The sequence below is a fragment of the Aporhodopirellula rubra genome, assembly GCF_014192335.1.
GTDB lineage: Bacteria > Planctomycetota > Planctomycetia > Pirellulales > Pirellulaceae > Rhodopirellula > Rhodopirellula rubra.
Map to the genome: position 1 here is coordinate 1 of NZ_JACHXU010000012.1, position 57,671 is coordinate 57,671.

At 57.6% G+C, this 57,671-nt stretch carries 51 protein-coding genes (1 of these 51 running past the window's edge); 33 read left to right on the top strand and 18 right to left on the bottom strand.

Going from position 1 to position 57,671, the window contains the following annotated elements; genetic code table 11:
- Together FHS27_RS16520 and FHS27_RS16525 are read left to right on the top strand one after the other, a co-directional pair.
- Nucleotides 1-666: ISAzo13 family transposase (locus tag FHS27_RS16520; protein WP_184306016.1), on the top strand; the 666-nt coding region annotated here is incomplete at its 5' end.
- Between the two features lie 136 nt (nt 667-802).
- Entirely contained in the window at nt 803-1,969 is a 1,167-nt protein-coding gene (locus FHS27_RS16525) for a suppressor of fused domain protein (RefSeq protein ID WP_184306017.1), read from the top strand.
- Between the two features lie 245 nt (nt 1,970-2,214).
- On the opposite strand, the gene FHS27_RS16530 is transcribed toward FHS27_RS16525, so the two are convergent.
- The 3 genes from FHS27_RS16530 to FHS27_RS16540 form a co-directional block, all read right to left on the bottom strand.
- On the bottom strand, nt 2,215-2,532 hold the full coding sequence (locus FHS27_RS16530; protein WP_009102730.1) for a P-II family nitrogen regulator: 318 nt from the start codon (nt 2,530-2,532) through the stop codon (nt 2,215-2,217).
- Nucleotides 2,533-2,942: 410 nt separating this feature from the next.
- On the bottom strand, nt 2,943-3,806 hold the full coding sequence (locus tag FHS27_RS31140) for a hypothetical protein (protein ID WP_009102726.1): 864 nt from the start codon (nt 3,804-3,806) through the stop codon (nt 2,943-2,945).
- A gap of 264 nt (nt 3,807-4,070) precedes the next feature.
- Nucleotides 4,071-4,769 (bottom strand): DUF6677 family protein, encoded by a 699-nt coding sequence (locus FHS27_RS16540; protein WP_184306018.1) that lies wholly within the window; start codon nt 4,767-4,769, stop codon nt 4,071-4,073.
- Between the two features lie 182 nt (nt 4,770-4,951).
- Between FHS27_RS16540 and FHS27_RS16545 the strand changes: the two genes are divergently transcribed.
- The 8 genes from FHS27_RS16545 to FHS27_RS31145 all read left to right on the top strand — a co-directional run bounded on the left by FHS27_RS16545 (nt 4,952) and on the right by FHS27_RS31145 (nt 13,813).
- Nucleotides 4,952-9,148: an FtsK/SpoIIIE domain-containing protein gene (locus tag FHS27_RS16545; protein WP_184306019.1), complete on the top strand. Its 4,197-nt coding sequence runs from the start codon at nt 4,952-4,954 to the stop codon at nt 9,146-9,148.
- A 112-nt stretch (nt 9,149-9,260) separates the two neighbouring features.
- Nucleotides 9,261-10,355, top strand: a complete 1,095-nt coding sequence (locus tag FHS27_RS16550) for an endonuclease/exonuclease/phosphatase family protein (protein WP_246419941.1) — start codon at nt 9,261-9,263, stop codon at nt 10,353-10,355.
- A 13-nt stretch (nt 10,356-10,368) separates the two neighbouring features.
- Entirely contained in the window at nt 10,369-10,983 is a 615-nt protein-coding gene (locus tag FHS27_RS16555) for a hypothetical protein (RefSeq protein WP_184306021.1), read from the top strand.
- A gap of 185 nt (nt 10,984-11,168) precedes the next feature.
- Complete coding sequence (locus tag FHS27_RS16560) at nt 11,169-11,624, top strand: RbsD/FucU family protein (protein WP_044256476.1); 456 nt, start codon at nt 11,169-11,171, stop codon at nt 11,622-11,624.
- Between the two features lie 288 nt (nt 11,625-11,912).
- Nucleotides 11,913-12,386 (top strand): ComEA family DNA-binding protein, encoded by a 474-nt coding sequence (locus FHS27_RS16565; protein WP_184306022.1) that lies wholly within the window; start codon nt 11,913-11,915, stop codon nt 12,384-12,386.
- 1 nt (nt 12,387) lies between these two features.
- A complete protein-coding gene (locus FHS27_RS16570; protein ID WP_184306023.1) occupies nt 12,388-12,708 on the top strand; it encodes a metal-sulfur cluster assembly factor in 321 nt (106 codons plus the stop codon).
- A 14-nt stretch (nt 12,709-12,722) separates the two neighbouring features.
- Complete coding sequence (locus FHS27_RS16575) at nt 12,723-13,130, top strand: acyl-CoA thioesterase (RefSeq protein WP_009102706.1); 408 nt, start codon at nt 12,723-12,725, stop codon at nt 13,128-13,130.
- Nucleotides 13,127-13,813 carry an ankyrin repeat domain-containing protein gene (locus FHS27_RS31145; protein ID WP_184306024.1) on the top strand — a complete coding sequence of 229 codons (687 nt, stop codon included), beginning with the start codon at nt 13,127-13,129 and terminating at the stop codon, nt 13,811-13,813. The genes FHS27_RS16575 and FHS27_RS31145 overlap by 4 nt, the downstream gene beginning before the upstream one ends.
- Before the next feature lie 6 nt (nt 13,814-13,819).
- Here FHS27_RS31145 and FHS27_RS16585 read toward each other — a convergent pair whose 3' ends face one another.
- The 3 genes from FHS27_RS16585 to FHS27_RS16595 form a co-directional block, all read right to left on the bottom strand.
- A complete protein-coding gene (locus FHS27_RS16585; RefSeq protein WP_184306025.1) occupies nt 13,820-15,061 on the bottom strand; it encodes an aminotransferase class I/II-fold pyridoxal phosphate-dependent enzyme in 1,242 nt (413 codons plus the stop codon).
- Nucleotides 15,062-15,248: 187 nt separating this feature from the next.
- Nucleotides 15,249-15,845, bottom strand: a complete 597-nt coding sequence (lexA, locus tag FHS27_RS16590; protein ID WP_009102701.1) for a transcriptional repressor LexA — start codon at nt 15,843-15,845, stop codon at nt 15,249-15,251.
- Between the two features lie 302 nt (nt 15,846-16,147).
- Nucleotides 16,148-16,927 carry an undecaprenyl-diphosphate phosphatase gene (locus FHS27_RS16595; RefSeq protein ID WP_184306026.1) on the bottom strand — a complete coding sequence of 260 codons (780 nt, stop codon included), beginning with the start codon at nt 16,925-16,927 and terminating at the stop codon, nt 16,148-16,150.
- A 135-nt stretch (nt 16,928-17,062) separates the two neighbouring features.
- Between FHS27_RS16595 and FHS27_RS16600 the strand changes: the two genes are divergently transcribed.
- Nucleotides 17,063-18,115 (top strand): DUF368 domain-containing protein, encoded by a 1,053-nt coding sequence (locus tag FHS27_RS16600; protein WP_184306027.1) that lies wholly within the window; start codon nt 17,063-17,065, stop codon nt 18,113-18,115.
- Between the two features lie 33 nt (nt 18,116-18,148).
- Here the strand turns inward: FHS27_RS16600 and FHS27_RS16605 are convergent, their stop codons facing one another.
- On the bottom strand, nt 18,149-18,352 hold the full coding sequence (locus FHS27_RS16605) for a hypothetical protein (protein WP_184306028.1): 204 nt from the start codon (nt 18,350-18,352) through the stop codon (nt 18,149-18,151).
- Nucleotides 18,353-18,518: 166 nt separating this feature from the next.
- Between FHS27_RS16605 and FHS27_RS16610 the strand changes: the two genes are divergently transcribed.
- The 12 genes from FHS27_RS16610 (at nt 18,519) to FHS27_RS16665 (ending at nt 27,444) form a co-directional block, all read left to right on the top strand.
- On the top strand, nt 18,519-19,400 hold the full coding sequence (locus tag FHS27_RS16610; protein WP_044256555.1) for a DeoR/GlpR family DNA-binding transcription regulator: 882 nt from the start codon (nt 18,519-18,521) through the stop codon (nt 19,398-19,400).
- Nucleotides 19,397-20,152: a phosphate propanoyltransferase gene (gene pduL / locus FHS27_RS16615; protein ID WP_184306029.1), complete on the top strand. Its 756-nt coding sequence runs from the start codon at nt 19,397-19,399 to the stop codon at nt 20,150-20,152. The genes FHS27_RS16610 and pduL overlap by 4 nt, the downstream gene beginning before the upstream one ends.
- A 52-nt stretch (nt 20,153-20,204) precedes the next feature.
- Complete coding sequence (locus FHS27_RS16620) at nt 20,205-20,507, top strand: BMC domain-containing protein (RefSeq protein WP_009102689.1); 303 nt, start codon at nt 20,205-20,207, stop codon at nt 20,505-20,507.
- A gap of 62 nt (nt 20,508-20,569) precedes the next feature.
- Nucleotides 20,570-20,839: a BMC domain-containing protein gene (locus tag FHS27_RS16625; RefSeq protein WP_184306030.1), complete on the top strand. Its 270-nt coding sequence runs from the start codon at nt 20,570-20,572 to the stop codon at nt 20,837-20,839.
- 41 nt (nt 20,840-20,880) lie between these two features.
- The gene (locus FHS27_RS16630; protein WP_184306031.1) at nt 20,881-22,119 is read left to right on the top strand and encodes an acetate/propionate family kinase; all 1,239 of its coding nucleotides are present in this window, start codon (nt 20,881-20,883) and stop codon (nt 22,117-22,119) included.
- Between the two features lie 62 nt (nt 22,120-22,181).
- Nucleotides 22,182-22,499, top strand: coding sequence for a EutN/CcmL family microcompartment protein (locus FHS27_RS16635; RefSeq protein ID WP_009102685.1), 318 nt, complete (start codon nt 22,182-22,184; stop codon nt 22,497-22,499).
- An 88-nt stretch (nt 22,500-22,587) separates the two neighbouring features.
- Nucleotides 22,588-24,027: an aldehyde dehydrogenase family protein gene (locus tag FHS27_RS16640; protein WP_184306032.1), complete on the top strand. Its 1,440-nt coding sequence runs from the start codon at nt 22,588-22,590 to the stop codon at nt 24,025-24,027.
- 6 nt (nt 24,028-24,033) lie between these two features.
- Complete coding sequence (locus tag FHS27_RS16645; RefSeq protein ID WP_009102681.1) at nt 24,034-24,288, top strand: EutN/CcmL family microcompartment protein; 255 nt, start codon at nt 24,034-24,036, stop codon at nt 24,286-24,288.
- Between the two features lie 70 nt (nt 24,289-24,358).
- Complete coding sequence (locus tag FHS27_RS16650) at nt 24,359-25,066, top strand: hypothetical protein (protein WP_184306033.1); 708 nt, start codon at nt 24,359-24,361, stop codon at nt 25,064-25,066.
- Nucleotides 25,063-25,353, top strand: a complete 291-nt coding sequence (locus FHS27_RS16655; RefSeq protein WP_009102677.1) for a EutN/CcmL family microcompartment protein — start codon at nt 25,063-25,065, stop codon at nt 25,351-25,353. The genes FHS27_RS16650 and FHS27_RS16655 overlap by 4 nt, the downstream gene beginning before the upstream one ends.
- A 69-nt stretch (nt 25,354-25,422) precedes the next feature.
- The gene (locus tag FHS27_RS16660; RefSeq protein WP_184306034.1) at nt 25,423-26,295 is read left to right on the top strand and encodes a class II aldolase/adducin family protein; all 873 of its coding nucleotides are present in this window, start codon (nt 25,423-25,425) and stop codon (nt 26,293-26,295) included.
- A 213-nt stretch (nt 26,296-26,508) separates the two neighbouring features.
- Nucleotides 26,509-27,444 carry a lactate/malate dehydrogenase family protein gene (locus tag FHS27_RS16665; protein ID WP_184306035.1) on the top strand — a complete coding sequence of 312 codons (936 nt, stop codon included), beginning with the start codon at nt 26,509-26,511 and terminating at the stop codon, nt 27,442-27,444.
- Nucleotides 27,445-28,149: 705 nt separating this feature from the next.
- Here the strand turns inward: FHS27_RS16665 and FHS27_RS16670 are convergent.
- Together FHS27_RS16670 and FHS27_RS16675 are read right to left on the bottom strand one after the other, a co-directional pair.
- On the bottom strand, nt 28,150-28,518 hold the full coding sequence (locus tag FHS27_RS16670) for a diacylglycerol kinase family protein (protein WP_184306036.1): 369 nt from the start codon (nt 28,516-28,518) through the stop codon (nt 28,150-28,152).
- Between the two features lie 4 nt (nt 28,519-28,522).
- Nucleotides 28,523-32,134 carry an organic solvent tolerance protein OstA gene (locus FHS27_RS16675; protein WP_184306037.1) on the bottom strand — a complete coding sequence of 1,204 codons (3,612 nt, stop codon included), beginning with the start codon at nt 32,132-32,134 and terminating at the stop codon, nt 28,523-28,525.
- A 506-nt stretch (nt 32,135-32,640) separates the two neighbouring features.
- Here FHS27_RS16675 and FHS27_RS16680 point away from each other — a divergent pair.
- On the top strand, nt 32,641-33,198 hold the full coding sequence (locus tag FHS27_RS16680) for a DUF4416 family protein (protein ID WP_184306038.1): 558 nt from the start codon (nt 32,641-32,643) through the stop codon (nt 33,196-33,198).
- A gap of 305 nt (nt 33,199-33,503) precedes the next feature.
- Nucleotides 33,504-35,150, top strand: coding sequence for a putative transporter (locus tag FHS27_RS16685; RefSeq protein WP_184306039.1), 1,647 nt, complete (start codon nt 33,504-33,506; stop codon nt 35,148-35,150).
- 194 nt (nt 35,151-35,344) lie between these two features.
- On the opposite strand, the gene FHS27_RS16690 is transcribed toward FHS27_RS16685, so the two are convergent.
- Nucleotides 35,345-36,373 carry a DUF1573 domain-containing protein gene (locus FHS27_RS16690; protein ID WP_184306040.1) on the bottom strand — a complete coding sequence of 343 codons (1,029 nt, stop codon included), beginning with the start codon at nt 36,371-36,373 and terminating at the stop codon, nt 35,345-35,347.
- Between the two features lie 314 nt (nt 36,374-36,687).
- Here FHS27_RS16690 and FHS27_RS16695 point away from each other — a divergent pair, with 314 nt between their 5' ends.
- Both FHS27_RS16695 and FHS27_RS16700 read left to right on the top strand, forming a co-directional pair.
- A complete protein-coding gene (locus tag FHS27_RS16695) occupies nt 36,688-37,728 on the top strand; it encodes a glycosyltransferase family 9 protein (protein WP_246419946.1) in 1,041 nt (346 codons plus the stop codon).
- Between the two features lie 183 nt (nt 37,729-37,911).
- The gene (locus tag FHS27_RS16700; protein ID WP_246419987.1) at nt 37,912-38,364 is read left to right on the top strand and encodes a DUF4112 domain-containing protein; all 453 of its coding nucleotides are present in this window, start codon (nt 37,912-37,914) and stop codon (nt 38,362-38,364) included.
- A gap of 140 nt (nt 38,365-38,504) precedes the next feature.
- On the opposite strand, the gene FHS27_RS16705 is transcribed toward FHS27_RS16700, so the two are convergent.
- Nucleotides 38,505-38,972: a hypothetical protein gene (locus FHS27_RS16705; RefSeq protein WP_184306042.1), complete on the bottom strand. Its 468-nt coding sequence runs from the start codon at nt 38,970-38,972 to the stop codon at nt 38,505-38,507.
- Nucleotides 38,973-39,543: 571 nt separating this feature from the next.
- Here FHS27_RS16705 and FHS27_RS16710 point away from each other — a divergent pair.
- The gene (locus FHS27_RS16710; protein WP_315854591.1) at nt 39,544-43,845 is read left to right on the top strand and encodes a hypothetical protein; all 4,302 of its coding nucleotides are present in this window, start codon (nt 39,544-39,546) and stop codon (nt 43,843-43,845) included.
- A 141-nt stretch (nt 43,846-43,986) separates the two neighbouring features.
- Here the strand turns inward: FHS27_RS16710 and FHS27_RS16715 are convergent, their stop codons facing one another.
- Together FHS27_RS16715 and FHS27_RS16720 are read right to left on the bottom strand one after the other, a co-directional pair.
- The gene (locus FHS27_RS16715; RefSeq protein ID WP_184306044.1) at nt 43,987-47,058 is read right to left on the bottom strand and encodes a zinc-dependent metalloprotease; all 3,072 of its coding nucleotides are present in this window, start codon (nt 47,056-47,058) and stop codon (nt 43,987-43,989) included.
- 554 nt (nt 47,059-47,612) lie between these two features.
- Nucleotides 47,613-49,172 carry a GIY-YIG nuclease family protein gene (locus FHS27_RS16720; protein WP_246419950.1) on the bottom strand — a complete coding sequence of 520 codons (1,560 nt, stop codon included), beginning with the start codon at nt 49,170-49,172 and terminating at the stop codon, nt 47,613-47,615.
- 193 nt (nt 49,173-49,365) lie between these two features.
- Between FHS27_RS16720 and FHS27_RS16725 the strand changes: the two genes are divergently transcribed.
- Together FHS27_RS16725 and FHS27_RS16730 are read left to right on the top strand one after the other, a co-directional pair.
- Entirely contained in the window at nt 49,366-49,809 is a 444-nt protein-coding gene (locus FHS27_RS16725; protein WP_184306045.1) for a hypothetical protein, read from the top strand.
- A gap of 26 nt (nt 49,810-49,835) precedes the next feature.
- Nucleotides 49,836-50,954 carry a DUF4272 domain-containing protein gene (locus tag FHS27_RS16730; RefSeq protein WP_246419953.1) on the top strand — a complete coding sequence of 373 codons (1,119 nt, stop codon included), beginning with the start codon at nt 49,836-49,838 and terminating at the stop codon, nt 50,952-50,954.
- A gap of 208 nt (nt 50,955-51,162) precedes the next feature.
- On the opposite strand, the gene FHS27_RS16735 is transcribed toward FHS27_RS16730, so the two are convergent.
- From FHS27_RS16735 to FHS27_RS16745, 3 genes are all read right to left on the bottom strand, one after another.
- Nucleotides 51,163-51,582, bottom strand: coding sequence for a hypothetical protein (locus FHS27_RS16735; RefSeq protein ID WP_184306047.1), 420 nt, complete (start codon nt 51,580-51,582; stop codon nt 51,163-51,165).
- Nucleotides 51,583-51,912 (bottom strand): hypothetical protein, encoded by a 330-nt coding sequence (locus FHS27_RS16740; protein ID WP_009102635.1) that lies wholly within the window; start codon nt 51,910-51,912, stop codon nt 51,583-51,585.
- 157 nt (nt 51,913-52,069) lie between these two features.
- On the bottom strand, nt 52,070-52,993 hold the full coding sequence (locus FHS27_RS16745; protein WP_184306048.1) for a helix-turn-helix domain-containing protein: 924 nt from the start codon (nt 52,991-52,993) through the stop codon (nt 52,070-52,072).
- A gap of 210 nt (nt 52,994-53,203) precedes the next feature.
- Between FHS27_RS16745 and FHS27_RS16750 the strand changes: the two genes are divergently transcribed.
- From FHS27_RS16750 to FHS27_RS16760, 3 genes are all read left to right on the top strand, one after another.
- A complete protein-coding gene (locus tag FHS27_RS16750) occupies nt 53,204-54,493 on the top strand; it encodes an L-rhamnose isomerase (protein ID WP_184306049.1) in 1,290 nt (429 codons plus the stop codon).
- A gap of 117 nt (nt 54,494-54,610) precedes the next feature.
- Nucleotides 54,611-56,038, top strand: a complete 1,428-nt coding sequence (locus FHS27_RS16755; protein WP_184306050.1) for a purine-cytosine permease family protein — start codon at nt 54,611-54,613, stop codon at nt 56,036-56,038.
- A gap of 69 nt (nt 56,039-56,107) precedes the next feature.
- Nucleotides 56,108-56,305 (top strand): hypothetical protein, encoded by a 198-nt coding sequence (locus FHS27_RS16760; protein ID WP_184306051.1) that lies wholly within the window; start codon nt 56,108-56,110, stop codon nt 56,303-56,305.
- A 151-nt stretch (nt 56,306-56,456) separates the two neighbouring features.
- Here FHS27_RS16760 and FHS27_RS16765 read toward each other — a convergent pair whose 3' ends face one another.
- Both FHS27_RS16765 and FHS27_RS16770 read right to left on the bottom strand, forming a co-directional pair.
- Nucleotides 56,457-57,104, bottom strand: coding sequence for a class I SAM-dependent methyltransferase (locus tag FHS27_RS16765; protein WP_184306052.1), 648 nt, complete (start codon nt 57,102-57,104; stop codon nt 56,457-56,459).
- 328 nt (nt 57,105-57,432) lie between these two features.
- A protein-coding gene (locus FHS27_RS16770) for an Rrf2 family transcriptional regulator (protein ID WP_184306053.1) crosses the window boundary here: on the bottom strand, nt 57,433-57,671 show its 3' portion. The gene runs 187 nt beyond the window's last position; the window shows 239 of its 426 coding nt (coding positions 188-426); its start codon lies beyond the right edge, outside the window; the stop codon is at nt 57,433-57,435.

Here is a 57,671-nt window from a genome sequence, read left to right on the forward strand (position 1 = left end):
CGCCAGTACGAGCAACGCGGTTGGCCGGTGTTGAGCGTTGACACAAAGAAAAAGGAGCTGATTGGCGACTTCGCTCGCTCCGGTCGAGCTTGGACCGATGGGGCTCTCCACGCGTTTGACCATGACTTTGGTTCCTACAGCAGTGACCAGAAGGCAATACCCTACGGTGTCTATGATACGGTCGCCAACGAGGCGTTCGTCTACTTGGCTACTGGAGCAGATACGGGTGAGTTGGCTGCGGACGCAGTTCGTCGTTACTGGTATCGAATGGGACAGTCACGCTACTCTGGGGTCGGGGGGATTTTAGTACTGGCTGATTGTGGAGGCAGCAACGGATACCGAGTTCCACTGTATCGAGAACGACTTCATCGAGTGGCCCAGTTGCTGGGCATTCCAATCCGAGTCGCTCACCTTCCGCCGTACTGCAGCAAATACAATCCGATTGATCACCGCCTGTTCTGTCATCTGCCACAGGCGATCAGCGGTCGCTTGGTCGAGTCACTTTCCTGGATGCAGTTGCTGTTCTCCAAAGTCAGCACACGAACCGGACTCCGAGTCATATGCGAATTAGCTCGCAAAACCTATCAAGCCGGCATTAAAGCGGCAGCCGAATTTCGTCAAAACGAACCGACAGAGCGTGATGAAACTCTCGGTCAATTCAACTAAGTTCTACCAGCATGAAATCCCGAAGTTATTTCCGAACAGCTCCATAACATCAAGAAATCAGAAAGATACTCGCCACAATGAACCCAATCGAATAATTTTCTCGCTGGCAACTTCTGCAAAGAGGAGACTTGATAATTTGAGTGCAACAATAGAACCACGCATACAGCTGTTCGGTGCCGTTTTCAAAGGCGAGCTCGATACGATCCGGCAGTTGTGTCAACAACACCCTGAACTCGCCGAAGAAAGCGTCTCCGAGAAAGGGACGACGATTCTTTCGCTCGCGGTTTCGAGAAAGAAGATAGAAACAATCCGATGTCTGATCGATCTCGGATTCAACATTAACGCTGTGCGACTTCCAGAGAGATCGACCGCATTGGCGATCGCAATTGGGAACGACCTCGACGAAATCACGAAACTGCTGATCGACTCGGGAACTGACCTACAACTGGGTCGGCCGTTGATTGGAGCTCTCAACCAACGCAAGTCACCCGAGCGCCGGATGCGTTATGTGCGTTGGTTGGTGGAAGCTGACGCAGATATTAATCAATTGCACAATCTTTACGGCGACCCGGCCAAGCGATTCACCGCCCTCGACTGGACGAATGATCCCGCGGTGGCAGACTACCTCAAATCCAAGGGTGCAAAAACAGCAGCGGAACTTGAGGCAGCGAATTTGCATCCGTCCAATGCGGCAAGCACCCGTTTGCCACCAGAAGACGAAACCATCTCCTACTTCAACACTCATTTTGGTGCGACACTCGCTCAATCACTTAACGAGATCGAGCCCGGGCTGCCAGCGATTGCAGTTCGTGTCATTCCCGCGGCAGGTAGTCGTCGGCATGTAACGCTCTACACCACTGGGTTGTCACACCAAGCGATGCCGCCTTTTAAAGGTAAAAATGATTATCGGTATGCGGAATTGTTCATCGAATTACCTGGGGATTGGATGTTTGCCAGCGACGATCCTCAATTTGCTTGGCCAGTGAAGTGGATGCGAAAGATCGCTTCCTATCCTCTTCAAAAACCCGTTTCGCTGGGTGGCCCACTCACGATCATTGCCTGCAAAGATCCGCCGCGGCCCCTCGGACCGAACACCCGATTCACCTCCATCATGCTGCTAGCGGAAAAGCATTTTCGACGCTCCGACGGGAACACGGTCCAACTCTTCCGAATGGTGCCGCTTTACCAGGAAGAACGAATTCTTGAGATGCGAGATGGTGCCGCCGCCTTGATGAGAGCATTCGACAGGCAGAGTGTTCCATTCATTGTGGATACCAGTCGATTGAACGTGGCAGTAAACTAATGCGTTTTAGCGGGGTCGCATCAAAGGTGTCCGGTACCGATTCGCCACCGTACTGCACCGGAGAACGCGGTAGCGTTCGCTCTCTTGGTTGCCATGGAATGCTTCGAGACTTGCCAATGGGGACGGAGACGGATTGCAAGATGGATCCGGCAGTGTTCGCTTCGCTCGACGGCCGGCTACTATCTAAAACGCCTTCGGCGTACCCGAGCAAACGCCTGCAACCGGCAATCTTTCACCTGTCACCCTCAAATCGTGATCGCTTCGGCAACTGGGATCGCGAAGATTTTTCCGTCGCCGATCTCACCTTGAGAGCCGGTTTTTGCGGCGGATCGGATGATGGCGATCGCCTCGTCGAGATCCTCGTCGTCGACGACGAGCTCCAAGATGACCTTCCTGAGCAGGTCGATGCGATACTCGTTGCCTCGGAAGGTTGCCGTCTGCCCGCGTTGCCGTCCGTACCCCAACGCGTCGCTGACCATCGTTTCGGGATAGCCCGCGTCCTGTAGCGCCGAGCGAACGGTCGACAGTCGGATCGGCTGAATGATCGCTTGAATCAGAATCATGAGCGTGTGGTGACGAGAGATAAAAAGAGCCTGCCGGTGCGTACGTCCGGTGATTCCAGCACACCCGGCCCCGCGTTGCAATCCTCGGTGGAAGAATTACCGCCTAACGGCGGACGCAAGTGCAGATGCAATCGAGACGCATCGGCAATGGAGCGGGATTGAACCCTGGCTTTTGGTTGTTCTCGAAATGGAAGTCTTGCAGACGCTTCAATCTGACACGAGTAATTCAGCAGGCGAATCAGTTAACAGCATGTCAGGACATTGGGCACAGTCTCGCCCGGCGTTTGACTCGCGAGATTGCAGCCGTCTTCGTGCACGCACCGTCGCACACAAAAAAAATGCAGCCTCGTTCAGGGGAACGGGGCTGCGTTGTTTTTTTTGCGTCGTGATCGCTCTGAATCACGTGCGACTTACGAAGTCGGGTGATCGCTCGATTCCGATTCACTGGCCGACGAAGGCATTTCCTCGGCTGCGACTCGTTTGGCTTCGGCGACGATCGCCATTGCCGCACGCAGTTCGAGAGGTGAAAAGTAACGGACGTTGCCGGTGTAGCGGCTTTCGACGCGGTTCTTCTTCGAGAGTTCTTCCCAGCTCAATCCGTCCATCAGGTTCCATGCTGCGGCTTGGGCCGTGTTCTGAGCAACTTGTCCGTTCCCGAGTGCTTGGCAAACGAGTGCGACAGCCGGATCGCTGGTGACGCGTTCCAGAGGAACGATCGCGTATTTCATGCGTGGGTTGGGATCCGGTTTTCCGTGTTCGAGGCAAACGGTGTTCAGGGCGACTTTCTGGACACGACCGGCAGGCACGGTGAACATTCCGCCGCCCATACCGCCACCGCCCATGCCTCCCATGCCGCCGCCCATTCCGCCCATGCCGCCGCCCATACCGCCGCCGCCACCCATGGCTTGACCGCCACCGCCGCCACCCATACCGCCGCCCATGCCTCCCATGCCGCCGCCCATACCACCCATGCCGCCACCCATACCCATTTGGGCATTAATGGGGACACCGGCGAACGCGGCTGGCATTTGGATTCGGATCGGTTTTTCGGTGAGGTTTTTAACCAGCAAGTTCGCTTTCGCGGCGTTTTGCGGGATAAAGGTCGCTTCGACCTGACCGGCGTCCATCGCCGCAAACAAACCGGCTTGGTCGAGGTCCTCCCCACCGCCGGCTACCGCACTGGGAGCCTGAGCGGAGTAGGAAACGGCGACCGCCGCGAGTGCGAACAAAGAAAGGATCGAGAAACGGGTAGGGTGCATTGAAAGGCGTTTCACAGCGTTGATCCGAGCAGAGAAGGGAGAGAGGTGGATCGAAAAGTCGAGAATTTGAGGCAGAACCCAAGATTCTAATCGAGCGGAGCGGATTTCACAAATTTTTCAAAGCGAAAGTGCGATTCTCGGCAGGAACCAACCGCGAGTCTGCGGGGCAGTCGACCGAACCGCCCGGTTCGTCCCCTTGGCAATGTCCGTTTGTACCGATTGTCCGCATCGAATCGTCCAAAAACCACTCGGCCGGCTGCAATTAGCTACGTCTTGTAGCTAAGTCTTGCGTTTGCCACTGATCGGCACGGCGAGCGGGCCACCGAACGCGTCGTAGATCACCAAGAAGTTCAACAGGCCGGCGATCATCGTGAACCAAGTTCCCATTTCATATCCGCTGCCGCGCCGGGCGTACCAGGCGGCGACTTCATCGGCTTCGCCTTCGAGAACGGGGCGATGCGGGGGTGCCATGAACCCACGCCACAGCGGCCGATAGCTGTCGAGGGTGCGTCCGGTCGTGGGGTCCGTGCTGCGCCGCATCCGGTCACCCTGAACGAGCGCGGGCAGGGCTGCGGCGCCGACACCGGCTTGCAAGAAATAATGCCACCGCCGGTCACCGGGTTGCCACGACGCGTAGACGACGTTCCAACCGCCCAGGGCGAACCCCAGGAACCAGATCGACAGAACACTGACGATGAACAACGTGCCTTTGGCGTGGCGGCCCTGATAAACGTGGCCGGCACCGGGCAAAATCCATGCGAGAAACGCTGCCAAATAACGGTTCCGGAGGTCAATTTCGATGTCATCGACCTCGATAATCGAATCGCCGTTGAGCACCTCCGAGGACAATTTGATTTGACCGGACTTTGGCGGAGAGTCCGATTTCTCGCTCTCATTACTTTTCGAACCTTCGCCGGATCTCGCCTTGGGGTTGGCGTCCGACTGAGGGGAAGGGGATGTCCGAGAGCGAGAAGCCATAGTCGTCTGAGTGTCGAGGATGTCGGCGTGCGAATCGCGGCGTTGCGATTGAGCACGAAACCGGAGGTCCGTTCCACCTTGCGTGGATGTACCGGTTCTGTGCGTGGCCTATTGTGCGAAATATTCGCTCCCGGCGATAGCCAAGCCACCCGGGCGATTCAGTTCGGCTAGAATCGTCAGATATGAAAGACTCATCTGTTGCCCCCGTTTTTCTTTTTGATCCCGCACGACAGCGGCGATTAATCGATGGTTTAGTAGGTCGGGTTGCTGCGTCACGTAGCGATCACGAAAGATTGCTGTTGGCACAGTCGGCCCAGCACCAGGACCTGGAACGCAAACTCGCCGAACAACTCGCCGAGGTGCGTCAAAATTGCCAGCAAGACCGAAACAGCACGCTGAGGCAATGGGACGACGCCCAAGAACAGGCGATCGCCGCCTACGAATCGGCCACCATCCAAACCCGCGATCAGCTGCGGCGGATCCGTATAAAATATCGCAAGGCGTCAGCGGAACAAACCGAGGTCATCGAGGGCAAAGTTGAAAAACGCCTGATCGCGATTGAGCACCAGTACAACCAACGAAAAGACCAACCGAAGAAACAGCAGGCCGCACAGAGCCAACAACTCGACGAAGCGTTGGCGGCCGGAAACGAAGACCTGCAGTGGGCCCGCGACTTGACGATGCGGCGCATCGACCAACTGCTCGACGTGTCGCTGCCCAAAGACCCGCACATCGAGTTCCAAGAGTCCGAACCGACGACCGTTCGTGACGCGATCGAACTGATCACCCGTCAAAATCGACGCGTCAAAGCCGTCACGGTGGACATGCAGAAAGGGTTTGCGTCCAAAGTCGTTGACTCGTTCTATTTGCCTGCAGGCGTGGCTGTCTTTATCGCGATCGGCGGGATCGTGATGTTGACGATGAAACCACAACCGTTGATTTGGTGGCTGATCGGGTTGGTGGCCGTCGCCGGTGTGCTCGGGTTCACGATCTATGCGATCTTGCTGTTCCCGCTCCGCAAAATGACTCGCAAACTGCATCCGCTCTCCGAACGCATTCGACACTCAGCGGAAACGTCGGCCCAGCAAGGAAAAACCATTTCGAAAAGGCTCGCCGAAGAGGCCGCCAAAGAATTGCTGGACCGTCGCAAAGCCCACATCGCCGAAGCCGAACGTTGGAAACGTGACCAGCTCGCCGACATGCAAAAGAAGCTCGACAAGGCACAGGCCGAAGAGCAAGCGAAACTCGAGGCTCAACTCGAACGCATCGACGCTCAATTTCGAAGTGGTTTCGCGACGTTACAAAAGACCATGCGAGAGCGAGCCGACACGCTCGCGTCAAACATCTCTCAAACACTGACTCAAACCGGTGAAGCGGCCGGGCAGACTCGCCAGAAAACGCTGCAAAACCACCAACAAACTCTCGAATCGCTCGCCACACGGCTCGAGTCCGGGCTGCGACGTGGGATGAGCCGGATACTTGCCGCGACCGACTTGGTTCATTACCGATTCCCTCCGTGGCAACAAATCCTGACTTCGCCGCCGGAGCCGCACGAGTCGATCGACTTCCTGCCGCTCGGTCAAATCCGTTTGGGCAATCGGCTAAAGACCAAATTTGACGAAGCGCTCGGGTACGCCCACAGCAGCGACGCGCCGGCCGAAGCGGACATTCTTTCGAAAATCGACATCCCCGACACCATGCCGCTGGCGATCCACCGCCGACGGCACTCGGGCGTGTTGATCGAAACGCCCTCAGAGAAACTCGACGAAGCGATCGACATCGCTCACCAAATTTTATGGCGATTGCTCAGCAGCGCGATGCCGGGACGCGCCCGCGTGACGTTGATCGACGCCAACAGCCGAGGCCAGCACTTTGCCAGCTTCATGGCACTCGCGGATCACGACCCGTTGTTGATCCATCACCGCGTTTGGACGACCAGTGACAAGATCACCCAACGTCTCGCAGAACTGACGCAGCATGTCGAGAACGTCGTGCAGGCGAGTTTGCGTGACCGGTTCGAAAGGATCGAGGATTACAACGAAGTCGCCGGGTCACTCGCCGAGCCCTATCACGCGATCGCCGCGGTCGGGTTCCCCGATGGACTCTCACGAGAATCGTACATGCACTTGCGATCGCTGATTCAAAGCGGTGCGAGGTGTGGCGTGTTCGTGATCCTGGTGATCGAAAACGATAAAGCGTGGCCGCCCGACATGCCGTCACTGCGCAGCGAAAAGCTGCTGCGGATCGGTTACCGCGAAGCCGTTGCCCCGACCGTTGCCGAGAAACCCAAGAGCAACTCCAGCGACAAAGACGGCAAACCGGCTTCGGATGAGATCCACGAGCCGGGCTCCGCCGCCCACTGGGTTTGCGAGTCCGATGGGCTCGGCGATCTTGAATTCTGGCCCGCGCCGCCGCCACCGTCCGAGGTACGTGATCCACTGATCCGCCGAATCGGAAAGGCTTCTTTGGAAGCCGCTCGCGTCGTCGTGGAGCTGGAGAGCCTGTTGCCCGAGGGGCGAGTCCCAACGCCTGAGGAAACCGCCAGCACGGACAACGGAATCGCGATCACGATCGGCAGCCAGGGTGCCGGACGCACCCGAAATCTGTTGCTCGGCGAAGGCGTCCGACAACATGTTTTAATTGCAGGTAAGACGGGTTCGGGAAAGAGCACGTTGCTGCACAGCATCATCACCGCGGGCGCCGCCCAGTACACTCCCGACCAACTGCAGTACTACCTGCTCGACTTCAAGAAGGGCGTCGAGTTCAAAGTGTACGCCGACACTGCGCTGCCGCACGCTCGTGTGATCGGAATCGAAAGCGAACGCGAATTTGGACGGAGCGTGCTGCAACGCCTTGATGCGGAACTGACATCGCGTGGTGAAGCGTTCCGCGATGCGAGCGTGCAGGAAGTGGCAGAATTTCGCGAGAAGCGGCCCGACGTGTTGATGCCACGAATCATTCTCGTGATCGACGAATTTCAAGAATTGTTCACCCGTGACGATTCGCTCGCAGCCGACTGCACGGCGCTGCTCGACCGGTTGGTTCGCCAGGGTCGGTCGTTTGGTATCCATGTCATTTTGAGTAGCCAGTCGCTCGCCGGAGCGAACAGTTTGCCGCGTGCGACACTGGGACAAATGGCAGTGCGTGTGGCGATGCAGTGCAGCGAATCGGACGCCGCGATGATTCTCGCCGACGATAACACGGCGGCCCGTTTGCTGACGCGTCCCGGCGAAGCGATTTATAACGACGCCAGCGGCCTGCTCGAAGGCAACCATCCCTTCCAGGTCGCGTGGTTGGGGCCGAAGGAACACGGGGCGATGTTGACCGAGATCGCCGAACGTGACGCGGCGTTCAACTCGACGCTCGAACCGGCGATTGTGTTTGAGGGGAACCGACCGAGCCGATTTACTGCGAAACTCGCGACCGCGGCAATCCAAACGGCCGCGTCATCGGACCGCGTGGTCGGTCTGCTCGGCGAAGCGGTCGAACTCGGGCCTCCCACCACGCTGCGTTTTCAGTCCGACACGGGCCGCAACGCGTTATTGGTCGCGCCGCCCAAAATGCGAGTTGGAATTGTGGGAACGTTCGTCGCCTCGGCGATCAAACACACCCCCGACCTTTCGATCGTTTTGCTCGACGGTTCACGTGCCGATGACGGCGAGTCGACTGCCGATTGGATTCGCCAATCAGGAATCGAATCCCAAATCGTCCGCACCCGTGACGCCGAAGCGAAGGTGATCGAACTGTCAAACCTCGTCGCCGCTCGCGTGGCAAAAGAAACCGGCCGCGAGGTCGAGGTGACACCGACACAACCCGATGAACACCGGAAATTCACCGGAACGTTTTCATTAGACAACCCAACGGGTGCTTCCGCCGACGGAGCGACATCGGACGGCAACATTCCCGACAGTGCCTCAGCGGACAGCGCTGTCGCCGAGCAACCAGAACCTGCACCGGAGCCGATTACCGATGACGGCCGGCCGATGTTGGTGATCGTCGATGCCCTCGACCGACTGCGAGATTTACGACAAAGTGAGCAGCTCGATTTTTCGCTCGACGCGGCCTACAAACAGAGCGGCAGCAAAGCGTTCCAGTCGGTGCTACGTGACGGACCGTCGGTCGGTGTCTTCGTAGTGGTCACACTCCCTTCGGCAGAGATTCTCTCGAGGTGGTTGCCTCGCCAGAGCCAGCACGATTTGGAACTGCGGCTGATCGGACCGATCAACGCGGCCGACTCGTCGCTGCTGATCGACTCGCCCGCTGCGTCTGAGCTATCCCCCGCCACCATGATCCTTTACGACGACGCCGATGGCCGCACCACGAAGTTCCGCATATGTGACCCGCCACTCCGCGAAGAAGTGGAGTTGCTACTCGGCTGATTCGCCTCGCCGGGTATTTCCCCGGGACGCAACGAATCGCCACCGTACGTTGATAACGTTCGGCCCCGCCATGCGATGCGTTGCTTTCGCCCTCTTGATGATTTCGCCCGCGATGACTTTCGCCGATTCCCCCGAACCGAGCGTGAAGACAATCCGCATCGCGTCGATGAACGTTTCGCTCTACGGCGACTCTGCCGGACAAGTGGCCGCGAAACTAGGCGGGGGCGCCGACGCCCAGGCGATCAAGCTGTCGCGAATCATCCGCACGATCCGCCCCGACGTTTTGCTGCTGTGCGAGATCGATCATGAACCGGACGCGACGACGGTCAATCGGTTCGCCGACCTATACCTGAACGCCGATCGATCCGACGTCACCGAACCGATCGATTACCCTTACCGATGGTCCATCCCTACGAACACCGGCCTGCTCGCGGACGTGGATCTCGACGACGATGGACGAACGGTCCTACCGACCGATGCTTGGGGATTTGGACGATATCCCGGACAGTACGCGATGGCGGTGCTGAGCCGTTTCCCGATCGACAGGGACAACGCTCGAACGTTTCAGAAATACCGCTGGTCGATTTTGCCCGACGCGTTACGCCCGACCGATCCCGAGACGGGCACGTCTTTTTACAGCGACGCGGTTTGGCAGCGACTGCGATTGTCGAGCAAGAACCACGTCGACGTGCCGATCGTAATTCCCGAATCAGCGGGCGGCCCACGGACGCTTCATTTTCTCGTCAGCCATCCGACACCGCCGGTTTTCGATGGGCCCGAAGATCGCAACGGGTGTCGCAACCACGACGAGATTCGGTTTTGGCGAGAGTACGTGTGCACTCCCAACGCTGAATTCCTGGTCGATGACAACGGAATCAGCGGCGGACTCGGCGACGACCAGTGGTTCGCGATCGCGGGCGATCTGAATTCCGACCCGCTCGCTGGTGACAGTCGCCAAGCCGGGATCAAGGAACTGCTCGCTTGTCCCCAAGTACAAAACGTTGCACCGAAGAGTGAAGCACACAGCGTGGCGACAGCGTTGTTCGGATCTCGACGGGTCCGAGTGGATTACGTGATTCCCTCCGTGAACATGCCGCTGGTCGACTGCGGGGTGGTTTGGCCGGAACCGAGCACGTCACTAGGGCGATGTCTCGACGCGACGGATCACCGTATGGTATGGATCGATATCAAACCAACTCCGCAATGATCCCCGACTCCCCATGACGCTGCAGCAAATTGAAGTTCCCGACTCTGTGAAGAAGATTGATTATCACGAGGGGGCCGAGCATCTGATCGATACCGCGAACGAGGCGATCGAAGCGTTCATGTTGGCCGACCAAACGGTGATCGAAAATTTCGTCACGTGCGATTTTCACCTTCTCGATCAAGCACTCACGTGGGTCGAAGAACAACACCTGCTCGCCGGCAACCGGTTTTGCGAATGGGGAGCCGGATTCGGCGTTGGAGCAATGCTGGCGGCGATGCGTGGGATGGAAGCGGTCGGCATCGAAATCGAACCGCGACTCGTCCAAGAAGCCAACGCGGTCGCTCAGTCGCTCGGGAATTCAGCACACGTCTACTGCGGCAGCCTGGTGCCACGCGGCGTCGAAGGCCTGGCGGAGATCGCCAACGAAGTCAGAAACGTCGACACCGAAGAAGATGACACCTACGACGAAATCGGGCTGAACGTCGACGACTTCGATCTGTTCTTCGCATTCCCGTGGCCCGGCGAACATGGTTTCTTCGAACACATTTTCGACGCGCGAGCGTCCACGGGTGCATTGCTGATGACGTATCGCGGACGCGAAGGGATTAACCTCGTTCGCAAAGTCTGACGCAACCGCGACCTCCGGTGCGGCGACGACTGATTCGTCGATGCGTAACCGAATCAAACGGCCTCTGCAGTCGTGACGTGATCCCGGCCAGTTGTGCTCGCAAATCAGATACAGTAAACGTCTTGCGCCGGTGCTGTTCCGGACTAATCGCATTCCAACCGTCCCCAAGTCAGGTCAACCACTTCATGCTGCTCAACAAACTCATCCACCCCGAAATCACTTCCGTTCTCGCCGCGTCGGGTCACCACAGCACGATTCTGATTGCCGACGGAAACTATCCCGCGTTGAACAAACGTGGGCCCAACGCGAAATTGGTCAGCATGAATTTGATGCCGGGTCTGATCACGTGCGATCAAGCCCTGCAGGCGATCCTGTCGGCGGTTCCGATCGAAGCGGCGATGACGATGGAGACCGAAACCTCGGGCCCGTACGCGCTCGACGGAGATCCACCGGTCTGGGAAGACTTCCGAAAATCGCTGCGCGACGCGGGATCGAAAGTCGAACTGAAGTCGCTCGAAAAGTGGGCGTTCTACGATCACGTGATCACGCCCGATCATGTACTGACGATTCAAACGGCCGACCAACAGCGATACGCGAACCTGCTGCTCGTGGTCGGAGTTCGAATGGACGAAACCGCTTAGAACGGCGTTGCGACCGGAACGTCGAAAGGGATACTCGGCAAGAGCGACGGCGATCAAGGAGGCCATTGGAACTCTCGCCGAGTTCCGTTGGCCTCGTTGGGGGATGAAGCGAAAGCCTGCCGGTTCGGTTTGCTAGCATCGGCAACCGTTTCCTTTTTTTAATTTTTCGTTTGATTCCAGTGACCCTTCGCGCATAGACTCTTACTTCGGCACTGTCGTTACGTATACCAGTGCCAGGCGATTGAGCGATGTGCTGTCGCGTAAAAGGGGCAAACGCGGAGGGAAGAATTGAGCCAACCGAGTGCGAGGTCAGGGCCACTGCAACGCCCCGCGATCCGAGCGGCGATGCTCGCCATGATCGGATGGGCGGCTTGGACAGCCCCCTCTCCAAATTGGGATCTGCCGACGCGATTGCAACCGAATTCCGGTGTGGAACCAACGGCTCGGCGAATTGATTCCGACGCGTCGATTTCTCCTTCGATGCGAATGCCGCTAATGAAGATCCAGCTCAATGACGCGAGCATTCGTGAATTGGGTTTACTTCCGAGCGTCGGGCCGAACATGGCTGCACGAATCCAAGGGCACCGACAGCAGAAGGGGTCCTTTCAATCGTGGGACGATTTCAGCACAATCCTCGGCATGGGACCGTCAACGATTGAGACCATTGATCCATGGTGCGAGATTGACCAAACCGAGTCGGCGTTCTATCGTTCGGACAACAATATCGAGCCCCCCCTCCGCCACATTACTTTGGATAGATGAGATGGCATTAGCCGAAGACAAAGTTCGCGAAGCCCTCAAAGAGGTCATCGACCCTGAATTGTATGTCAACATTGTGGACCTCGGATTGGTCTACGTTGTCGAGGTCGGAGACGAGAACGAAGACGGTCGGCACGACGTGAATGTCGAAATGACCCTGACCAGTCCCATGTGTCCCGCTGGACCACAATTAGTTGCGGGCACCAAGGCGGCTGCAGAGTCGCTCGAAGAGGTCGATGCGTGCGAAGTCAAAGTCGTCATGGAACCTGCCTGGTCGCCTGAGCGGATGACCGACGAAGCACGTGACCATCTCGGCATCTATTAACAGGCCTCGTCGAATTGCTCCAGCATTCTCTTGAGATTCGCGTCGCCTATCAGGAAACCGATGGCCAGCGACGCGTCCACCACGCCAACTATCTGAACTATTTCGAACGTGGTCGTGTCGAAATGCTGCGGAGCTTCGGGCACGACTACAAAGGGATTGAAGACCGCGGGATGATGTTCGTCGTGACGGAAATGAATGTCCGCTACTTCGCGCCCGCTGACTTCGACGACGTGCTGACGATCACGACCGAAGTCGTTGAACTGAGGAAAGTTCGCATGCGGCATCGGTATACGATCCGTCGAGGTGATACAGTATTGGTGGAAGCTGACTCGGTAATCGCGTGCGTGGATCGCAACGGAAAACCTGCTCGGTTACCTGATCTGACTCCCGTCCACCAACCTGACAAAGAACTTGCCTCGTGAGATCCCAAACGATTTCGAATCGGAACATTCTTCTCCTCTTTTTCATTGCCGGCCTTACCTCAATCGGCTGCGGACCCGAACGACTGAAACCGGACGATTTGCCCCGGCGTGAACGTGAGGAAGTGATCGTGTCGTCACCGGCTCCCGCTGCGGACGCGCCGGCAACGGCTGCATCCCCCGACACCAGCACCACGCCAAAATCGGATCCGGATTCGACCCGCGACGATGCATTCCGGGAAGCAGCCATGCAGGGTGATCTGCAAACGGTGAAACAACTGGCAACCGACGGCACCGAAATCGATGCGGCCGGCCCCGGAGGTCGAACGGCACTGCAACTCGCAGCCTTCGACGGACATCTCGATACGGTCGAATGGTTGATCGATCAGCACGCCGATGTTGACCACCGCGATGAATTCGGTCGCACCGCGTTGATGTACGCGGCGACGGGTGCCAACGCATCAACGGTGAAAGCCCTGCTGTCCGCCGGCGCGGACTTGCAGCTGGTCGATGGCGACGAACATTTCAACGCGTTGATGTTCGCCGCCGCCGAAGGACAGGCGGAAGTCGTCGAGCTGCTGCTCGAGAAAGGAGCCGATCGTTCGGCGAAAGACATCGATGGCGAAACAGCGATGGACTTTGCGAAAGCGAACGGTCACGACGCCGTCGTCAAACTGCTCGACTGATCGCGGTCAACTGATTGACTTGATCGCATCAATCAAGCCATCAACATGCTCGAGCCGGTGTGCCGCTGACAACGACACCCGCAAACGGGCGGTGCCTTCAGGGACCGTCGGCGGCCGGATCGCGGGAACGTAGAAACCTCTTTCCCGCAGTCGTTCGCTGATTTCCACTGCCCGCGCGTCATCACCAACAATGATCGGAACAATCGGGATCCCTTCATCCAATTCGCTCACCGGTACAACGGCGCTGAACTCATCCGGAAGGCAGTCCACGATTTTTCGACGCAGATGAACCGCGAGGCTTGCGACGTGCTCACGTCGCTCGTTCCAGTCCGCCATCGAGGTGATGACCCGATGAGCCCCGGCCGCAGTACGCGGCGATAACGCAGTACTGAAAATCAACGTGCGGCAAAATTGAATCAAATAATCAATCACGACACGGGGGCCGGCGACAAAGCCGCCCTGGTGTCCCACTGCTTTACTGAGCGTGCCGATACGGACTGCGATTTCCTGTTGCACCCCCATCGCCTCGCAAAGCCCGCCGCCGCGAGGGCCGAGCACTCCCGTTCCGTGCGCCTCGTCGACGAGAATCTGTGCGTCGTGCTCTCTCGCGACACGAACGAGATCGTACAGCGGTGCCGTGTCACCATCCATGCTGAACACGCCGTCCGTGACAATCCAGACGCGCCGAAACTCACCTCGCCGCTCGCTCAAGATTCGATCGACACATTCGACATCGCAGTGAGGATAAATCTCGCGCTCTGCATTCGATGCTCGGCAACCATCGATCAACGAGGCGTGATTGAGTTGATCGCTGAGAATCAGATCACCTTGCCGGCACAGCGTCGCGATCGTGCCGCTGCATGCCGCGTAGCCGGACGGGAAAACGACTGCGGCTTCGGTCCCCTCGGCACGGGCGATCGCGGCAGCCAATTGTTCGTGATGGGGCGTCCAACCACACACCAACGCGCTCGCGGTCGCCCCGCAGGCAACAAGGTCTTCGTCACCTCCCGATTCCTCCTCCGCCGAGTCAGGCACGCTCAACGCGGTAGGGCCCGACGATCGGTGCGCGAGGCCATCGGCAACAACGCCTAAATAGTCGTTGCCGCCAAAATTCAGCAATCGAACTGACTGGGCGGTGACGAGGTACGGACCGCTAACGCTCTGCACCACCAACCGACGCCTTCGCCCGAGACTCGACATCTGGTCGAGCGAAGCGGCGAAGTCGTCAAAGGGGCTACGATCAGACATAAAGCAGAACGAGAGAGGAATGCACCGACTGCGACAGGTATCGGCCGCAGCAGTGTACACGCCCGAGCCAGTACACTTCACCGCATCTCGCGGTCGTTCATCGCATCCGGAATCGCCAGATCCGGAATCGCCAGAATTCAGTCACCCGAAGTCTGGCGACCTCGGTTATGTCTCTTCCGAAAATACTCTAGACCGCAGCCATTGACTCGCGAACCATCGAAACGGCAACACCGAGGACTTCTACGACGCCGGGGGCGGCGATCTCGTCCGCGGTTTTCGACGCGTTCAGCGAAGCGTCCCACGTACGCAGCACAACGCGACCATCGCTCATCTTGACGACAACCAGCGAGTTGTCCGCACATTCGCGGTCCTGTTCGATGATCAGGAAATCACCATCGAGGACGCCGTGCTCGGAAAACGAATTGCCCGAAACTTGAACGACGAATCGTTCACCGGTGGCAAGCGTTTTCCCGAGATCGATCGCGTCGGTCGGGTTCGTATCCAGGGCAACAGGATGGTTCGAGACGACGCCCATCAGCGGCAAGCCGGTGGTCGATCGTGCATTTTCACCGGTGAGTTCAATCGCACGCGATTTGTTCGCTTTTCGCGAAATCAAACCTTTGCGTTCAAGTGCACGCAAGTGACACATCACACCGTTGGGACTTTTGATTCCGAAGTGCTCGCCAATCTCACGAACGGTCGGGCCGTATCCTCGCTCTTGAATGAGCGAGCGAATCAGCTCGTAAACCTTCTTCTGGCGGTCGGTCAGTTGTGGTTTAGCCATAAAACCTCGTTGTGGGGCAGTCCAACGGGATATCGGAGGGAGGGGGGAGGCGGGGATCTATTGACAAGTGAACTATAGCCCACGAATCACTTTGACGACGGCATTCTATCGCGGGAATACTGACGTGATATCACTATTCACCTGCACACCGCACCTATTGGTGCGTCAATTGACCGCCCGCTAATAATGAGCAATCTCAATGCACTTTACGAAGTGTCGCGTATACGAGCGTGCAGAAGAATCCCCCTCAATTGGGTTTTCTTACAAAAATTGCGCAAAATTTTGGCCCGATCCGGGTCCCGTTATCGCGAAACGTAAAAAATCAGCATGCTGATTCCGAAGGGAATGCACCAGTAGGCGAACCAATGCAGACGTGCCTCACGGCTCCATCGGATCAGCCACTTGAGCGCAAAGATGCCGACCACAAACGCGCACGTCGCTCCGATCAGCAACGTCGCCACGGGAAGATCCGACGCCGCTTCGGTTCCATCAAGGAGATCTTTCACCGCCAAAGTCGTCGCGCCCAAGATCGCGGGAATGGCCAGCAAGAACGAGAACGTGACCGAATCCTCATTGCTTAACCCCATCAAGCGACCTCCTAGGATCGTCGATCCACTGCGACTGATCCCCGGCAGAATAGCGACGGCCTGGAAGCAACCGACGATGATCGCGCCGAGCCAGCCCATTTGGGTGTATTGACCCACAGCGGGTTTGATTTTTCCGAGCACAATCAGCAAAACCCCCGTGACGATTAACATTGCCGCGGCGAGCACCGGACTTTCAGTCAGCCACGGGAACCCTCGCTTGATCGTCAAACCGACGACGACGGCGGGCAGTGTGCCGACGACCAACAATCCGATCACCCGGCGGTCACTCGTGAGCAGATTCAAAATTCGTCGCCAGTAAACGACGAGGATCGAACCGAGCGTTCCGGCATGAAGGATGATCACAAGCGTCGCCGACTCGCCAAGATCGCCTAATAAGTTGTCCAAAATCACAAGGTGTCCGGACGAACTAATCGGAAGAAATTCAGCAATCCCCTGCACAACGGCGAGAATCAGAACGCGAATGAGCTCGGGCACGTGTCAGAACCGCATTGAAAGGGTGAAAAAGGATCGGGCATTGCCAATGTTGTGTTCCAAACTACTTTAGCTTGGTGTTTCGCCTACCTCTGGCCAGACATTTTTCCGAACATCCCTCGCCGCCTGACTGAACCTGTGACGAACGCTTCTGAGATTGACGATTGTAACGATCTGGTCCCAGTCGATGGCTGCGCGAATTCGCAGCAAGGCGACGACGCGGCCCCCGCTACGCAAACCCACGCACGGCATGCAGGATCATTCACCGGCGATTTCGTCAATGTTTTCCGTGGATTTTGCATGGGTGCCGCGGACACAGTGCCCGGCGTCAGTGGTGGAACGGTTGCGTTGATCCTCGGCCACTACGATCGATTGATCGCCGCGATCAGCAACATCGATAGTGAAGCGGTCGGAATGCTCCGCGCGCGTCGATGGGGATCCCTTATCGAGAAACTCGACCTTCGATTCACAATCGCGCTCGGCGTGGGAATCGTCGCAGGCATCGGATCACTCGCTGGTTTAATGCATCACCTGTTGCTGCACCAGATGAATGAAACCATGGCGGTGTTCTTTGGGTTGGTATTGGCCAGTGTTTGGGTCGTTCGGCGAAACGTTGCACGTTGGACTCTCGGTCCGATCCTGGGAACCGTCGCAGGAATCGCAATCGCGTTGGCGGTTTCGAAGATTCCAGCCAGCCATGGCGACATTAACTTGGTGTACCTTTTCTTGAGTGCATCGATCGCAATCTGTGCGATGATCTTGCCGGGCATCAGCGGCGCTTTCGTGCTCTTGTTGCTCGGCGTGTACGAACCAGTGATCGGGATGATCAAGCAGTTCTTCAAACTCAACATCGACCTTGCGATCATCTCACGCCTGACCGTGTTCGCCATCGGATGCGGGTTCGGACTGCTCGCCTTCTCCCGGCTACTCAATTACTTGCTTCGCCATCACCACGATCTCACGATGGCGACGCTGATCGGACTGATGATCGGTTCGATCGGGCGTCTCTGGCCACTGCAAGCCGTCACCGCGGAGACCGCTGATCTCGAACTGAAGTTTCAAGAGCACGTCTTCATTTCGGCATCACAGTACGACGGCAGCGTCGTGATTCTGGCCGTGCTCGCAGTGGTCGCCGCCGTCGTTGTCCTCGTGGCCAACCGCGTCACGCGTCACGCCAACATCGAAGGCTAAACCGGGACGCCAGCGGACAGCGATCTCGAACGATCACGGAACCTCGAAAGCGGCCGCGCCGCTCGCGAGCAACCCAAGCGCGCGTGCCGACGCCGCGAGCGTCTTCTTTGGCGACGAAATCCCCGTCGCCGAACCGCCAGGGAAGACGGTGCGCCGCTGAAGCGAATCCGTCATTTCAACGGCTGAGCCACGCGGCCAATCCCGGTCAAAACCGATCACTTGAGTGAAACTTTCCATAAAAACGAAAGAAAACTGTCGCACCGCTCCGGAAATCGGGTGTGGCAATCTGTCTATTTTCGCCAAACCTCCTTCCTTTTGGAATTAAGTGCTTGCATTCCGCCCTCCCTGGAAGAATACTTTCACGCACTGAAAGAAAACTATCACGGTTCCGGAAAAGAAGACTTTGTCCACCGAGTCGCGACGAGAGAAACTGCGAGACCACGTGCGAGCCCAAGGGTTTGCCGCGTTGGGCGAACTCACATCAATTCTCGGCGTCAGCGAATCGACCGTCCGCCGCGACCTCGAGGCACTCGAGGACGCCGGCCAAACGCGGCGCACTCACGGCGGCGTCTATTGGACGGGCGAGACCGACACGATCAGCACGTTCCGATCGCACCGCGATGACGGATGGGCGAGGAAGCAGTCGATCGGCCGCATGGCCGCGACACTGATCGAAGACGGCGACACGATCCTGCTCGATGGCGGCAGCACGGTCTACGAACTCGCTCGATTGATCGTGAACCGACCGCTGCAGGTCGTCACCAATTCATTGCCGGTCGCTCATTTGTTGTCGACGAGTGACTCGATCGATTTGATCATGATCGGCGGATGCGTTCGCCGGCGGACTTCCGTCACGATCGGACCGATGGCCGACGCCATGCTGGCCGACATCAACGTGGCAAAGACATTCTTGTCCGTCGCGGGCGTGACCGAACGCGGGTTCTTCAACAGCGACATGATGCTGGTCGAGAGCGAGAAGGCGATGCTCGCGGCGGCCGATCAAACGATTGTCCTGGCCGACAGCACCAAGTTCGGCAAGGTCAGTTTGTCCCAGATATGCCGGTTGGAAGACGTGGGTCAGGTGCTCACCGACAGCGAGTTGGACAAACGCTGGAAATCTATATTCGAATCTGCGGGCACCGAACTACTGTTGGCAGCATCGGCGTCCTCCTCTGCCCCGACACCCACCGCTTCGCAGGGCGCGCCCGTCGCCTCCGATTCGTCGATCCACTCAAACTCACTTTCTCCTTCCTCACACCATGCCGATTCGGCAAACTCCCTATGAGCATGACCGTCGATCGAGCACAGATCGAAGCGCTCGTCCGCAGCGCGATCCAACAAACCCGATCCAACATGACTGCCGCTCCGGCTCAACCCGGCGCCCCCGTTCACTCCGGTGCAACGAATGGCACGCCTCTCGGATGGGTCGATGGCAAACCGAATCTCCGCGTCAGCATTTCGGCGCGGCACTGTCACCTGACTGACGAACATGTCGAGATCCTATTCGGCCGCGGCAGCGTGCTCGAGCCGGACAAGGATCTCTACCAAGACGGCTTTTACGCGGCCAAACAAACCGTGATGGTCGTCGGCCCACGTCGCCGGATGTTGCCGAACGTTCGCGTTCTCGGCCCGACGCGTCCCTTCAGCCAACTCGAACTCGCGTTCACCGATTCGATCTCGCTCGGCATCGATGCACCGGTTCGCCACAGCGGCAAGATCGAAGGCACGCCGGGTTGCGTCTTGGTCGGCCCCGCCGGTTCGGTGCAATTGGATCAAGGCGTCATTCGTGCCGCCCGCCACGTTCACATGAACGATCACGACGCCGCGTACTACGGTGTTTCCAACGGCGACATGATGCAGTTGCACATCAAGAGTAACGATTGCGGCGTGATCTTCGACGACGTCCTCGTTCGCGAAGACAAGGCTGCGAAACTCGAAGTTCACATCGATACCGACGAAGGCAACGCGTGCAACTTGGACGCGGCAACCGAAGTCACCTTACAACCGATGCCCAAACCATGTGCCTGCGGGCACTGATTGACGGTTAATTCTTTCCACTTCCCCAACCCTCTCAGAAGGACCAATTTCGATGGCAAAAATTAGTGAAGCGCTCGGCATGATCGAGACCAAAGGGTTCGTCGCCCTGGTCGAAGCATCCGACGCGATGATGAAGGCTGCCAATGTGCAGTTCCTCGGCTGGGACAAAGTCGGCGCCGGATTGGCTGCTGTCTTCGTCACCGGTGACGTTGCTGCGGTGAAAGCCGCCACCGACGCCGGCGCTGCTGCGGCAGGTCGCATCGGCGAAGTCGTCAGTGTTCAGGTCATCCCACGTCCGCACGCGGATTTGGAAAAGATCATGAAGCTGCCCGCTGCTACCGCGGCTAAGAAATAGCATCTCGCGTTACTTACCAAACACACACTCTCTCAGCTCTCCACTCATAAGAATATTCTCCAATGAATGATGCAATCGGATTGATTGAAACCAAAGGCCTGCTTCCCCTCGTCGAAGCAACCGACGCGATGGCCAAAGCGGCCAACGTCGAAATCGTCAAGCGAATCGACCTCGGTGGCGGACTCGTCACGACCGTCGTCAGCGGTGACGTCGGCAGCGTACGTGCAGCCGTCGAAGCCGGTGCTGCCGCAGCCGCTCAAATCGGCGAACTCGTCAGCAGCCACATCATCCCACGTCCTGCCGACGGTCTGATCGGGGCTTACTTCAGCTAATCCCGGTCTCCAGGGCCCCTCGTTTCTCAAGGAAGATTCCCATGCTCATCCTCGTAGCGAATCTGGGTAGCACCAGCTTCAAATACAAACTGCTCGACGTCAGCGGTGACCTCCAATCGCCCGACGTGCGACCGGACGACCGTGTGCTCGCACGCGGCGCGGTTGAACGGATCGGCGACGCGTCAACGAGTCGTTGCGAAGTCACCATCGGTGATTATCACAACGAATCGGAGATGCCGGTTCCCGATCATGGCGTCGCGGTGCAGGCGTGTTTGGATCAACTAACCGATCCGCAAAACGGATGTTTGAAAGACGCGTCCGAAGTATCTGCGATCGGTTTCAAGGCCGTTCACGGTGGTCGCAAAAGTGGGACTTTTTTGGTCGACGATGACGTGCTCGACGCGATGGCGGAAATGAATGCCGCCGCGCCCGCGCACAACCCGCCCTATATCGCCGCAATGAAACTGCTGCGAGAACGTTTTCCCAATTTGCCGTTGGTTGCCGCCTTTGAAACGGAATTCCACGACACGATTCCGAAGGCCCGTCGCGCTTACGCGATTCCTTCGAAGTGGCGTGACGAATACCAAGTCCAAAAGTGGGGCTTCCACGGATCGAGTCACCGATTCATCGCCGAACGCGCCGCCGAATTGCTCGGCCGCGACGACGCGAGAATCATCTCCTGCCACCTCGGCGGCAGTAGTTCGTTGACCGCGATCCAGAACGGCCAAAGCGTGATGACGACAATGGGCATGACCCCTCAAACCGGGCTCCCCCAGAACAACCGCGTCGGAGACTTCGACCCGTTTGCACTTCCGTTGTTGATCGAACGAACGGGCCAATCGCTCGAAGAGTTACTCAAACAACTGGCGAGTGAAGGCGGACTCAAAGGCCTCAGCGAAAAGAGCGGTGACCTGCGGGATATCGAAGCGGCCGCGGATGAGGGTGACGAAAAATCAAAACTCGCGTTGTCCGTTTTCGTCGAAGAGATTCGGCGTCACATGGGCGGCATGATCGTCGCCATGGGTGGTCTCGATGCGATCGTCTTCACCGGCGGTATCGGCGAGAACTCCGATGTCGTTCGCGGAGCCGTTTGTGCCGGGCTCGATGGCCTCGGTATTCAACTCGACACCACCAAGAATCAAAACCATCACACCGAATCGAAGCAAGCGGGCGGCGAAGGCAGCCTGCACGACGGATCCAGCAACGTTCAGATTTGGGTCATCCCAACGAACGAAGAATGGATCGTCGCGAAACGGGCAAAGAAAGCAATCGGCTGTTAATCAGTCGCTGTTCTATCCAAATCATTTCCCCACTTCCCATTTCCCATTTCCCATTTCCCAGCATGTTCCTAGCACGCGTCACCGGATCGATTGTCAGCACCCAAAAGGTGGAATCGATGAAGGGCCACAAGCTGTTAATCGTGGAGCCGTATCGGCTCGACACCGACAGCCGCGAACGGTTGCTCACGACCGGTCGGACGTTCATTGCGGTCGACACGTTGGGAGCCGGCGAAGGGGATCTCGTCTTGGTATGCCAAGGCAGTTCAGCACGATTGACCCCCGAAACCAAAACGCTGCCGATTGACGCGGTTATCACCGGCATCATCGACAGCGTTCATGTCGAAAAGAAATCGGTTTATTGCCGGAAAGACGGCGACTAAACGCGGCTCGCCAGCATCACGCATGCTGTCCGCCACGTTCTCGCTCGTTTCCCAATACCTGTCACCTGAAACCCACTGACCTCTCATCATGCAACTTGACGAATCAATCATCCGCAACGTTGTCGCTGCGGTCCTATCCGAAGTCGGTCCGATGCCGGCCGGTTCGAACGCGCCGCTGAACAGCCATGTCCCCGCTGGGGCAGGTCGCAACGGAGTCTTCACGGATGTCAACGAAGCGGTCGCCGCCGCCAAAGCCGCTCACCAGCAGCTTCGTTCGCGCAGCATGGAAGAACGTAAACAGGTCATCGACATCATCCGCCGAATCAGCATCGACCAGTGCGAAGAGCTCGGCCTGATGGAGATGCGGGAAACCGGCATCGGTCGCCCCGAACACAAGATCGAAAAACTCCGCACCCTTGGAATGCTCGCACCGGGAACCGAGTTCCTGCAAACGAAAGCATTCAGCGGTGATCACGGTCTCGCCGTCATCGAACGTTCGCCGTTCGGCGTCATCGCCGCAATCACGCCCGTCACCCACAGCCTGCCGACCATCACCGGCAACGCCGTCAGCATGATCGCCGGCGGCAACTCGGTCGTCGTCAACCCGCACCCGTCGGGCAAGAAAGTCGCCGCCGAGGGCGTTCGCCGGTTCAACGAAGCCATCGCGGCCGAAGTTGGTATCGACAATCTGATCTGCGTCATCGCCGAACCAACATTGGAAACGGCTGACACGCTTTTCGCCCACCGTGACATTGCACTGATCTGCGTCACCGGCGGACCTGCCGTGGGACGTGCCGCACTCCGCAGTGGCAAACGTGCGATCGTCGCCGGACCGGGCAACCCGCCCGTCGTTGTCGACGAAACCGCCGACTTCGACAACGCCGCCCGTTGCATCATTCAAGGTGCGGGCTACGACAATAACCTGTTGTGCATCGCCGAAAAAGAAGTCTTCGTCGTCGACAGTGTCTTTGACGAAATGATGGCCGCGATGCGACGTGCCGGTGCGGTCCAGCTCGATGCCTCGCAAATCGCCAAACTCACCTCACAAGCGATCACGAAAGTCGGCGACGACCAACACGACGCCGCCGCGAAGGACTTCATCGGCAAAGACGCCGCCGTGCTCGCCCGTGCCGCGGGCGTGAACGCCCCTGAAAGCTGCGAAGTCGTCTTCGGCGAAACCGACGAACATCACCCGTTCGTCACCGTCGAACAGATGATGCCGTTCCTACCATTCGTGCGTGCACGCGACGTTGAGCACGCCATCGCGATGGCAAAAGAATACGAACACGGCTTCCGCCACACCGCGATCATTCACTCACGCAATGTTCGCAACATGACCGTCATGGGCCGCGAACTCGACACCACCCTTTACGTCAAAAACGGCCCCAGCATGGCGGCACTCGGCCTCGGCGGCGAAGGCTACCTTTCGTTCTCGATCGCCGGTCCAACCGGCGAAGGCGTGACCAGCCCCGAAACGTTCACACGTGAACGGCGCTGCAGCATGGTCGACGAACTGCGAGTGGTCTAAAGCACCATGCAAACAGCCCGAGTACTTGGACACGCCCGTGCAACGGTCAAGCACGATTCGCTCGTCGGTCGCCGATTGGTGATCGCGCAGCCGCTCTTGCTTTCCGGTGACGCCGACGGGCCTCCCTTGCTCGTGCTCGACAAACTCGGTTGCCGCAGTGGTGACCTAGTTGTGCTCACCAGCGACGGAACCGCGGTGCGTGACATTACCGGATCCGACGTTTGCCCTGCACGCTGGAGCGTGTGCGGCCTTGTCGACTGAAACCGTTCGACCGCAATCGAACGCCTGAACCCTTTTTCAAAACTCCCTTCAACGAAACCAATCGTCTCTCGTGTCCCGAATCGTTGCCCCCTCTAACGTCGCGTCCTCCACGGGTGCCGCAATCGACATCGAGTCGATTGTTCGCCGCGTGCTGAGCGAATTGAAGGTGATGGGGAACCAAGACGCAGCGGCCAAGCCCACCGGCCCGCTCGTCATCACCAAGCGGGTCATTGCGTTGACGGACGTTGAAGCAATCGCCACCACCGTCAAGCAGATCGAACTGCCTTCGCGAGCCGTCGTTACCCCGGCCGCCCGCGATGAACTGCGACACCGTGGTATCACGATCACCAAAACCAATACCAATACCGACCAAACCGCGACCGCCACACCGACAACGACTCCTGCCGTTCAGCCCGGAACGCGTGCGATCGATTTGCAAACCGACGGCGACGTCAGCGCCACGATGCTTTCGTCAGTCAAGAAACAACTCACCCTTCGCGGGATTCGACTGTGCAACCGAGCCTCGGTCACCGTCATCCTCTCGAGTCGTCCGGCGACAACCGCTCATCACTCGTGCGGCGGAGATCGATGCGTCGTCTCGATTAACCGTCTCGATGATGTTCGTCGATTTCTCGCTGAACTCAGCCCCAACGTTTTCGTCCTCGACGTCATGCACTTGCATCTCGTAGCGATCACGGGGGCGATCACCACGATTGCCAAACCATCGATCGCGACCCAGTCGCGTCCCCAAATCACCGTTGCGGGAGGTCTGTCATGAAGATCGCTCGAGTACTCGGTTCCGCCACGTTATCGCGAATGCACCCGGCAATGCATGCCTCGAGCCTGCGATGCGTAGAAGTCGTCGAACGGATCGACGACCTGCAGAAAAAGGTGCCAGGAAACGACTTGATCATTGCCTGGGATCTCTGCGGATGCGGTGAGGGTGACCTCGTCGCTCTCGCCGAAGGCCCCGAAGCGGCCGCCCCGTTCAAACCCGACGTCAAACCGATCGACGCGTCGATCGTCGCGATTCTCGATCACCTCGAAGTCGATCCGTCGAACTGATTCACTTAATTCCCCGTTCACCCTCTCCTCCCAACCAGTCGCACTCCTCCAACTCCCCAAAGTAATGCCATGGAAAACCTGCACAAAATCAAACAAGACATCTGCGACATCGGCAAACGGATTTACAACCGACAATTCGCCGCGGCTAACGACGGCAACATCACCGTCCGCGTAAGCGAGAATGAAGTCCTCTGCACGCCAACACTGCACTGCAAAGGCTTCCTCAAACCCGACGACATCTCGCTCGTCGACATGACCGGAAAGCAACTGTCCGGACGCAAGAAACGATCCAGCGAAGCGTTGCTGCACCTCGAGATCTACAAACAACGCGATGACATCCGCAGCGTCGTGCACTGCCACCCGCCACACGCAACCGCCTTCGCGATCGCTCGCGAGCCGATTCCTCAGTGTATCCTTCCGGAAGTCGAAGTGTTCCTCGGTGACGTGCCAATCACGAAGTACGAAACACCTGGTGGACAAGCCTTCGCCGACACGATCATCCCTTACGTTAACAAAACGAACGTAATGATCCTCGCCAACCACGGCACGGTTTCCTACGGCGAAACGGTCGAACAAGCCTACTGGTGGACCGAGATCCTCGATTCGTACTGCCGCATGCTGTTGCTCGCCAAACAACTCGGCAACGTGTCGTTCCTCGACGAAGAGAAATCACGCGAACTGCTCGACCTCAAAGAGAAGTGGGGCTACGCCGATCCTCGCAACACGCCTGATTTCAAGGACTGCGACATCTGCGCCAACGACATCTTCCGTGAATCGTGGGCCGACACCGGCGTCGACCGCCGTGCGTTTCCAGCACCACCCCCAATCAAAACTTCGCCTGCAGCGACCAACGGCGCGCCATCGGCACCCGCCGGAGTCGACGAAGCCGCGTTGGTGAAAGCCATCACCGACGAAGTCATGCGTCAAATGGCTAAGAAGTAAACGAAAATCACGCGTCTCCACGAGATGCGTCTCACTTCGCCCTCCCTCCGGGAGGAACGAGCGAAGAGAGGGGCGGGTCGGAAATCGATTCCACCGCAAAACCCTCCCCGGCCCGAAACGGGCCGATCCTCCCAAAGGGAGTGTGAAGGCAAAACTCGTCAATTCCTCCGCACACCCTCAACCCACTCCACTCCCACACCACTGAACATCACTATGAAAGTTTCGATCATCGGCGGCGGCGGTTTGGTTGGTTCGTGTGCCGCGTATGCACTTCAGTGCGGCGGCCTTGCCAACGAAATCGCACTCCTGGACGTCAACGAAGAACTCGCCGTTGGACACGCACTCGACCTGCAGCACGGATCACCCAGCGTTGCCAACCAGAAATTCGCGGGCGGCGGATACGAACACATTCCTTCGAGTGACGTGATTTGCATCACCGCGGGTCTGCGACGTAAACCCGATGAATCGCGGTTGGACTTGATCAACCGGAACACCGACCTGTTCATGCAAATCCTGCGTGACGTCAAAGCGGCCGGGCCGAAGCCATCGGCAATTGTGCTCGTCGTCAGCAATCCGGTCGACATCCTCACCTATGTCGCCGCTCAAACGCTCGACCTGCCGGTCGGCCAAGTCATCGGACTCGGAACGCAACTCGACACGATTCGCTTCTGTTCGTTGATCGCCGAACAACTCGGCGCGCCTCCTGCACAAACCAAAGCGTTGATCCTCGGCGAACACGGCGAGTCGATGGTGCCGATTTGGAGCAGTGCAACAATCGCCGGTTTACCACTCGAAAAGTATCCCGGTTGGAACCCGTCGCTCGCCGGTGAATTGTTCACCCGCACCCGCGGCAGTGGTGCTGAAGTCATTAGCCGTAAAGGCGGTGCCGGGTTCGCTGTCGGAATCGCGATCCGTGATTGCATCGACGCGATCATCTTAGACAACGACGTCGTCCTGCCGATCAGCAGCGTGCAAAACGGATGCTACGGCGTCCGCGATGTCGCACTCAGCGTCCCAACGGTTCTCGGTCGAACGGGCGTTCAAGCGACCATGGAAATTGACCTGTGGCCGAAGGAAGTCCAAGGGATCCGTGCCAGCGGCACGGCACTCCGCAAGACGCTCGACACGGTTCTGCAACGGATTCGCTAACCACGATGCTGACATGCTAGTGATCAACGGATGAACGCCCACTCGCGAAATCGCCCCGGCGAATCGCGAGCACCAACGGAATTCATCTTGAGTCACAGCCACCGGAGTCATAACGGCGGTACGCAAAGATCACCGCCACTGAAAGCCCTCCGCGTGACTTTCAAAACCATAAACCCAGCAGTGACCAAACCGGCGGGAAGCCAATTCAACGTCGCACCCAAATTCGAATCACTGTCCCCGCAAACGCAGTGTTGTTTTGTACCGTTCTATGCTGGACGATTACGTTTAGGCGACTATGTTATATGACTCCCCACTGACTGAAGTGGGGCTATTCGAGAAGACGATCGCGTCGACTCGGGGACAGGCAAAAGATCTCGAAAATCGATAGTTTGTGTTCGCCGGTGTGCGGATTGGACCTCTCAATTTCGCCTCCCAAGATGAGAAGACGCGGCAATTTGTCCAGTCTAAGTATTCTAGGCTTTTTGGGTTATTGTGGTCTTTCTTCTGAATCGGTCTTAGATAGACTGACTGAACAAGAAAATCGAGATGGAACCGATTTGCGCCCCGACGGGGTGCGTGGGGTAATGGGATTAGCATGTAACGGCTGCGTATTTCAGCGTTCCTCGCACCCCCTCAGGTCGCAAATGGGTTTTCTCTCTCTCATTTTGATGGCTCTCTGGTCGAAGAGACCGCCGACGAGACGCTTTAATTAGCCCAGATTTGCTCGTAGACCGCCGGCCCAAAAATCATCAGGCCGATGCCGATCGCGGTGATCGACGCCATCAAAACCGCAGCGGCGGCGACGTCGAGTGCCCGCCCGATTCTCGGATCCCGCTCGGGATGCACAACGCCGACCAATAGCTCGACCGCCGTATTGAGCAGTTCCGCGGTCAGCACTCCGCCGATCGCGAAAAACAGGGCCACCCATTGCCATTGCGGTAACCGAAGCACGCCGGCGAGTACCAACACAACGGCCGTGACGCTCAGATGCACGTAGAAGCTGTTCTGATCGCGAACCGCCCAAAACAGGCCTGAGAACGCGACTCGGAATTTATTGCTCCACGCGCGTAACATGCCGCTACTCGATTCCTTCCACACCCGGCGGCGGAATTTGCTGACCGCCGAGACGTCCGAGTCGTGACGACGGCAGGAACCGCGGCTCGACCATAAATCCGAAACTGGTGTTATCCCGTCCGGCGTCGACGTTCGCTCCGATTTGAACCAGGAACGATTCGCCGATTCGTGTCAAACCGAACGACTGACCGACGTTCCCCGTTTCACCGAAGTCGTAGGTATTACCGGCCGAGACGATCCACTTTTCGTTGAGCCGATGATCGAGTTTGGTTCGCAACACCGTGCTACTGATCGGGCCTTCGAGTGAGAGCAGACCGACGTAGAAATCGCCGACACCCGGTCGGCTCGTCCTCACACCGCCACTGAACGACCGCAATCCCTCGTCGAACCAATCGATGTACCCGTCGCTTAACAAAGTCACGCGGTCGCCGAGGTTGTACTGAGCGTCGTAGATTGTCGGGCCGAGTGTTTCGCCAAAGTTATCACGGTCCTGTTTCGGGAACAGGATTGTCTCAATGTCCAACCGGAACAGGTCGACGATGCGTTCACGTCCGGGCAAGCCGCGTTTGGTTTGGAAGCGATGTTTCATTCCGAGACGCAGTTGCTGCAGATCATCCGCGACCGTGTCACTCGGACTGGTCACGTTCCGCTGAATCCCTTGCCGCAACGCGTAGTTGCGAGGGTCGTACTGATCGGCGAGCGTTCCGCCAAACGTGTCGTTAATGAACACGCGCCGGAACTCTTCTTGGGCGTTGTCATCGAGCGGGTCGTAAAGCGGCAGGTCCTGATAATCCGTGTCGCTGTCGGCGTAAAAGTACTCTGCCGACAAATCGACTTTGTGCGCGAGTCCGCGAACGTTCAGCAGACTGCTTTGGATCGTCGAGTCGACACGCGAGAAGGGCAGGTTCGCTCGAATGCCTCCGCCGCCCCACAGACGTGTCACCGAATCTCCGTCAACACCTTCGCCGTAGTAAGCCGCCTCGCCGATCGCAAACGGAGCGATTTTGGCGACGCCGGCTTGGATCGGCATCGAGAGTTCTTGACGGGTTCGCGTCACCACGCCTTCCCGGTCGAACTCGCCGGGCAGGACAGAGGTGTTCGCCGCGATGACGGGATCCAACGGTACTTCGGCGGTGTTCAGTTTTTCGTAACCCGCTTCGTTGTGCATCGACCACGTCAGTCGATCCCCTAACAGCGATCCGCCCAACGCGTAGTGGTTGAAAGAGGGAACCCGTTCGGTTTCTTGATAGAAGTCGTTGATTTGGATATTGAAGTTTGCATCGAACAATTGCGAGCCCGCGTATTTGCGAAGCCGCATGCCGGTGGTCCGATCGGGATCCTGATCCCATTCCTGTTCGAAATACTGTTCCAGGAAATTACGATCGCTGAGGTAGCCCAACTCCGCGACGAATTCCCATCCGCCGGGAAGGTAGTGACGATGCTTCAACGTCGTTCGACCGCGAAGGTCTTCTTCGGGTGTAAGCTCGCGCCGGCCACGACCGAGCACATCGAGCCCGTCGTCCTTGATCGTGTAACTGTCATACGTGCCCGTCACGGGACCGGCGATCCCGAACATGCTCGACCGTGTGTACGTCGTTCGCCCGCCGATCGCGGGGCCTCGGTCGCTGAGGTAGTCCGTCAAGAGAATCGACTCGACGCCATCGGGCGCGTTCATGCCCAGCAGTTGAAACAGATCCCATTCGAGCAGCACTTGGCTACCGAAAATGTCATCATTTTTGATATCCGCCCCGGTGAGGTAGAACGTCGGCTTGCGGAGCGGCGTGGAGAATCGCGGCCAATACAGCACCGGGATTCCGCCCAAGTAAACAAAGTTGCCACCACTCGAAACATATGGCTCACTATCCGGGACGACTTGCCCCGTCGCTTTATCGACCCGAGCGGTCGGTTTTTGAGTGAGCGATAACTCGTTGCTTTGCAACCAATAACGAGGCACACCCATCCGGCTGCTCGTGACGGCGGCGTTGTTGGCGATGTAGTTGCCACGGGCGACCTGACGCATCACTTCGGCTTTGACGCGAACGGTGCCTTGGTATTGTGGGATAGTCGCGATCGCCTCGGCATCGAGAACCACGCCGATTTCGCGAGACGCGTTGTAGTACATCGCGTCGGCATAAATGATCTGCTCGCCCTGACGAACGACGATATCGCCTTCGAGGTACAGTTCGCCTTCGGACGCCGCGGCACTCGCTGCGCCGGTAATGATATCGCCCAACGGTGGTGTCCAAGCGACGATGCGGTTGGCCGACAATGAAACCGTTCCGAGAGGCACGCGAAGGCCCGTCGGAGTTTGCGCAGTGAGATCGCGGACGAGGACGGTAATCCCGCCACGCGCGATTACGATCGTTTCGTTGTCAGCGACGCGAGTAATCGTTTCAAATTCAGCAGGTCGTGACGCACCACGCGAGAGTATCTCGACTGTCTTGCTGCCGCCACCGATCGAATACGACCAACCACCCGTCGTACCGCCGTCACCGGTCAGGATCGGAGGTTCGGGTAGCGGCATGACTGGATCAAACGAGCCCGCTTCGGGATAGGCGGGCGCCGCGTATGGCGACTCCGGATACGGGGATGCTGGATTCTGGGACGCCGAGTAGGGAGATGCCAAATTCTGCGGACCGGCAAAGCCACTAGAGGCCCCAGCGGAGCCGTTCGGTTGGTTCGGGTATCCGTTGAGTTGGTTCGGGTCGGTCACAATGCCGGACTCATCCCATACCAATCCCGTGGGCGGCATGCTCTGCGAGTTGGGCGCCGCGTTCGGTGTCGAGTTGGGAACCGGCTGAATGTATTGAACGGGAACGATCCCCGACGAATTCGACTCCGTCGGCAGGTTAAGCGGCGCAGTCTCGATTGCCGGTTCGTTTGTTGGCGCCGTTAGACCGCACTTGGTCCACCACACCGAGGGCACGTCAGTCGATCCGCGATATTGCTGCGCCCGAATCTCCGGCGGCGCCGTCAATCGCAAGTGCGCCACGATCGGTTCGCGGGTCTTCTTGTTTGATCCGATTTGGACTTTGTCCATCAACAGATGAACGTCGATCGAGTTACCGATCCCGTCGACGACAAAGAAAATTGATTCAGCCTCGAATCGCTTTCCTTGATGTTCCAAAACACAGTTACCTGTCAGCAACGTGCAATCGAGGGACATCGGTAGCGCGTACAAACTCGATGATGAGGCAGGTTGCTCGCGCTGCCAACGGTACACCGTTTGGCCGCGAACCGAGAGCACGTCGTCAACCGGAGTCGCCGCGATACGCGTGGGTCGTTCCGCCGCTTTCGGGGGTGCCTCCCCGCGTGAAACACTGCCCCCCATGCACAGCCCGATTGCCATGAGCAGGAGGACTCGAATCGATTTTTGCCGAGTCGCGGGCGCAGCGAAAAGTCTCGCACGAACCCAATTCTTTTTTGGATCAGAGCGAGTCAGAAGTTCGTTTCGAGAATCGGCAGTGGCCAAAAAGGCGACTTCAGGGAGGAATGGGTATAGAAAACACGGCTTTTTTCGTGGCTGCCCCAACGAAAGCAGTCCGTCTCGGGCGACATTACGAAAGCCAACGTTCCATCCACAAGCCAAATTCCGATCAACGCAAATCGCATCCACGAAACGCGATCGATTCTAGAGTGCCTGCGTTTTTTCACCGCCCGCTAAACGACGCGCCCAAACCGCCGGGAAACTCGCTGCAAGGAACCTTTTCCTGTTCCTGCGCCTATTTCCTGCGCCTGTCCCCGCGTACGGAATCGGCAAATCGGTCGCAGGTCCATTGCGTTCCCAGATGCAGGCAGTCAACAATGCCGCGAACACGATTGCAGGCCCCGGTTCACCTGAAATTGGTCCACTTCAGTAGAATTTGGTCCACCGTCTGGCAGGGGTCGCTACGAAGAACCTGGAGCCGGTAGTGTTTGCTTGGGGCCGACTGACGTCTGAAACACCTCGGGCGTACACGAACTCGTCGGCAATCAACAACACCTCTGAGCCTCGTGGCGTAAAGAACGTGGCGTAAAGAACGTGGCAGTTAAAACAATTGTGACTTCGATTCCGCAGGTCAGCCAACGCGAGAGTCCTGCATCGATTTTTTTTGGTGGTGATATTCCTAGGGTGATTGATTGATGGCAGCTCCACGACTGGTTGAACCCGTGGTTCGCTTTTGCGCGGTGATCTCGCGACATGCGGAGGCTCGCCAGTGGGCTCTGCAACGGCTGACGCAGCGTTGGGGCGCGACGGCAGAAATCTCCTTGCCCTCGTCATTCACCGCGGGTGGTTTCTACGACGACGAGATGGGAACCGGCCTGACGAAGGAACTCGTCGCGATCGAACAGTTCGCTGATCCGGCGGGGCTCGCCGATTGGAAAACCACCACGAACGATTGGGAACGCGAATACGCCGAGACCGCCGACCACGAGGAAACCAGGCCGCTGAACCTCGACCCCGGTTACGTCACCCAAGCCAAGTTGGTACTCGCGACAATTAAAGATCGCGACCATCGTTTGTATCTGAAGGACGGGATCTTCGCGGAAGTCACGCTGAATTTCATGGGCGGTCGTTGGGTCCATCATCGTTGGACCTATCCCGACTATCGCACCGATTCGGTAGCCGAGTTCGCGATGCGATGTCGCGATCGGTTGCGTTCGCATCTGTTGGAAACCGGCGGATTCCGTCGGGTTTGATGGGAGCTGCCCGTGAATAATGGCATCTCGTTTCGATGCCAAATTCACCATCGCTTCGGAGCCCTGCCACCGCAATGATCGTGTTTTTTGCGTTCACATCAGACAAATTTAAATCTGGACCTCAGGGTGCTGTTTTTCCCCTGCTGCATGCCTTAGCGGTTACACGGGGCCGGTTGAGCCAAAGATACCTTTCATTGAGAGCGTACCTTTTGCACAATCTGCTCTTAATCGCTCCGGCAATAAATGAACGAGTGTCGGTGCGTCCTCTTCACTATCCGCTCGTCGTCTAACCTACCGTTGTCATTGTGAATCCGGTCACCTTTTCCATTTTGGCCATCGTCGGCGTTGCCGTTGGTGGGTTACTTCTCGGCGGCGTTCGTGTCCGCAAAATCGGACTAGGGTCCGCTGGCGTGATGTTCGTCGGGATTCTCGCGGGCCACTGGGGAGCGACGCTCGATCACGAGGTCGCGGAATTCGCGAAAGAATTCGGCCTCGTGCTGTTCGTGTTCACGATCGGATTGCAACTCGGACCCGGGATTGTGCAACTGTGGAAGGACCAAGGACTCGTTCTCAACGGATTAGCGGTCGCTGTGGTGGTGATGGGCGTCCTGTTGGTGCTGATGTTTCATTCGATCATCGATTTGCCGGCCCTCGCCGCGGGCGGTTTGTTCAGCGGTGCGACCACCAACACCCCGTCGCTCGGTGCGGCCCAGCAAGCGGCGGCGACCGTTGCCGAAGAGGGCACCGACTTCGGGATGCTCGCATCGGCATACGCGGTGGCCTATCCCGGCGGTATCCTCGGGATCATCGCGACCATGTTGATCATGAAATCGATTTTCAAAATCGACGTCGAGGCGGAAGCGAAGTCAGCGGCGAGCCTTACCGGCGAACGATTCGAACCGATCATTCGCAGATGCATCGAAGTTGACAACGAACACCTGTCCGAGCGTCGGTTCGGCGAAATCCCCGGCATCGAGGAGACCGGAGTCCGCGTATCGCGAATCAAGCGAGGCGATTCGCTCACCGTCGACCCCGCAACGGACCAAACCGTCCTTCACCCTGGTGACATCATTCAGGTCGTCGGGACCGAGGCGGGTCTCAACCGATTCGAACCTCTGATCGGTCGGCCGTCTGATTTTGATTTGATGGAATATACGAGCAACGCGTGCCACCGCCGCATCGTGGTGACCGATCCCGAAGTGATCAACAAAACACTCCGCGATCTGTCACTGGACCTGATCTACAACGCAACCATTACGCGAATCATTCGCTCGGGCGTCGAAATGCCCGGCCGTGGGTCGAGCCGTTTGCAATACGGGGACGTGCTGCATGTGGTCAGCGATGAAGAGTCGCTCGATCGAGTAGCGAAGTTGCTGGGTAACTCGCTCAAAGCGATCAACGAAACCCAATTCGCCCCCGTTTTTCTCGGTATCTTCGTCGGCGTGGTCGTCGGTATGATTCCGATCTCGATTCCCGGCGTTCCGTTTCCGGTGAAGCTCGGCCTCGCCGGCGGACCGTTGATCGCCGCAATCGTCTTCAGCTTGCTCGGCAAAGTCGGCAAGTTCGTGTGGCACATTCCCTTCTCGGCCAACTTGGCACTGCGTGAGTTGGGCATCATCATGTTCCTGGCCAGTGCGGGATTGTCGGCCGGAAAGACGTTCTTCAGCGTCGCGCTGACATCGCAGGGGCTACTGTGGATGCTCGCCGGATTGGTCGTCACGATGGTGCCGCTGTTGATCGTCGGTTTGGTCGGCCGCCTGGTGTTCAAGGTGAACTACCTCACTCTCTGCGGCGTGATCGCGGGCAGCATGACGGACCCACCTGCACTCGCGTTCGCCAACACGCTCAGCGATTCATCGGCATGTGCCACCGGATACGCCGCCGTTTATCCATTGACGATGGTCATGCGAATCGTCGCCGCCCAAACCATCATCTACATGCTGTTCGCTTAGAAGTAACGACGTTCTTTCGAACGTGGTCCACCGCCTGGTGACGGTGGCTACGGCAAAGAGCGAGGCGTTCTCGGGGAGAACGAACTGCCTGCGAGTCAGAAGATTTTGATTGAGTTGGGCGACGGATGTTCGCGCATTAAAAAAGCCCGCTGCGTTGGCAACGGGCTTTTTTCTGTTCTCGTTAACGTGTCGTTTTAGCGAGCGACGACGACTTGTTCGCTGATCACGTCCGCGGTCAGGATCGCTTTGGCGGTGATCGACTTCTCGCCTGCGGTCTCGATCGTCAATGCGGATCGCTGAGCCCCCCGAGCGCTGTCTGGGGTCATCTTAATGCTCAGCACGTGGATCTTCTTTTCGGCTCCGTTGTTGTCGAATTCGACATTCCAACCGGGGCACTTGATCGACGCGATCGCGAACGGTTCCCGTCCGGTGATCACGAGTCGTTGGACCAACTCTTGGTCCGGTTTAACGGTGCCAAAGGCGATCGATTTTGGCGAGATGTTCAGCGAAGTGACCACGTTGCCCGAAACACGCAGTGGCACGCGAGGCATGCTGCGATCGTTCGTTTGCACGATCACTTCGTCTTGGAACGTTCCGGCGGGAGCGTCTTCACGAACGGCGATTGTCAACTCGTACGTTGCTTTGCCCGGTCCCCGTTCGATCTGTTTGAATTGAGGGATCAACCACGATTGGTTAGCGCGGATGTCGACGACTTGCCAATCGCTGCGTCCGGCGTAGTAGATTTTCGTTCCGCCCGTTTTGGCTTCGCCTTGGTTGATGGTCCCGAATTCAACGCTACCGGGATGGAAGACCATGTCACTGCGGATGTAACCGTCGACCTTCAACTGGACTTCGCTGTAAAACGGCTGATCGATCACGACAGTAAGGGTTGCCCCCTTCTTGCCACGGAAGGTCGGCGTGTTGAAGCGAGCCAACAGGTAACCTTCACCGCCGGCAGGGATGTAGTTCGACGAAAGAATCGGAGTCGTGCAACCACAACTCGCCCGTACCTCTCGGATGTGCATGTCTCGACCGGTCGTGTTACGAATCGGGAACTTGAATTCCGTCTTCGACGCTACGGCAACCGTGCCAAAGCTGTGGCTTTTCACCGGGAACACTGCGTCAGACCAATCTGCATGAGCAGCTGTTGTCGTTACGACGACAGATGCAGGCACACAGGCCATTGAGACGAAGCAGATCAAGAAAGTATTCAATCGAGCCATCACAGGTCTCCTCCAGGAGACGGGGTTAGGAGGTCGGGGCAGCCGAAAAAGCACCGTCACATCGGTAGCAGTCGACTGGTTACGGTCAATAGTACAGTTGCTTTGCGGACGGGCAAGGCAGCCCGGGGGGTAATTACGTAAATCTCGCAGATTCTTTGGCTTCACCAAGCATCTGATAATCACTAATGTGATTTTGCGGGTCCGACCGGACATGCAAAAATGATCTGGTGATCGGTTCGTTCGGATTGTTAGGTTTGCAATGTCCCCCCAGACGCCTTTGCGATCCGACGACCTGCGAACCGAAGACCGATACGATGTCCGATTTTGAATCCCCGCTGGTTTCTCCGCGTATTCTGATTTCTCGGATGAGCGCGATTGGTGACGCGATCTTGACGCTGCCGGTCGCCTGTTGTTTGCGGGATCATTTCCCCGACGCCTACATCGGGTGGGTCATCGAAAAGAAGTCGGCACCGATGGTTCGCGGCCATCGCGACATCGACAGCGTCATCGAACTCGAACGCGGATGGTTCACTTCGCCCAAAGGGATCCTCAACGCGAGATCGATCCTTCGGGAACATCGCTTTGACATCTCAATCGATTGCCAGGGCAATTCCAAATCCGCACTCGCTGGCAAACTGGCCGGTGCGAAACAGCGAATCGGTTTCGCCGGCAAACACGCGATGGAGCTGAGCGGGTTCTTCAACAACGAAAAAGTAACGCCGGTATTCCATCACGTCACCGACCGATCACTCGAACTGCTCACCCCGCTCGGAATTCACCACCCCGACGTTCGCTGGGACCTGCCGCTCGAACCGGGCGATCGAAAATGGGCGACGAGTTATCGCAATTCGATCCGCGCTCCGCACGTCGCGATCCTGAATCCAGGCGGCACGTGGCCATCCAAATTGTGGGAGGCCGACCGATTCGCCTCCACCGCTCGCTACCTCGCCGACCGATACGGATATCACAGCCTCGTCGTGTGGGGATCTTTCGAAGAAAGGTTGATGGCCGAGGAAATCGTCGAATTGTCCGGCAAGACCGCGACCCTCGCCCCCGACACCAGCCTCAAAACACTCGCGGCCCTGATCGAAACGGGAGACCTTTTCATCAGCGGCGATACCGGACCGTTGCACATGGCGGTCGCGTTGAAAACACGAACGATCGGGCTCTACGGCGCGACACGTCCCGGCGACAGCGGCCCGTACAACGAAGTGGCATTGCAGTTGCAGTACGAGTCCGGCAGCCGACGCCATCGACGCAAAGCCGACAACCGGGCCATGAAAGCCATCGGCGTGGAACACGTTTGTGCGGTCATCGACGAAATGCACGCAGGTTCGCTTTCGCGAGCCGCCTAATCGACTGCCGACCGGACGACGAAACCTGGAACGCGTTAGGATGTTGGCAATCACACCCGTCGCCGCTCCATTGACTCCTACGGTTTTGTCTCCTTGAAACGCACGCCACCATCATCGCCATCGGGTCAGTCGATAGTCGGCTCGCCCCAAAACCGCCCGTCCACGCCGGGCGAGGCGAACCGGATGCGGTGGGTGGACAACACAACCCAACTGCTAGACGCGAAATTCCGGATCCCCGGAACACGCATCAAGTTCGGATTGGACTTTCTATTGGGGCTGGTTCCTGGTGCCGGTGATGCCGTCAGCCTTGCAATGTCCGGCGCCTTAATCGCGACCATGGCCAAACACGGGGCCAGCCCCATGCTCGTGCTCCGAATGCTGGGCAATGTGGTGCTCGATGCGATCGTGGGCTCGGTACCACTCGCGGGGAACGTGTTCGACCTCTTCTTCCGAGCCAACAGCCGTAACCTCCGTCTGATGCGCGAGCATTACAACGAGGGCAAACACAACGGACACGCGTGGCCAATCCTGTTGGCGATTTTTGCGGTGATGATCGCTGTTTTCGCAGGGCTGTTCGTTCTGATCGCGTTCGTAATCAACGAACTGCTGAAGTGGGCGGGTGCGGTCGTCACCTGATCGAGATCTCGCGAACTCTCGTTACAGAAGAATCGCAAAAGAGCCCGTTACCCACCATCCGCTACCCACCATCCGCAAAAAACCCTCGCCGGATGACTCCGACGAGGGTTCGTGATCGATCGCTGTTGTGACAAACCCGATTACGGGGTGTCGACGTCTGCCTTGATGCTCGGCAGGTCTTTCAGCTCTGGTTTGGCCATCGCGACTCCGTCGGTCGATTCAGGAATCGGAGGCATCGCGGATGGTTTCGGGAACGCGGCTTCCGGAATCGCTTCGAGGTCACCCTTTTGATCTTCTGGCTTCAACATCGAGTAGCCCGACTCTTGCAGATCGTAGCGGCCCCAGTAAACGCGGCGGACCGGGTTGTAGTAATACACGTAGCGAGGACGCGATGGGTAGTGGATGCAGTAGTGATGGTGATAGGTGGGAACCGTCACCACGGGCTGATACCGGTACGTCGTGTAGTAGTAGGTGCGGGTCGGGTGGTAATTCCACGACGAGTAGGTCTGGCGATATCCACCGGCTTCGGCGGTCGTGGCACTGTTGAAAGCGAAGATCGACGCGGCGATCAGGCAGAACTGGCAAATTCGTTTGGTAAAGCGAGACATTGTTTGACTCTCCGTGAAAAGGGGCGATGCGTTACAAAATTCTGAGTGAATCGATTTTCGCGGTGACTGATGACCGCTCTCATCATATCTATGCAAATTGGCGGGGGGCACCGGACACCACACCAAAATTAATCTTCGCTTTTCTGTTTTTCGCATGCGGGCCTGCATTCCGGAACGAACGTCGCCTCGTTTCTCGGTCCCCAAAGTCCTAAATGGCCTCGACTCCCTCTCCGAAGCCCGGACGATCCGCGACGGCGCATTTTTTAGCGAAACTCCTAATTTCACATGCGAACGGAGGTTTTTCCCGTCGCTTCAACGAATTTTCCGATTCAGTGGCAAAAAGTACGCAGTTCGCTTCATGCGTATGACCGATACAACCGATCCATTGTGAATAAGTGGGCCCTCGTAGCCGACTTTGGAACACACCCCCGTGAGAAGGACATCCGTGGTGGCCAACGATCACTCCCCCTCCAGACCATCTGCAACGACAACTCTCGATGAAGCTGCTGCCAGCTTTGATGTTTCGTCGTGGCAATCGGATTTCTCGCAGCCCTCGATGACAGGTAACGCCGTGAGTACAACCGCGAGAGAACAATCGCTGGGAAACCGGAACGCATCCGACGATCAAGATCAACTCGATACCGATCGCTGGGCACAAACCCCTTCGACATGGCGTCGTGAACCCAGCATTGAGTTTCGCGTCCGTAGCGAAGGTCAACCGACCCGCCGACTGCGACTCGCCGGTGCCCGATACACACTCGGCAACGGTGTCGGCTGCTCGATCCGGCTCGAAGATACCAGCCTGCGGTCACTTCACGCGGTCCTGATCCGTGACCACGAACGCATTCTCGTTCGTGCGTATTCGGTACCGATTCAAATCAACGACGTCCGCGTCACCGAAGGCATGATCAACGTCGGCGATCGCTTACGCCTCGGTTCGTACGAATTTGAATTGCTCGAGAACACACCTCGTCCCGCCGACGCAGTCAGCCAGGCTGTCGCGCACGGCCTCGTCGGCTTCGACGGACACACCGACTCGCGTGGCGACGATTCCTCGCAGGATTGGTCACGATCGTTTCATGAGGAAGCCAAACAGTGGCGTGCCCTCAAACAAGACGTTCAGCGTCGCGACGCGTGGTGCAAAACTCGCGAACGCGAATTGATCGAACAACAAACCACACTCGAAAAACAACTGCAGGCACTGCAGCAGCGCGAGGACGAACTGCAAACACAGGAGTCCGCCGCACTCGAAGTTCACGAAGAGTTCCAGCGTCGCTATCAAGACCTGCTCAAACACCGTGACGAACTGCAACTGCAGCAGGATGAACTCGCCACCGGACGAGAGCACCTGCGTCTGCAACAGGAACGTCTCGACGGTCGCGATCGCTTGCATCGTCAACAGATCGAACGATTGCTCGAAGAGCAAGATCGTTTCAAACGACAAGAAACCGTCAACGCTCAGAAAATTGCCGAGAGCGAAGAGCGGGTCCGCGCCTCACGTATGCAAGCCGAAGCGGCAACGTCCGCGGTCGAGCAGATGCGGGAGAAGTTCGCGTCACTCAATGAACAACTCGTTCAATTATCGCAGCAACAGGAAACGCTGCAACAACTCGAGGCAGACCGCAACCGCGAACACCAACAACGGATCGAAGATCTCGAGTTTGACCGAGACGAAGCGTTCGCACAGCGTGACGAAATCGCTGAAGAGCGTGACGCCTCTCGCGAAGCTCAATCCAAGATCGAATCGGAACGCAAGAAACTCGCAGTACGCTGCGTCGAACTCGAATCGATCGAAGAACAACTGCGATCCGAAATCGAGGAAATGCAGAGCGAGATCGCTCGCACCCGCCGCGACGCCGAATCACTCGACAAAGATTGCGAACTCGCCCGACGCACGATCTCGAACCTCGAAGACACCATTCGCGAAAACCGCGAACGTCACGAAGCGGACCGTGAATCCTGGACCGCCGAAGTCGAAACGCTCCGCACCAGCCTCGAGGAATTGTCGCTCGACCTCGCCGGGGCTCAAGCCCAGTTGTCGAAACTGCGTGACGAGAACGATCGTCTTGTCGATCAACTCACCGGCGCGCACGCCGAACGCGACGAAGCTCGTGCCGAACGCGAAACCGCGATGCGTGAGTGCGACATCGCACGCGGCGAATGCGATGCCGCCAAAATCGACTGCGAAGCCGCACGCCGCGACCTCGAGGCCGCACGGACTGATGTGCTACGTGCTCGCCAAGAGCGCGATGATGCCGCCGCCGAACGCAACGCCGTCATCGCCGAACGCGATGAACTGCTCGCGTTCAAAGAGCGTGCCGGACAAGACCAGAAGAGCGCCGAACTCAGTCGCGAGCAATGGGCACGCCAAGAAGAACAGGCCGAACGCCGGTACCAGGAAGCCCAATCGCATCTCGCCGATGCTCGCCAAAAATGCGAACGGGCCGTGCGGGTCCGCGACGAAGCCGAAACGGCACGTCTCGCCGCCGAAGCCAAACTCGACGCCGCGATGCAAGACCTGCAGGCGATGCAAGCCGAACGTGATCTCGCCATCAGCGAACAGGAAGAACTCCGCCGCCAACGCGACACAGCGTTGCAAGACGCCAAGGACACTCGCGAACTGTTCGACCGTTCCAACCGCGATCATGACGACACGCTCGACCGGATCGAGCATCTCGAACAAAAAACCCGTGACGTGATCGGCGGATCCGGCAAATCGGAAGTGCCATCCGTTGCACCGAAATTCGGACTCGTGGGCAGCGACATCGGCTCAATCGCCAACGTCGACAACGACTCTGCCGAAGCCGTCGAACTCGATCTTGAACTCGAGCACGACGACGCGGCAACCGTCGCTGAGCCATCCGCGACGGCATCGCAATCGCCTTCCGAAGCTCCTCAATGGCAAGTCGAAGAACCCGCGGAAGCGGCTCTCGACTCCCTCGCCGAAGTGGAAAACGCCGGAGCAGAAAACGTCGAGGCGGACAGCATCGAACCGGCCTCGCTTTCATTGACCGCCGACATACCGGCCGAACCTGAAACGCCAACCGAATTGGAAAACTCGGTCGCGGACTTCGAAACGCAGCCAGAAACCTTCGAGCCATCCGCCTTGAGCGAACCGGCCGCAACGGTCACCGACGAAACCGCAGAAAACATCGCCGACGATCCTGCGGACAACACTCCCGAAGATTCCGTCTCGGCATCACCCGCTGCGTTGTGGGCGACCGAAACTTCCGAATCGATCGACGATCAAGACGTGTGGCCGACCTATTCCTCCGTCGAACCAGAACCTTCGCAATCGATCGTCGACGAAACCTCGGCTCCGATGTCGTTGCTCACTTCGTCGAACGATGTGGCCCCTGAAGAATTGCCACCGACGATGCCAGCCATCCCAACCGAGGAGGCGCTCACCGACGATGCCCCGTCTGCATGGCAGAGCACCGAGTCTTCGATGATCACCGACGAAACCGAACCCGCGTACAGCGAAGACGTTTCCGGCGAAGCACCTGAAGAAGAATCTGCATGGCAAACGACAAACGAACCGATCGCAGATTCCGAGGCCGATGAAATTGCCGCCCAAACTGTGGCCGAAGCTTTGCCGCAATGGCCTGACGAATCGCAAACGTACCTGCTGCCTCAAGAACGTAGCGAAACGGCCGAGCAATTCGATGATTCGGCAGTCGACGCGATGGAATCCGCCGACGCGTTCGACAACTCATACGATAACGAACCGCCATACACGACATCGGTCGACGACCACTCTGCCGAAGCCTCCTTCGCGAGCGAAACGGTCAGCGAACCTGCCCGCGAATGGCCCACACACGATGAATCGTCGGATTCGGCATCGGAAATTCCCGAGGGATCACTCGCCGATCAGTTGATGCGAGATTTAGGTATTGAAAAGAAGCCCTCTCTTGCGATCGACGACGAATCACGCGAACCTTCGATCGAAGACACGTCCGCCACGGCGATGTGGAACGGCCGCAATGATTGGCAAAAAGACGAATGCGAAGAAGACGCGCCGGCCAACGAAATCGAACAGTCCTTCGACCAAGACGCTGCCGCCGAAGCGAATCTTTCCGACCTCGTTCACCAAACCGTCGTCGAAAAGGAAGCCGAAGCTTTCATGCAAGATGATGAGGACGGGCACGAGTCCGACGAAGTCGCCTCGTCGTATTCAGAGAGCATCGAACAATACCGCGACGAACGTGAAGACGTCGCCGAACTGAGCACCGAAAGCAACGAGCCAGCGGCCGAAACCGTTGTCGCGTCCACCAGCGACGAAAGCGAACTGGAAGACGATTCAATCGAAGCTTACATGAACCGTTTGCTTCAGCGTGTTCAAGGTGAACCGGCTGCTCCTGCTGCGTCGGCATCCAAACCGGCGGCCAAGCCAGTTGAAAAACCGGCCGCTCCGGTTTCGAAAGCGGATACGCACATCGGCGCCGAAATGGATCAAAGCGAATCATTCGACAAAGAACAGGCCGATGCACCGGAGACGGACCCGAACGCACCATTGGTGCCACGATCGCAAGCCCCGGAACGAAACAGCGACCTGTCCGCGATGCGAGAACTCGCCAACGCGTCGGCCCGGTCCGCGATCACACGCAGCAACAAGACCCAGAGCCACACAACGCGCATGCAAGCGATGGTCAAATTCGGCCAAGCGGGCATCGCGATGCTGTGCGGTCTCGCCGCGGTCGTGTTGGTCAACCTGCCAATGCTGAAAATCATCGCTGCCGTTGCGGCACTGATCATCGCCGGCATCTGTGTCAAAGAAGGGTTCTCGCTACTGACCGATCTGAACTATCGTTCGCAGTCGGGGGCAACGCCCAAGGCGACCGAAGAAGCAGCCGAAGCGGAAGAACTCGTGTAGCAAACGCGTTGGGACAGAACGCAAACGACGGACCTCGTCCGCTACCGACAATAAAAAAAACCAGCCGCAGTGATGCGGCTGGTTTCGTTGATAGAGACTCGACGCGTTCCTCCATGTTCGGCGGCAACGCTTCGGCAGGTCTTACTCGGCTTCTTCACCGATGATGAACATCATCGCTCCGCCACCGGCTTGTTTCCCACCGTAAGTGTATCCAGCGTCGAGGGCACGTTTGATACGCTCTTTGCTTTCGCTCAAGTGAGCCAACGTGTAAGCGTCCATCTTGCCTTCACATTTCTTCAGTGTCGATTCCATTCCCGCCGCGAGAGTTCGCAGTTCCATCCGAGCCAGATTACTGATCGGACTGTAAGCGGCGGTTCCCGGCGAGTCTTCCAAGATCAAATCGACGAGTCGCTGCAGGTGTTCGCGTTGCAGGTTACGACGCAGCGATGAGATCATCGGCTTGCGATCGTTGCGACCTTCCGGACACGCTTCGTCGAGCTCCGACCAAACGGCCGTCGTCACGCTGTTGAGCATTTCGGGCAACGTCAACGCGTCCTGATCTTCAGGCAATCGCAGTTCGTTGTCATAAATCCGACGCAGGGTCGTGGGGTTCATCAGCAACGTCAGTGCCGACGCTTGCATGTCCAAAACACGATCATGAATCGGCCAGGTAGCCTCGTCGGACATGCCCGAATGAGCTCCACCGTCGAGCCACTTGTCGACACCGAGACGTTCGAGAATTTCCGGCTTCAGGCCATAGGCTTCGTCACGGAAACTCGTGTCGATCACGAACTTCAACGCATCCCGTTGATCCTTTGCAGGAACCACTTGAACAGGAACGCGGTCGCCGGGGTCGCCCTTCTTGTCACGGTTCACGAACGCACCACCGATCCAATTGGCCATCATGCTGACCGAACGCATTTGCAGCCCGAGGGTCAGTTCATAACCACGGCGAGCTTTCGCCCAACTGTCACCGTCTTTGACAAATTTTTCGAGCAGTCGATCACGATACAATTGGATCAACTTCGCTTGTTCGTTCGTGTACGTCAGCGGGTCTTTCCCGAAATCGTAACGGCGTGCATACGGATCCGGACCGCTGGTGTCTTCGTCGGTCGCGTATTGTAATTCCGGCTCGGAACACCGTTTGACGATGTCCTTGAGATCCGATTCCTTCAACGTATAACCGTATTCAATCGCCCAGAAATCGTAGGGACCGATGTCAGTCATCGCGTAATCGCCTTGCACTTCACCGACGTCGTAGCGGTAGTTGATCGGCATGTAATCCATCACCGAACTGGCGAATGGCTTTTTGCCCTTCACTTCATCGCTGTTGATTTCGGCCATCGTGTGCAGTGCTGAGGCTTTGAAATTGTGTCGCAGACCGAGGGTGTGGCCGACTTCGTGAGCGACCAGATCAGCGAGCAACGGACCGACGAACCATTCCGGCATGCCGTCGAGAAGTTCTTCCTTCTCTTTCTTGGCCTCGTCGGCTTTCTTTTCTTCCTCGTCATCCTCGTCATCCTCATCAGCTTCGTCGTCGTCGTCGTCGTCGTCCTTGCCGTCTTCATCGGCTTTTTCTTCTTTCTTCGAATCGTCGTCGGACTTAACGTCACCGTCTTTGTCGTCGGCGTCTTCATCGTCCGCGGCGGCCTCTTCTTCCTGTTTCTTCTTCTTGGCTTCCTTCTCTTTCTTCTTATCGAGTTCCGCTTCGACGTCGGCGTGCAGCGACAGAGCCCAGTTCATTCGGGCCAGTGCGAGATCCATGCTGCGACCAGTCGCGGCCATGCAGAGACCGTTCTTTTGGCTGACGTGTCCGATCAAACCGTCGAACTCATCATCACCCAACATCGCCGGATCGGCTTGCGCCATCTTGTAACCGGCCATCGGCTGTGCAGCCTGGCGGGCATACTTGGCACGCAACGAATGCACGTTTTCAGGTCGCCCCATACGAACCCGTGGGTCCCAATTCGGACGAGTGCCGAGCCATGCGAGGGTTTCGGCGCTGACGCCTTCCATTGCGAGGTTGGGCATCAGTTCGGCGTAATTGAAATTGAAGTGCCGGATCCACCCATCGGTCAGGATGATGTCGGCGTCGAGGATTTCTCCCGTTTCGGGATGCACTCGGCTCGGACCAATCGCGGTACCGATGTCGTTGTTGAGCCATCGCACGAAGTTGTACCGAACGTCTTCAGGATCTTTTTCCATGTGGATGCCGCTGACGGCGTCCTGGTACTCGATCACGATCGCGTCAACGATTCCGATCTTTTCGAATGCCTTGTTCCAATAATCGATACCGGCTTTGATCCAACGCCGGTAACGAACCGGTGCGGTGTGTTCGACATAGAAACGGATCGGCTCTTTGGGAGGGCTGAGTTTGAGTTTCGGATCACGTTTTTCCAACTTCCAACGGTTGATGTAACGCACGCGAGTGTCGTCGGTATCGTACTGACTCAAATCGGAGAACGAGGTCGTGAAATAGCCGACGCGTTCATCGGCAACACGTGGTTTGAATCCCGACGAACCGCTCGGTACTTCGCTGAACGAGTAGTGCAGTGTTTGCAATTGACCGCGGTTGCCCACGACTTCAAACGCCAACTCGACGTTCTTAGGGAACACCTTGCATGATTCGATCGAGTACAAACGTGAGTTCGTGACCCGGACCGATCCACCAAAGAACTGACTCGCGTTGCCCACCAACAGACTGTCGATGTCGATCACGGGACCGCCTTGAGGTCCGATCGCGAGAATCGGCACGTCGAGCAAAACGCGATCGGTGAACAATCGCTTCACCGAGGCTTTTGATTCGGCATCACCGGTCGCACGCACGTCGAGATTCGGCGCGATCAACGCGATGCGATCGTCATAACGACGCCACTGCACGACCCAGTCGCCTGATTGCAATCCGGCGTAACGGTCACCGCTGCTGAGCGTCAATGCGATGAAGTAACTCTTGCCTTTGAAGTTCTTAGGCAGCTCGCCGATAACGGCGGAGTCCTTGTCTCGCTTCCAAATATTGAACAGCCCTTTATCGATCTGTTGATCCGAAACGGCTACTTTCTCAAACCCTTCCGAAATTTTCGAAAACTCAGGCAGAGAGTCGGCCGCGGATACGGTCGACGAGGGGGCGATCGCCAATGCCGCAATCGGCATCGTAACGGCGAACAGAGCAGGAAGAGCGAACAAGCGTGTGATTCGCTGGCAGATTCGAGTCATACCAAAAATCCAGATAGTCCTAGGAGGGGGCAGGCGAAGGTGGGGAAACAGCAACATATCAGTCTACGTCACGACCTGAGCGTTTGGATCGGGATCGGTTACCGTTTCTACCTGTTTTATCCGATATATCCCATTTTACGCAAACAAAACGACGAAGGCTAAGGGCTCACGACCATCGTCAAAACCGGTCAAACGCGTGCATCCGTAACCGGAAACGATGAGGAGACAGCCAATCAACCGCGGTAATGGATTCAGTTTCGACCGTGGATGCTCGCGAACGAATTTTCTGTCACACGTCGGATCGCCTACCGGTGAGAAGGCTCCAACAAACTCACGCTGACCGGTGCCAACATTTGCTGTTTGTACAGTTTGGTTTCGGACGCGGCGCTGACGACGTTATGTCTCAAGATGATTGGGTAGAACGCATGCATTTAGTGATGCCAACGCTGGCGAGTTGCCGCAGCGCTCGCAACGGGTCGATCGGCGGGCGAGTGAATCACAAACGCCTGATCGAGCTTTACGCGGCTTGCGTTTTTCTCAAACTGGACAATCGATCAAGCGACCGGGACGCGGGATAGATGTCGGTATTTGCGGCCGGCCGTTTCGGGGGCGAAGCTTTGTTTCAGCTCTTTGCGATGTTTGCGAAACCATGCCGCCACGACCGAGACGGTGTAGGGATAATCGGACGTCACCCGGCTGTTTCCTGCCGCGAGCCGGGACGCCCACTTCTTCATCAACGGTTTGATTTCGCGGTACTGGGCTGCGTCGGCGGGCGCGGCGGCGACATCGACGATTTCGCCGCGACGAATCAAGTACCAAATCGATCGACCGTCGTACCCGGTCGCGGCGTAAACGAACGAGTACTTTTGCCGAGCGTCGGCGAGGTGCCCCAGTTTTCGTTGGGCATAGTTCAACGACTTCAACGTATCACGCGCACGGGCGGCCAACTCGTACTGCCGGTTAGCCGACGCGTTGTCCATGATCTCTTGCGTTGCGATCAACGGTTCCTCATTAAACCCGTCGAGAAAACTCTCCGCCTCGCTCACCCGCGTGGCGTATTCCTCACGACTGCAGGCGGCCGCACACGGGCCCAAACATGTGCCGATCTCCAACCGCAAACAACCCGGCCGTGGCTGAACGTCAAACAAAGACAACTGCTCTGAAAACTGAAACACCGTTTGCTGGCTGCAGTCGCGAAGCCGAAACGTTTTGTTGAGTGCATCGACGACGCGTGACATTCGTCCGGCGCCGAAGAACGGTCCCTCGACGGCAACACATTCGGATTTCGCCGGTGGGGATGACGCGATGTAAAACGTCTCCGCAGGCTTCCGCCCCAAACACAAGTAAACCGGCCGTTGCCGTTCGGGAACGCCCTGGACGTTGAACCGCGGAATCCAACGTCGGATCAGCGACTGTTCGCGGAGTTGGGCCGCAAAGTCACTCGGTTGGGTTTCCCACTGGATCGCGCGGGTGTGTTCGATGATTCGGCCGGCTTTCTCGCCGCGTGCGGATTGCCCGAAGTAACTCGACAACCGGTTGCGCAGTGAATTGCTTTTGCCGACATAGATCAACTCTCCCGACCGGTTAAACATGCCATAAACACCCGGCACAGGTGGACAGAGCGATTGAACCTGGTCGCGTAGTTCACGGCTCGTTTCACCGCCAATCATCTCCGTCGGCCGACCGCTGTATCCCGCCCGTTGGACGGTATCGGCGTGGTACGGGTCAAACGGGTTGTTGCCGAATCCTTGCGTCAACGTTTCGGAGACACTCGCCGCGGCGGTTTCTCCTCCGGCGATCGCGGGTGGAGGCGGACGACGTAGCGAGCCGGTCCGCCGAGAAACACGGTACCCTTTCTTGGGGATCGCTTCGGCAACACGATCCGAACGTGCTGGCGTTTCACCGGATGCTTTACCTGAAGCTTGTCCCGATACTTTGCCTGATGCGTCGATCGCAGATGAATCATTCGCGAGCGAATCGTCCGGTACCGAATCACCAACAGACAACTCGTATTCAGCGGTCGACTCATCTTCAGCGGTCGACTCATCGAGCGGCAACAAACCGGTGGCCGGATCATGAGGCGTTCGCCTGCGAGTCGTCCTTTTCCCTGCCATCCGTGCCGCCGAGTCCGTGGTAACTGCCGTTCGGGCTGACGCGTCCGCGCCCACAACGTGAAGGATTATGCCCCATCAGCGGACGTTCACCAAGCTGAATTTACGGGGGGACTTCTCTAGACCGAGTTTTTTGCGTCTAATAGAAACTTGATTTCCTCACCTATTCCCCCCCGATGAGTGTTCTCAGACTTTTATGACCACCGAGCCGACCGAAGAAGCTGAAACCCCAGAAGCCGCTCCTGAAGTCGTACTTCAGTACAACAAGGACGACGTCGACGAACACGGATTTACCTCTGTGTGGAACGTCGCAGCAGCAACTTGCGACGGGGACACAGCACGAACCCGCGATATGGCTGGGCGGATCCTCGGGTTCCTTTGCAAGAAGGAATACGAGCACGTCGTCGTTAGCTCGACCGACGCTCAATACCTCGACGAGTGGTTTGAACGCGAAAAAGCAATCATTTACAACTGGAAAGCTGATTCGGAAACCACCGATGCGATCACCCAGCACGCTCACGTGCCCGCCGCTTCGATGATCAGTTTCCTCAAACGCGAGAAGTTCAAACCGACGGCAAACTACAGCCCACGTCGTGCCGACCGAGTTGCCTGGTTCCAAGAAAAATGGGGCATCGGCTGAGCCCGGTGTCGCCGTTTCACCCATCCTTGCCTGAACCGAACGACGAAATCGTATCGCGGCGAGCGTTCGCCGTTTCAACGCTCCGCTCCCTGCCTGAGCTTCCCGAATCGGCAGCGGAGCGAGTTACCGACGTTGCCATTGACCACGCCGATGAATTGCTGGCTTGGCTCGCCGACAAAGACTGCCCCGGACACGCGTCCCCAATCGCCGATCCGATCCGCCTGCACCTGCAGCATCGCAAACATGTGCTCGCAATCGCGGGAACAGACAGCGACGACACCGACGACAGCGTCGATGGCACCGTCGGCTTTCACGGGCTCCAAGCCTGGGCCCTCGACGCGAATGTGATCTGGATCACGCAGGATCACTGCGTGTTTGACCCCGCCGGGCGATTGCTGCTCGACGCGAAGGCAAACGGCCCGGATCCCGATGCCGTGATCCCGTTCCCGATCGATGCACGGCAACGCAAAGCAAACACGGAAGTGCAACTGCGTAACCGACTCGTTGCCCCCGTCGAGGCTCTATTGCCGCTACGTGGCGTTGACGAAATCCGACTTCGCGATGCCTCCGACGTCGCCCGCCGCGCGATCGCGTTATTCCTAGTCGCCACGCGAGCCGAATCGATCCTCACCGGGAAACCGATCGACATCGAGCGGATGAAAGCACGCTGCCCGATCGGATACGAATCACTCACACCACGCGAACGTGCATTTTTCGACACGGCGCCTTCACCGGCGACGCAAGCCTCGCTCGCCCAAGCGGCGACGGAACTTGCGTGGCGTTACGAAGCGTTGATGGCGCTACAGTGGGCACTCGACATGCAATTCGAATTGGCATGGCCCGACGAGCACGCCGACCTGACGGCAGTCACACGTTTGATGATCGACTTGCCGGATGAAGCGATCATCGAGCAAGCCCGATTGCGGTCCGCCACTGAACTGCTCGACGCCGCTGAACTGCACTACCAGTGCTTCCACGCGATCGTTGATTCACAGCAAACACAGAACGACTTATCAGGGATTTTGGATCCCGGTGTCGTGTGCGAACGCCTCATTGCGATCTCATGGATCTGCGGACTCTCAGGCGAGAGCGAATGGGACAAAACCAGCGATTGGCTCGAACGCGGCTGCCAACCACCCACGTAAGACAGGCTGCCAGCCTGTCCTAACAAACGATGCAAAAAGCGCAGGCGCTTGAGAGGTAGCAAAGTTCAATAGAATGTAGCTACCTTTGAAAACCTAACTCATTGGCTGAAACGCTTTAGAACTCGGTCTCGGAGAGATCGAGCTACGTAAAATGACGCTTCGTGAAATGACGCGTTGGCCAGCTAACCTACGCTGGATCGAAGATGGGTTAAGCGAACCGCAGCGACGCGGATTGCCCGGGGATTTGTTTGAGCAAATCCACGATGGACTGACGCAGCGTCATGTCGCTGTTGATCCGGTCTTGCAGATCACCGATTCTGGACTGCACCGGCAGAGAGAGATCCGGCGAACCGACCTCGACCTGTCCGCTGACATCATCCAACCGAACATCGATCGGCTCGTCGCCATGCAAACCGAACTGGCGCATCCAATCAACGAGCACACCGCGCAACGACTCCGTCGCCTCACGTGCGGCCGCGTCATCGGCCGACGAAACCGACGTCGCCTCGGCTGACTCCTGCCCTAGCACATCAGCAAACTCCGCGACGGCCTCCACCGTTCCGTGAACGGCGCGACCGGCCAATTGAGCGATGCCTAACGCAGCGATTGGTGAGATCGGAAGCGACATTTAGTGCTCGTGCTTGGTCTCGAACTTAAGCGCTTTCAACCACGCTTCGAGCTTATGAGCGTCCTCGTGAGTCTTCGCCTTGTGGCTCAACCATTTTGGACAACGATATTTGATGTCTTCGTGGCCGTTGTGGCTATGACGCTCAACTTCACATTTGAGCTTCTTCAGCGTCTCGAAGATTTGGTCGGCTTGTTTCTTGTCATGCTCGTGACGGGCCATCCATTTTTCGCAACGGTAGGAGACGACTTCCGCAGCCTCAGCGGTCTGAGCGGGAGCGGTACCAAGGGAAACGAACGCGACCGCAACGGCCAGCAAAACGGATCGAAACATTTGCAAATGTCCTGAAGGATCTTTGTGAGGGGATTTCCTCGCCGACACATCGGCGTGGGACCAGCGTGGTTGGTACCTCGTGCAGCCCGCCCGGGTCAAGGGAGAGTCCGCGACCTCGCCGATCTTCCGATCTTCCCGTCCCCTCGCCTCCATCACGTCAATCACTGCCGTCGTCGAGCCCCATGTCGACTCCGGTGACGGGAGGCACTTCACGGTACATTCGCTTGTATTCTCGCGGTGAAACACCGATCACGTCGCGAAATTTACGGCTGAAATAGTTGCTATCGGAGAATCCGACATCCATCGCAATTTCCGTAATACTCTTTTGGCTCGTCCTCAAACGCTCGCACGCTTTTCGGATTCGCAACCGAATCAGGTACTGAATCGGCGAGTCCCCCATCACGGTTTCAAACGTCCGCAGAAAATTTCGCCTCGACATGTTGGAAATCTGAATCAACTGGTCCAGCGTGATCACGTCGGGGTAGTGAATTTCGATATGCGCGATCGCATCGGCCACTTCCAACAACCCCTGACTGCGCGGGCTCCGGCAACGGTCGTAACACCGCGCCAAGAAAGTCACCAACTGCATCATCATCGCAAATGCCTGCACGCGAAAGCCAGCGGCACGTTCGTCGAGTTCGTGTTCGAGTCGCTCAATTTGCTCGATCGCGTAGGCGAGATCCATCGGATCCAAACGCAAACGGCTGTCAAAACGATGCCGTTGGCGAAAGGCGGGCTCGAGCGTGAACAACGCGTGGTAACCCGGCATCTCGCTGAGATCCCCCAATCCCCACGGCAATTCGTTGTTGTCAAACAGGACGTTAATCAGTCGCAAATCGTCGAGATTCTGATAGTCGTGTGGCCGCGATCCTCCGATCACAAATGCGTCACCTGCGGCTAATTCGTAAGAATCGTCGCCCGTCACGTGCAGCCCGCTGCCCCCGGTAATGATCACGATCTCCCAAAACTCGTGGGAGTGCAGCCCGAAAGGCTCCTGTGGATCCCGCCGCGTCACCACGATCGGGAACCCGTCAGGATGAAAAAACTGACTCTTTCGGAGAACTCGAATCGATTCAGGCATAACTTTTTTAACAAAACTGAACGAACCGGCACTTTTGTGCTATTGCAACACACAAAAGTCCAGGCATCCGGATAAACAATGGATTAAGTTCCTCTGGAGCTTGGGTGAACAAACACCTCCGGAACTCCATTTAGCGGCTCCTTACCTCCCGTCGTCCACTCCACGCCACTCAGCCTAGCCTGCTCTTCCTCCTCAATCTATAGCGAATTAATGACCAGCTTTTCGAATATCGACTCCGCGTATGCCTTAGCGACGGAGCAGTATCAGAGTACCGGTGTGGATGTTGAAAACGCTCTCAAACAGCTTCGGGCCACCGAAATCTCGGTGCATTGCTGGCAGGGCGATGATGTTGCAGGATTCGAAAACACCGGCGGAACCCTGGGTAGCGGCCTGGCTGTCACGGGCAACTACCCCGGTCGGGCACGCAACGCCGCCGAACTCCGCAGCGATCTGGAAAAGGCGTATTCCCTGATCCCGGGAAAACACCGCCTGAACCTCCACGCCCTCTACGGTGAATTCGACGAACCGGTGCAACGAACCGACATCGGCGTCGAACATTTCCAAGGCTGGATCGACTGGTCCCGTGACCAAGGCGTGTCGCTCGATTTCAACCCGAGCTACTTTTCCCACCCACTGGCCGACGATGGCCTCACGCTCGCTCATCCCGACGAAGGCATTCGCGAATTTTGGATCAATCACGGGATCGCCTGTCGACGCATCGCGGCCGAAATGGGCAAGACGCAAAACAACCCGTGCGTCAACAATGTCTGGGTTCCCGACGGATACAAAGACTCACCGGCCGATCGCGCGACGCCTCGCTATCGTCTCGCCGAATCACTCGATCGAATCTTTGAAGAACCGTTCGACACGTCTTACTTGCTCGATGCCGTCGAATGCAAACTGTTTGGCATCGGATCGGAAAGCTACGTCGTCGGCTCGCACGAGTTCTACTTAGGCTATGCAATCACGCGTGACAAAGTGCTGTGCCTCGATGCCGGTCACTTCCACCCGACGGAAGTCATCTCGGACAAAATCTCATCAACATTGATGTATGTCCCCGAATTGCTGCTGCACGTCAGCCGGGGCGTGCGGTGGGACAGCGATCACGTCGTCACGATGTCAGACGAATTGCAAGCGATCATGCAGGAGATCGTCCGCGGAAATCACCTGCGACGCGTTCACATCGGACTGGACTTCTTCGACGCCAGTATCAATCGCATCGCAGCGTGGGCGATCGGAACTCGCAACACACTGAAGGCACTCTTGATGGCGTTGCTCGAACCTCGCGAAGAGCTCCAACGACTCGAACGTGAGGGCGACTTCACCGCGCGACTCGCGTTGATGGAAGAACAAAAGACGATGCCGTTTGGCGCCGTGTGGGATCACTACTGTGCAACATCGGACGTTCCCGTCGGCCGCCAGTGGCTGGACTCGGTTCGCGAATACGAATCGTCCGTCTTATCAAAACGTAGCGAAAGCCCAGAAAGCGTGATCGCATAATTGCGGTCCACCATTCGTTAATTTAGCCCACCGGGCGATTCGCCCGGTCATCGAAGTCCATTTACCGATTCGCTTCGGCGACAACCATTCCGTTCATTCATCGCAGGGAACTTTTCATTGAGCGACGAACATTCAACCGAAGCCGAGACCGCCACGAGCGGTGAATTCGAGCGACACCCCGTTCCAGACTCCGCACTGCTCGGTGCCGGAAAATTCTGGGGCATGTACGCCGGCGAGCATGCCGCCGGTACGGAATTCATGATCGGGCCACTGTTCCTCGCCGCCGGTGCGAGCCTGCAGGATTTGCTGTTCGGACTTTTGCTCGGCAATTTCCTGGCGGTACTGACATGGCGTTTCCTGGTCACGCCGATCGCAATCGCGAAACGGATGACGCTCTACTACCAACTCGAACGGATCGCCGGCGGTAGCCTCGTCAAACTGTACAACGTTGTTAACGGGGTACTGTTTTGTTTCCTTGCCGGAGCGATGGTGACGGTGTCCGCCAGCGCGGTCGGGATTCCGTTCGGTACGCTATACGAGGTCCCCGAATCGACGTTTGGTCTCGGCAGCCCTGATTTCACGCTTATCGTTGTCGTTGTCGGGGTCGTCATGGCGATCATCGCGGCGGCGGGATATCAGGTCGTCGCGCAAGTCGCCAACATCGCAGCACCGTGGATGATCGCAATCTTCGCCGCATGCGGAATCGTTTCATTGACACAAATGGATGCCAATTCCATCAGCGCACTCTCGGAAGGAAAGTACTGGCAGGACGCGATCGACTTCGTGCAGGAAAAAGACGGCGTCCAACAGTTCGGCTTCTGGCAAATTGTTGTCTTCGCCTGGCTATGCAACGGTGCGATGCACTTCGGGATGGCGGACCTTTCGATCTTCCGTTTCGCACGCAGTCCCTCGTCGGGATGGGCGCCAGCAATCGGCATGTTCCTCGGTCACTACATGGCCTGGATCGCGGCGGCACTGTTGCTGGCCGCTCAAATCAAACTCTCGCAAGACACGACCGCGAACCCCGGTGCCCTGGCATGGGGCGCCCTCGGGTGGACGGGGATCATTTGCGTGATCATCGCCGGTTGGACAACGGCCAACCCGACGATCTATCGCGCCGGACTTGCCTTCCAAGGTGTGTTCCCCAAGAGCCCACGCGTCGTCATGACTCTGATCGCCGGTGCCGTTGCAACGACGGCGGGAGCCTTCCCGAACCTGTCCGATCAATTGCTGGGATTCGTCGGAACCTATGGGACCGTGCTCGGACCGATGGGGGCAATCATCTTTGTCGACTTCTACTTCATGCGACGGTTCGGCATGCGAGAGGAAAACGCGTTCCACCAAGGCAACTCGTTCAATGTCGCCGTGCTGTTGGCGTGGTTGATTCCGGTTGCCGCGGGTTTGTACCTGATCTTCGTACCGACGCAGATGTTCCCAGACAAACTCTTCGCCGCCTACGCGGTCGTCCCATGCTGGATCGCATCGGGCGTGATCTACCTATTGCTCAGCAAACTCATGCACCCGAAAACACCTCTCGTTTCGTAGCGTCCAGGATCGCCGCTGACCGCTCACGACATTTTCGCTACGAACAACTCATTTGAGGAAATCCATTTTATGAACAACACACTCAAGATTGCTTCGCTAATCGGATTAGCGCTCGTCACCATCCCCAGCGTGATTTTCTTCGCCGGTGGCATGAACCATTCTGCGGTGAAGACAACAGCACTGATCGGCACGATCATCTGGTTCGCGTCGACGCCGCTGTGGATGGGACGTGAAATCCCCGTCGACGCAGACAACGTCGAGATCTAGAGCCCCGTCTGCATGAGGGCGATTGAGTCAATCGCATAACACAGAAGCGGTAACTGCGTTCGCGAGGAGGCGGTCTACCGCAGCGTGGGTGACACGACGCGGAGCATAGCCCACCGTCAGGTGACGGCGGCTACTGCAAGACAGAGTTGCTCTAAACGCGTTTGGCGACCAAGACGCGGAACAACGACAGCGGGTTGTTCTTGTGACAACTCTCGACTTCGATCGGCAATTCGTTCAGGAGGTCGTTTACTTCAAGATCGGTTCGCCAGCCCAAACGACGCGTGATTCCGCCGGCTGAGTCGACGACTCGCGCGATCAACGGGTTCTCGCTGCGGAAGTGATTGATCACCAGGATGCGGCCACCCGGTTTGCAAACGCGAACCATTTCTCGCATCATTTGGTCCGGCCGCGAGACGACACTGATCGTGTGAAACGAGGTGACGAGATCGAAGCTCGCATCCTCGAACTCCAACTGCTCCGCGTTCATCGAACGCACCTTGATGTGCTGCCAATCGTTCTTTTCGATCAGCACTTCGGCTTCTGCCAACATCGATTCCGACAAATCGACGCCGAGAATATCCGCGTGCTCGGGATAGGCTTCGAGCGACATGCCGGTGCCGACACCGACTTCGAGAACACGGGTGCCTGCCGGAATGTTCAGCGCGGTCAAGTTTGCCTGAATCCGCCGCTTGGCAACCGCCGGCCAAAGGGCTTGGTACGCCGGAACGAGGTTGTGATAGAAATGGCTTTCGTGCGGCTGTGGCACGGATCCTTCCGACTTCGATTCCAATTTCAGCATGAATGCCCTTTCCCGGGTGCGTTGGCGCGTGAGCAACCAACCCACGCCTGTTTATTAGATTGTCGCATTTTCTTGGCCAATTTACCGCCCACATTGGGCGCTGCGAACCAATTTCATAGCGAATTTTGCGCCACAATTACATTTCGCGGCAGAGGGAGCACGCTGAGAATTGTGAATTCGACGGTCGTTGTGGGCCGTTCGCCTTGGCCCGCCCTGCTGGAAATTTATTCGCGGCAACACCGGATAACGCGGGAGGCCTCATTTCGCCCCGCAGCCAACGTGAAAAACGCGATTCCTGCCAAAAACGCATCGCGTATCGAATACCGCGTCAAATGTAAAACATCGGCTCGTCACTTTCGCGAATACTACGGATCACGTCACCCAACCGGACCCGGCTGAGCTGCATCCGAGACTGCTCGTCAGCCGCCCGCCAGTGTTTCTTCAACGCCTGCTGCGCCGTCGGTTCGTCATCCTTGGCGGGTGCGATCGAATCCGGGCACCCGATCGCTTCGGCGATATCGAGCAACGTGATCGAATCCGGCTGGACGACCAATTGATAGCCTCCTT

Excerpts from the sequence above, each read along its gene's own strand:
- FHS27_RS16555 (WP_184306021.1), top strand. The coding sequence starts at position 10,369 with ATGACGCTGCAGCAAATTGAAGTTCCCGACTCTGTGAAGAAGATTGAT.
- FHS27_RS16670 (WP_184306036.1), bottom strand. The coding sequence starts at position 28,518 with ATGTTACGCGCGTGGAGCAATAAATTCCGAGTCGCGTTCTCAGGCCTG.
- FHS27_RS16690 (WP_184306040.1), bottom strand. The coding sequence starts at position 36,373 with ATGGCTCGATTGAATACTTTCTTGATCTGCTTCGTCTCAATGGCCTGT.
- FHS27_RS16570 (WP_184306023.1), top strand. The coding sequence starts at position 12,388 with ATGGCATTAGCCGAAGACAAAGTTCGCGAAGCCCTCAAAGAGGTCATC.
- FHS27_RS16585 (WP_184306025.1), bottom strand. The coding sequence starts at position 15,061 with ATGTCTGATCGTAGCCCCTTTGACGACTTCGCCGCTTCGCTCGACCAG.
- FHS27_RS16640 (WP_184306032.1), top strand. The coding sequence starts at position 22,588 with ATGCAACTTGACGAATCAATCATCCGCAACGTTGTCGCTGCGGTCCTA.
- FHS27_RS16560 (WP_044256476.1), top strand. The coding sequence starts at position 11,169 with ATGCTGCTCAACAAACTCATCCACCCCGAAATCACTTCCGTTCTCGCC.
- FHS27_RS16655 (WP_009102677.1), top strand. The coding sequence starts at position 25,063 with ATGAAGATCGCTCGAGTACTCGGTTCCGCCACGTTATCGCGAATGCAC.
- FHS27_RS16540 (WP_184306018.1), bottom strand. The coding sequence starts at position 4,769 with ATGGCTTCTCGCTCTCGGACATCCCCTTCCCCTCAGTCGGACGCCAAC.
- FHS27_RS16745 (WP_184306048.1), bottom strand. The coding sequence starts at position 52,993 with ATGCCTGAATCGATTCGAGTTCTCCGAAAGAGTCAGTTTTTTCATCCT.
- FHS27_RS16700 (WP_246419987.1), top strand. The coding sequence starts at position 37,912 with ATGCGGTGGGTGGACAACACAACCCAACTGCTAGACGCGAAATTCCGG.
- FHS27_RS16695 (WP_246419946.1), top strand. The coding sequence starts at position 36,688 with ATGTCCGATTTTGAATCCCCGCTGGTTTCTCCGCGTATTCTGATTTCT.
- FHS27_RS16645 (WP_009102681.1), top strand. The coding sequence starts at position 24,034 with ATGCAAACAGCCCGAGTACTTGGACACGCCCGTGCAACGGTCAAGCAC.
- FHS27_RS16665 (WP_184306035.1), top strand. The coding sequence starts at position 26,509 with ATGAAAGTTTCGATCATCGGCGGCGGCGGTTTGGTTGGTTCGTGTGCC.
- FHS27_RS16715 (WP_184306044.1), bottom strand. The coding sequence starts at position 47,058 with ATGACTCGAATCTGCCAGCGAATCACACGCTTGTTCGCTCTTCCTGCT.
- FHS27_RS16545 (WP_184306019.1), top strand. The coding sequence starts at position 4,952 with ATGAAAGACTCATCTGTTGCCCCCGTTTTTCTTTTTGATCCCGCACGA.
- FHS27_RS16760 (WP_184306051.1), top strand. The coding sequence starts at position 56,108 with ATGAACAACACACTCAAGATTGCTTCGCTAATCGGATTAGCGCTCGTC.
- FHS27_RS16630 (WP_184306031.1), top strand. The coding sequence starts at position 20,881 with ATGCTCATCCTCGTAGCGAATCTGGGTAGCACCAGCTTCAAATACAAA.
- FHS27_RS16725 (WP_184306045.1), top strand. The coding sequence starts at position 49,366 with ATGACCACCGAGCCGACCGAAGAAGCTGAAACCCCAGAAGCCGCTCCT.
- FHS27_RS16680 (WP_184306038.1), top strand. The coding sequence starts at position 32,641 with ATGGCAGCTCCACGACTGGTTGAACCCGTGGTTCGCTTTTGCGCGGTG.
- FHS27_RS16635 (WP_009102685.1), top strand. The coding sequence starts at position 22,182 with ATGTTCCTAGCACGCGTCACCGGATCGATTGTCAGCACCCAAAAGGTG.
- lexA (WP_009102701.1), bottom strand. The coding sequence starts at position 15,845 with ATGGCTAAACCACAACTGACCGACCGCCAGAAGAAGGTTTACGAGCTG.
- FHS27_RS16550 (WP_246419941.1), top strand. The coding sequence starts at position 9,261 with ATGACTTTCGCCGATTCCCCCGAACCGAGCGTGAAGACAATCCGCATC.
- FHS27_RS16735 (WP_184306047.1), bottom strand. The coding sequence starts at position 51,582 with ATGTCGCTTCCGATCTCACCAATCGCTGCGTTAGGCATCGCTCAATTG.
- FHS27_RS16765 (WP_184306052.1), bottom strand. The coding sequence starts at position 57,104 with ATGCTGAAATTGGAATCGAAGTCGGAAGGATCCGTGCCACAGCCGCAC.
- FHS27_RS16720 (WP_246419950.1), bottom strand. The coding sequence starts at position 49,172 with ATGGCAGGGAAAAGGACGACTCGCAGGCGAACGCCTCATGATCCGGCC.
- FHS27_RS16660 (WP_184306034.1), top strand. The coding sequence starts at position 25,423 with ATGGAAAACCTGCACAAAATCAAACAAGACATCTGCGACATCGGCAAA.
- FHS27_RS16750 (WP_184306049.1), top strand. The coding sequence starts at position 53,204 with ATGACCAGCTTTTCGAATATCGACTCCGCGTATGCCTTAGCGACGGAG.
- pduL (WP_184306029.1), top strand. The coding sequence starts at position 19,397 with ATGAGCATGACCGTCGATCGAGCACAGATCGAAGCGCTCGTCCGCAGC.
- FHS27_RS16625 (WP_184306030.1), top strand. The coding sequence starts at position 20,570 with ATGAATGATGCAATCGGATTGATTGAAACCAAAGGCCTGCTTCCCCTC.
- FHS27_RS16705 (WP_184306042.1), bottom strand. The coding sequence starts at position 38,972 with ATGTCTCGCTTTACCAAACGAATTTGCCAGTTCTGCCTGATCGCCGCG.
- FHS27_RS16530 (WP_009102730.1), bottom strand. The coding sequence starts at position 2,532 with ATGATTCTGATTCAAGCGATCATTCAGCCGATCCGACTGTCGACCGTT.
- FHS27_RS16620 (WP_009102689.1), top strand. The coding sequence starts at position 20,205 with ATGGCAAAAATTAGTGAAGCGCTCGGCATGATCGAGACCAAAGGGTTC.
- FHS27_RS16605 (WP_184306028.1), bottom strand. The coding sequence starts at position 18,352 with ATGGAAAGTTTCACTCAAGTGATCGGTTTTGACCGGGATTGGCCGCGT.
- FHS27_RS16740 (WP_009102635.1), bottom strand. The coding sequence starts at position 51,912 with ATGTTTCGATCCGTTTTGCTGGCCGTTGCGGTCGCGTTCGTTTCCCTT.